The organism is Buttiauxella massiliensis, from assembly GCF_902500225.1.
Lineage (GTDB): Bacteria > Pseudomonadota > Gammaproteobacteria > Enterobacterales > Enterobacteriaceae > Buttiauxella > Buttiauxella massiliensis.
On sequence record NZ_LR722657.1, the window covers coordinates 1 to 57,671 of the forward strand.

Genomic DNA, 57,671 nt, shown 5'->3' on the forward strand with positions numbered 1-57,671 from the left:
GTCAGGGAGTCGGTAGAAATCTACAATACCCGGCGTCCGCATCTGTCGTTAAAATACAAAACGCCCGATGAAGTTCATCAGGCATTTTAAGGCTGAAAAGTGTCAACCTATATCAGGACTAGTCACCGGTTGTTTCAAAAATCGTGAACTATCCTCCAGCGCGTTGGACATACGCCATAAAGTGCTCAATAAATGCACGATAAACTTGTGTCATTGCACGGTGAGGCGTTTTAACTCCCTTCATATACTTTCCATCGGCTAAATAAAAACCGCAGGTTCAGCATCACAAAAATACTGTGGAACGGCCGATACCTCATTCTGATTACCCTACAAATGCAGTTCAGAATGAATGTAGCTTCGCCCTTCATTCTTCAAGCTGCATTGTTGTTGGCTACGTTCGCTCACCCGAATCACTTAGTTTACTAAGCTCATCGGGACTCGTTCTCTTGCCGCCGCGATGCAACTCGAATTATTTAGGGCATGAAAGTGAAAATTCAGGAGTGCAACATGAATACAATTAGCCAGGCGGCGAGCGTTGCCGAAAAAAGGACCAACGCTCGTTATTGGATAGTAGTAATGCTCTTTATCGTCACCTCGTTTAACTATGGTGACCGCGCCACGTTATCGATTGCCGGTTCAGAAATGGCAAAAGATATCGGCCTCGATCCGATTGGCATGGGTTATGTGTTTTCCGCGTTTTCCTGGGCATATGTCATAGGGCAAATTCCCGGCGGCTGGTTGCTGGATAAATTCGGTTCAAAACGGGTTTATTTCTGGTCCATCTTTATCTGGTCGCTGTTTACCTTGCTACAAGGTTTCGTTGATATCTTCAGTGGTTTTGGAATCATCATCGCGCTGTTTACGCTGCGCTTCCTGGTGGGCCTGGCCGAAGCACCTTCCTTCCCCGGCAACAGCCGAATAGTCGCTGCGTGGTTCCCGGCACAGGAACGCGGCACGGCAGTTTCCATTTTTAACTCCGCACAGTATTTCGCGACGGTCATCTTCGCGCCAATCATGGGTTGGCTGACGCATGAGGTGGGCTGGTCACACGTGTTCTTCTTCATGGGCGGGTTGGGCATCATCATCAGCTTTGTCTGGCTAAAAGTGATTCATGAGCCGAATAACCATCCGGGCGTTAACAAGAAAGAACTGGAATACATCGAAGAGGGCGGCGCGCTGATCAACATGGATCAGAAGAAGCCAAAAGAACATATCCCAATGGCGCAGAAGTGGGGCCAGATCAAACAGTTGATCGGATCACGCATGATGATTGGGATCTATATCGGCCAGTATTGCATTAACGCCTTAACCTACTTCTTCATTACCTGGTTCCCGGTTTATCTGGTGCAGGAAAAGGGCATGTCGATTCTGAAAGCCGGTTTTGTTGCCTCAGTTCCGGCAGTGTGCGGGTTTGTCGGCGGTGTGCTTGGTGGTGTTATTTCCGACTGGCTGATGCGCCGCACCGGTTCGTTAAATATTGCGCGTAAAACGCCAATCGTACTGGGGATGTTGCTCTCGGTCAGCATGGTGTTCTGTAACTACGTTGAATCAGAAATGATGGTTGTTGGCTTTATGGCGATGGCGTTCTTCGGCAAGGGCATCGGTGCGCTGGGTTGGGCTGTGATGGCCGATACCGCACCAAAAGAAATCAGTGGCCTGAGCGGTGGCTTGTTCAATATGTTCGGTAATGTCTCCGGCATCGTTACACCAATTGCTATCGGCTACATTGTCGGTACAACCGGTTCATTTAACGGTGCGCTGATTTACGTTGGGATCCACGCGGTTGTCGCGGTACTGAGCTACCTGGTCATTGTTGGCGATATCAAACGTGTTGAACTGAAACACGTCACGGTAGGACAATCATCATGAATACTCAGGCAAGCCCGGTTATTACTGATATGAAAGTTATTCCTGTTGCGGGGAATGACAGCATGCTGCTGAATATCGGCGGCGCACATGGCGCCCTTTTCACCCGCAACATTGTGGTTCTTACCGATAACGCTGGGCACACCGGCGTAGGTGAAGCACCCGGTGGCGAAGTGATTTACCAGACGCTGGACGCTGCGCGCGAGCTAAAAAAACGTTTCCCGGATGCACGCATTACTGTTGACCCAAATGGCGCATGGCTGTTGGATGAAGCAATCGCATTATGCAAAGGGATGGGCTATGTGTTGACCTATGCCGAAGACCCATGCGGTGCGGAACAAGGCTATTCAGGCCGTGAAGTGATGGCTGAGTTCCGCCGCGCCACAGGCTTACCTGTCGCAACCAATATGATTGCCACCAACTGGCGCGAAATGAATCACGCCATCATGCTTAACGCAGTGGACATTCCGTTAGCCGACCCACATTTCTGGACACTCAGCGGAGCCGTTCGCGTCGCGCAGATGTGCGACGAATGGGGGCTAACCTGGGGTTGTCACTCTAATAACCATTTCGATATTTCCCTGGCGATGTTTACCCATGTGGCTGCTGCTGCACCCGGTAAACCAACGGCTATCGACACACACTGGATTTGGCAGGAAGGCGAGCAGCGCCTGACCAATTTCCCATTGCAAATCGTTAACGGCAAAATCGCCGTGCCAGATGCACCAGGCTTAGGTGTTGAGCTTGACTGGGAACAGGTGCAAAAAGCCCACGAGGTGTATAAATCTCTGCCGGGCGGCTCGCGCAACGATGCAACAGCGATGCAATATCTGGTACCGGGTTGGAAGTTTGATCGTAAACGCCCGGCATTTGGCCGCAACTAATTTACACCCGTCATCCTTCAAGCTGCAGGGGTGTTGGCTGCACTCACTTACCCGAATCACTTACTTGAGTAAGCTCATCGGGATAAGCTCCCTTGCCGCCTACCTGCAACTCGAATGCTAACGGGTATATATGGATGAAAAGGAATAAGTAACATGACAACTTCAACACCCGCAGTTACTGCGATGCAGGTTATTCCCGTTGCAGGCCACGACAGCATGCTGATGAACCTGAGCGGCGCACACTCACCGTTTTTCACCCGTAATATTGTGATTATCAAAGATAACTCTGGCCATACGGGGGTGGGTGAAATTCCCGGTGGTGAAAAAATTCGCCAGACTCTGGAAGAGGCCGCCGCCCTGGTAATTGGCAAAACGCTGGGTGAGTATAAAAATATTCTCAACCTGGTGCGTGCCGAGTTTGCCGACCGTGATTCCGGTGGACGTGGTTTACAGACTTTCGATTTGCGCACCACGATTCACGTCGTTACCGGCATTGAGTCCGCCATGCTGGACCTGCTGGGTCAGCATCTGGGCGTGAACGTGGCGTCTTTGTTGGGTGACGGGCAGCAGCGTAGCGAAGTCGAAATGCTGGGTTATCTTTTCTTTGTGGGCAATCGCAAACAAACTCCGCTGCCTTATCAGAGTCAGCCCGACGAGAAATGCGATTGGTACCGCATTCGCCATGATGAGGCCATGACACCTGATTCCGTCGTGCGTCTGGCAGAAGCAGCTTACGAGAAATATGGCTTCAACGATTTCAAACTCAAAGGCGGCGTATTAGCCGGGAGCGAAGAGGCCGAAGCGGTCACTGCGCTGGCAAAACGCTTCCCGCAGGCCCGTGTAACGCTTGACCCAAATGGTGCCTGGTCGCTCGACGAAGCGATTAGCATAGGTAAGCAATTGCGTGGCGTTCTGGCGTATGCGGAAGACCCGTGCGGCGCTGAACAAGGTTATTCAGGCCGTGAAATTATGGCTGAATTCCGCCGTGCCACAGGCCTGCCAACTGCAACCAATATGATTGCCACCGACTGGCGTCAAATGGGCCACACGTTATCGCTGCAATCTGTAGATATTCCTTTGGCCGACCCGCATTTCTGGACCATGCAAGGTTCGGTACGCGTCGCGCAAATGTGCCATGAATTTGGCCTGACCTGGGGCTCGCACTCCAATAACCACTTCGATATTTCACTGGCGATGTTCACTCACGTGGCCGCAGCCGCGCCAGGCAAAGTCACCGCCATCGACACCCACTGGATCTGGCAGGAAGGCAACCAGCGCCTGACTAAGCAACCTTTCGAAATCAAAGGCGGCATGGTGCAGGTGCCAACAACACCAGGTTTGGGTGTAGAGCTGGATATGGATCAAGTGATGAAAGCGCATGAGCTTTACCAGCAGCACGGGCTTGGCGCGCGTGATGACGCCATGGCGATGCAGTACTTGATCCCAGAATGGGCGTTCAATAATAAGCGCCCTTGTATGGTTCGTTAGTTTACCCGTCATACTTGAAGCTGCATCTGTGTTGGCTGTGTTCGCTCACCCTAATCGCTTACTTGAGTAAGCTCATAGGGGTTTGCTCACTTGCCGCCTTGATGCAGCTCCCATTATTTAGGGTAAAATTCGCTCTCATATATCCCATCTTACATAGCGACGGACGGCATATGAAAATTGTCATCGCACCAGATTCTTACAAAGAGAGCCTCAGTGCTCTTGAGGTGGCGACACAGATTGAAGCCGGTTTTCGGGAAGTCTTTCCGAATGCTTGCTATGTAAAGGTGCCCGTCGCTGATGGAGGTGAGGGAACCGTAGAAGCGATGGTCGCCGCTACAAACGGTGAAATCATTGAAGTGGATGTCACCGGGCCGTTGGGTGATCCGGTTCAGGCGTTTTACGGAATTTCTGGCGATAAACAGCAGGCTTTTATTGAAATGGCTGCGGCGAGTGGCCTTGAGCAGGTTCCACCTGAATTACGCAATCCACTCAATACCACGTCGTGGGGAACCGGTGAGCTGATTCGTTTTGCGCTCGATAGTGATGTGCAAAGTATCCTGATTGGCATTGGTGGCAGCGCCACCAATGACGGAGGGATCGGTATGTTACAGGCACTTGGTGCACGCTTACTGGACAGCAATGGCGAATCTCTGGGGCTTGGGGGGCGGGAAGTGGCACGGCTCGCGAGCATTGATATTTCAGGCCTGGATAAACGGCTTAAAGAGTGCCGTATTGAAGTTGCGTGTGACGTTACCAATTTACTAACCGGTGAAGAGGGCGCAACGGCGGTGTTTGGCCCACAAAAAGGTGCCACACCGGAGATGATTAGTGAGCTTGACCAGGCTCTGGATCACTATGCAAAAATTATCGCCCGAGACCTCGATATCGATGTGCTGACGCTTTCTGGCGGCGGTGCTGCGGGTGGCATGGGCGCGGCGCTGTACGCTTTTTGTGGAGCACAATTGCGACAAGGCATTGATATAGTCACCGAAGCATTGAAACTTGATGAACTGGTGCGCGATGCAGATCTGGTGATTACCGGAGAAGGGCGTATCGACAGTCAGTCAATTCACGGCAAAGTACCGATTGGCGTGGCGAAAGTCGCGAAGCGCTACAACAAGCCAGTGATTGGCATTGCCGGTAGTTTAACGGCGGATGTTGGTGTGGTGTATGACCACGGCCTGGATGCCGTATTTAGTGTCTTATACAGCATCTGCACCCTGGAAGAAGCTCTGGATAATGCGGGAGATAATCTGCGTATGGCCGCGCGAAATATCGCCGCAACGCTTGCAATAGGTGGTGGATGTCGCCTGCGCTAATCCACCAACAAAAACAAAACCTTCTGAAACCGCGTAGATCGGATTAGCGCAAACGCTATCCGACATCAACACGATATTTATTAAAGCATCCGCTGTGCTTCTTTGGCGACATTGTTCATTTCATCAAGAAGCTCAAAGAGTTCAGGCTCAAGATCTTCTGGTTTCACGCCGCTACGCAGCTCATGCTCAATTGTTCGACACAAGTTTTTCAGCCGTGGCACGCCGCTGTAGCTACAACTGCCGTGAAGTTTGTGAATGATTTCGACCAGCTGTTCCGGATTTTCTCCCACCAATTGCTCTTCAACTTTGTTGCGCACTTCGGGCAAGAATGCCAACAGCATTTGCAGCATATCGCGTGCTAGATCCGGCTTGTTAGCCGCTTGTTGCAGCGCCAGTGCCCAATCCAGCGTCTGATTTGGATTGCTGATTTGCGGTGTAGTTTCTACATTTGCAACTAGCGCAGGGGCGGTGATTGCCCCCGGCTGATAACGCATCAGCAAACTATAAAGTTTTTTCTCTTCAATTGGTTTGGCAAGGTAGTCATTCATTCCGGCGCTGAGCAGCTTCTCTTTTTGCCCCGCCATGGCGTGTGCTGTCACCGCAATTACCGGCGTTTGCTGGTGGTGTGGCATCTGGCGAATTAACTCACAGGCGCGTATCCCATCCATTTCCGGCATCTGAATGTCCATCAGGATAATGTCTATCTGCATCTGTTTTGCACGCTCGATGGCCTGCACACCGCTGCCACACAGTTCGACGTTCTGCACATGATCTTCAAGCAATGCGCCAATCAGTTTCAGGTTGGCAGGGTTATCGTCAACCGCCATAACCGTAAGTGGGAGTTTCTTGTTTTCAATACTTTCAACCACAGTGGAGTTTGCATCAAAAGTGTGTTCAGCGAGTAGCGGCAACAGTCGGGTCGAGGTAATAGGTTTCAGCAGGCACGCGGTCACCCCTTGTTTTTTAAGCGCCTCCGCATCGACTTGTGCATGACTTGGTAATGCGAAAATCAGGCAGTCAGTCATGGAGGCCGCTTTTGCAAGCTTCGGATTTAGCATGGTTAACGTGTCGTGGAACGTAACCGGAATACCGAGCAGCATAATATCGTAGTGACCTTCGGCAAGAGTCGAAAACGCCGGGCTGTAGACGACTTCGAGCGGAGTATTCGCCAGAATATTGAGCGTGCTTTGTGCCGCAGTGGCATTTTGTTCCACATAGGCAATGCGTTTCCCAGCCAGGTTTTCGGTTGAATAACCATCCAGAACTGCATTGGAATTCAAATCCAGGTTGATATAGAACCAGAAGGTTGAACCCTGATTTGGTTGGCTGTGGAAGGAAATATCCCCTCCCATTTCGGTAACCAGTTTCTGGGTAATAACCAGGCCCAGGCCGGTACCGCCGTGACGACGTGAAATGCTGGCATCAGCCTGACGAAACGCCTGGAATAAACGCGATTGTTCCTGCTCGGGAATACCGATGCCGGTATCGTGAATTCGCATTTCAACTTGTACTTTGTTATTGCCCTGCGAGCGTTTTTCGACCACCAGGTCGATATTGCCGCTTTCGGTAAACTTAATCGCGTTGCCTACCAGATTCGTCACCACCTGCTGCAAGCGCAGTGGGTCTCCAATCACGTTATCCGGCACATCATTTTTGATATTAAGCGTTAGCTCCAGCCCTTTATCATGAGCCGAATGGGCAAGCAGAGTGACGACTTCATCGAGTGCATTACGCAGCGGGAAAGGAATGCTTTCAAGGATCAGTTTGCCCGCTTCCAGTTTTGAAAAATCGAGCACGTCATTAATGATTGTCAGCAGGTTATTAGCTGAACGTTCAATGGTATGCAGGTGATCGCGCTGAGTGGCATTCAAATCCGTTTTCAGCGTCAAACGGGTAAAGCCAATCACGCCATTAAGCGGCGTGCGTAATTCGTGAGACATATTGGCAAGGAATTCAGACTTAATACGCGCCGCTTCCTGAGCGCGTTTCTTCGCCAGATCCAGCTCCACGTTTTGGATCTCCATCTGTTCGAGTGTTTCACGCAGATCGGAAGTGGCCTGGTCAATATTGTGCTGCATCTCTTCGTGATAAGCGGTGAGCGACATTGCCATCGAATTGATGCCATTTTTCAGCATATCTAATTCGCCGAGCATGAAACCTTCGACACGACTATCGAGCTGCCCGCGTCTTATCCTGTCGACGGTATTCACCATATTACGAATTGGCCCGGTGACATCACGCATCAGACGGTAGGCAAACAGCATCGCAATACCGACGCAGAACAACATCATCAACGTCGAGATAAAAATTTCCCGATATTGCTGTAAACGCACGGATTTGAGATCGAGCTCGATGGCGACATAGCCGAGCGTGTTACCTGCAGGTTTGGCATCGGTTACCTCGGATTCGTCCGGGGAGTAGCTCTCAGAAATAATCGGGGTACGCAGAATAATCGAATCGCCGTGCCGCGAGATGCTTAAACTATGCGGCGGTTTTTCATTATTAGGTAGCTTCAGTGAAGCAGCATTTAGCTGATAATTAGAGGTAACAAACAGTTTGTTGTTTTCGTCGAACACTGAAATTGCTCGCACGATATCGGAATGACGGCGGTGCAACACGCTGACCAACTGTCGAATCGACTCTCGGCTGTGAAAGCTCATGCCATATTCACTCGCGACCGCCAGTGGCTCGATAATGTTGGCGCCAGAGTCTTCAAGCTGACGCTGCAAGTCGTTGTATCGATGGACGACAAAAAAGATGCTGAGCAATAAACCGATCATTAATGTCGGCGCCAGAATCAGGATCATCATGCGTGCGCGCAGGCTGTAGTTGGTCATGGGGTTCCGATATGGGACAATTGAAGCAATAGTTAATATTTTAAGAGAGCACTCAGGCTCATGGCGCAATTCTACTCTGCAAAGCGACGGGTTACGACTCGTCAGATCATAACCGTGACGGTTAATGACCTTGACCCATTTGGCCAGGGCGTTGCACGCCACAACGGTAAGGCGCTTTTTATCCAGGGCGCGCTGCCTGGTGAACAAGTCGAAATTACCATTACTGAAGATAAACGTAACTTTGCTCAGGCTAAAGTTAAGCGGCGTTTAAATGATAGCCCGCAACGTGTGACACCGCGTTGCCCGCATTTTAGTGTCTGTGGTGGCTGCCAGCAGCAGCACGCCAACATCGAACTACAACAGCAAGCGAAATCAAAGGCGCTGGCCCGCATGATGGGCGCGCGTGAAAATCCGGCGGTGGTGAACGAAATTATTTCTGGAACACCATGGGGTTATCGCCGCCGTGCGCGGTTAGGGTTGAATTACCAGCCTAAAACACAGACCTTACAAATGGGGTTTCGCAAATCTCAGGACAGTGAGCTGGTGAATATTCACCATTGCCCGGTTCTGGCGCCCCAACTTGAAGCGTTACTGGAACCATTGCGCCAATGTTTGTCAGAATTAAAAGCGGTCAGGCGTTTAGGGCATGTTGAATTGGTCCATGCAGATAATGGCCCGCTCATGGTGCTGCGCCATTTAGATGCACTACATGATGATGACCGACAAAAACTGGAACGCTTTTCGCATTCTCATGGCGTCACGCTGTATTTAGCGCCGGACAGTGAGACACTTACGGCCCTGGGTAATGACGAACCTTGTTATCATTCAGACGGGCTACGCTTAACGTTCAGCCCACGGGATTTCATTCAGGTGAATGATGGCGTGAACCAGCAGATGGTCGCCCGAGCTATCGAGTGGCTGGATATTCAGCCAACTGACCGCGTACTTGATTTGTTCTGCGGAATGGGAAATTTTACGCTCCCACTCGCAATGCGTGCCGGAAGTGTCGTCGGGGTGGAAGGCGTTGCTGCGCTGGTCGCGAAAGGTGAATATAATGCACAATGTAATTCACTGAAAAATGTCACATTCTTCCATGAAAATCTTGAGGATGATGTGACTCGTCAACCCTGGGCTGCCCAAGGGTTTGACAAAATATTGCTCGACCCTGCACGAGCGGGGGCACCTGGTGTCATGCAGCATGTGATTGCACTCGCACCTGAGCGAGTGGTCTATGTTTCATGTAATCCGACGACACTTGCTCGTGATAGCGAGGCATTGCTGGAAGCAGGTTACCAACTGCGCCAACTCGCCATGCTGGATATGTTCCCGCACACGGGGCACCTGGAGTCGATGGCGCTGTTTGAGCGAAATTAAGTGGTTAAATCAAGTCGAGCAATTTGATTTTAGTACCCCACCGAAGAGGACGGACAATGGTTGCGGTAAGAAGTGCACATCTCAATAAAGCTGGCGAATTTGCGCCCGATAGATGGATTGCAAGCCTCGGGATCACCAACCAGCAGTCATGTGAACGCTTAGCCGAAACCTGGCGGTATTGCGAGCAACAGACCAAAGGCCATCCTAACGCAGAATTGCTGTTGTGGCGCGGCGTCGAGATGGTGGAAATCCTGTCGATGCTGAGCATGGACAACGACACGCTGCGAGCCGCGCTGTTGTTCCCTCTTGCCGATGCGGGCGTGGTCACCGAAGAAGTGATGCGCGAAAGCATTGATAACCAGGTTGTGACGCTGATTCACGGCGTGCGCGATATGGCGGCGATTCGCCAGCTGAAAGCCGCTCATACGGATTCAGTTTCTGCTGAGCAGGTCGATAACGTTCGTCGCATGCTATTGGCAATGGTGGATGATTTCCGCTGCGTGGTTATCAAACTGGCAGAGCGAATTGCTCATTTGCGCGAAGTCAAAGACGCTCCGGAAGACGAACGTGTTCTGGCGGCAAAAGAGTGCACCAATATTTATGCACCGCTCGCTAACCGTCTCGGCATTGGCCAACTCAAATGGGAGCTGGAAGACTACTGCTTCCGCTACCTGCATCCTGATGAATACAAACGAATCGCGAAATTGCTGCATGAGCGTCGTATCGACCGTGAGCATTACATCGACGATTTTGTCAGCGCACTGCGCAAAGCGATGAAAGAAGAGGGTGTTAAGGCTGAAGTTTATGGCCGCCCTAAACACATCTACAGCATCTGGCGCAAGATGCAGAAGAAATCCCTCGCCTTTGATGAGCTGTTCGATGTGCGTGCCGTGCGCGTGGTGGCTGAACGTTTGCAGGATTGCTACGCAGCACTCGGTATTGTGCATACCCATTATCGCCATATGCCTGACGAGTTCGATGACTACGTCGCCAACCCGAAACCTAACGGTTATCAGTCGATTCATACGGTGGTGTTGGGGCCAAACGGCAAGACCATTGAAATCCAGATCCGAACCAAGCAGATGCATGAAGATTCGGAGCTGGGTGTTGCTGCACACTGGAAATACAAAGAGGGTAATGCCAAAAGCGGCAGTTCCGGCCACGAAGATCGCATTGCGTGGCTGCGTAAACTGATCGCCTGGCAAGAAGAGATGGCTGATTCCGGTGAACTGCTGGATGAAGTGCGCAGCCAGGTATTTGATGACCGCGTGTATGTGTTTACGCCAAAAGGCGATGTGGTGGATTTACCGGCAGGTTCCACGCCGCTCGACTTTGCTTACCACATACATAGCGATGTTGGGCATCGTTGTATCGGTGCGAAAATTGGTGGACGCATTGTGCCGTTTACCTACCAGTTGCAGATGGGCGACCAAATTGAAGTTATCACCCAGAAACAGCCTAACCCAAGCCGTGATTGGTTGAACCCAAACCTGGGCTACATCACCACCAGCCGCGGGCGGGCGAAAATCCACAACTGGTTCCGTAAACAAGATCGCGACAAAAATATTCTCGCTGGGCGGCAGATCCTTGATGATGAAATTGAACATCTGGGTATCAGCCTGAAAGAGGCCGAGAAATCATTACTGCCACGTTATAACTTCAACGATATCGAAGAGTTACTGGCGGCAATTGGTGGCGGTGATATTCGTCTTAATCAGATGAGTAACTACCTGCAAGCGCAGTTTAACAAGCCGACCGCAGCTGAGCAGGATGAACAAGCGCTTCGTCAACTGAAGCAGAAAACGCACACGCCGCAATCGCGCAGCAAAGATAATGGCCGCGTCGTTGTAGAAGGTGTGGGCAATTTGATGCACCACATTGCGCGTTGTTGCCAGCCGATTCCCGGTGATGAGATTGTCGGTTTTATCACCCAAGGCCGCGGTATTTCGATTCACCGCGCAGACTGCGACCAGCTTGCAGAGCTGCAATCCCACGCGCCAGAACGCATTGTTGATGCAGTGTGGGGCGAAAGCTACTCAAGCGGTTATTCGCTGGTGGTGCGCGTTACCGCCAACGATCGCAGCGGATTGCTACGCGATATCACCACCATTCTGGCGAATGAAAAGGTGAACGTATTGGGCGTTGCGAGCCGCAGCGACACCAAACAGCAATTGGCGACCATCGACATGAATATCGAAATCTACAACCTGCAAGTGCTGGGCCGTGTGCTAGGTAAATTGAACCAGGTGCCGGATATTATCGATGCGAAGCGATTGCACGGTTAGACGTTTGTGACAAAAGGGCGGGAGCAATCCCGCCTTTAAATTTTGTATTGCAAGGAATTGAAATGAACCAAATCGATCGCCTCCTGAGCATTATGAAGCGCTTGCGCGACCCGGGAACTGGCTGCCCGTGGGACAAAGAGCAAACCTTCGCGACTATCGCGCCCTATACGCTTGAAGAAACCTATGAAGTGCTCGATGCCATCAACCGCAAAGATTTTGATGATTTGCGCGGTGAGCTGGGTGACTTGCTGTTCCAGGTCGTCTTTTACGCACAAATGGCGCAGGAAGAAGGGCGCTTTAATTTCGACGATATCTGTAAAGCCATCAGCGATAAACTCGAACGTCGTCATCCGCATATCTTTGCTGACGGCACCGCAGAAAACAGCACCGAAGTGCTGGAGCGTTGGGAGCAAATCAAGAGCGATGAGCGTGCTGAAAAAGCGCAACACTCTGCACTCGACGACATTCCTCATGCTCTGCCTGCGTTAATGCGCGCGCATAAAATCCAGAAACGTTGTTCAACGGTTGGTTTCGACTGGACCACGCTTGGCCCGGTACTAGATAAAGTCTATGAAGAGATCGACGAAGTGATGTTTGAAGCTAAACAGGTCGTCGTTGATGAAGCCAAACTGGAAGAAGAAGTCGGTGATTTATTGTTCGCGACCGTCAATCTTGCACGCCATTTAGGGGCCAAAGCCGAGACAGCTTTACAGAAAGCCAATATCAAATTCGAGCGCCGTTTCCGCCAGGTGGAAGAGATTATTGCCGCCAGAGGCCTGACAATGACCGGAGTTGACCTGGAAATCATGGAAGAAGTCTGGCAAGAAGTTAAACGCCAGGAAACTGATATCTAACACGTTTTTGTGGTCAAGCGCATTTTATGGCCATTTCGATTTAACAAGCTCTTGATTTGAGTCAAAAACATTTCTACCAGACGGGCTATTTTCAGTGCCCTGACAAAGTGCGAGGTCAGGGCTTAGCAGACAGAATGAAAGTTTGTGGCGCCGATACTGTTCGGGTATACTACTTTCCCGTCCTGGTACTCCCATCGTCTTTAAACCTAACTTCTCAGGTTCAGCATGACAACGAACTATATTTTTGTGACCGGCGGGGTCGTTTCCTCTCTGGGTAAAGGCATTGCCGCAGCCTCCCTCGCAGCTATTCTCGAAGCCCGTGGCCTCAACGTATCCATCATGAAACTCGATCCGTACATCAACGTCGATCCGGGTACCATGAGCCCTATTCAACATGGGGAAGTGTTCGTTACAGAAGACGGCGCTGAAACCGACCTGGATTTAGGTCACTACGAGCGTTTCATTCGCAACAAAATGACGCGTCGTAATAACTTCACCACTGGCCGTATCTACTCAGATGTTCTGCGTAAAGAACGCCGTGGCGACTATCTGGGCGCGACAGTCCAGGTTATTCCACACATCACGAACGCAATCAAAGAACGCATCCTTGAAGGTGGCGAAGGCTACGATGTCGTGCTGGTTGAAATCGGCGGTACTGTAGGTGATATCGAATCCCTGCCGTTCCTCGAAGCGATTCGCCAGATGGCCGTAGAAGTGGGTCGTGAGCACACGCTGTATATGCACCTGACTTTGGTGCCATACATGGCTGCTGCCGGTGAAGTGAAAACCAAACCGACTCAACACTCCGTTAAAGAGCTGCTTTCTATCGGTATTCAGCCAGATGTGCTGATTTGCCGCTCAGACCGCGTCGTTCCGGCTAACGAACGTGCAAAAATTGCATTGTTCTGTAACGTGCCGGAGAAAGCGGTTATTTCTCTAAAAGATGTTGATTCCATCTATAAAATTCCAGGCCTGTTGAAATCACAGGGGCTGGACGATTATATTTGTAAACGATTCAGCTTGAACGTTCCTGAAGCTAACTTGTCCGAATGGGAACAAGTTATTTATGAAGAAGCGAATCCGACAAGCGAAGTCACGATTGGTATGGTCGGCAAGTACATTGAACTGCCAGATGCCTACAAATCTGTGATTGAAGCGCTGAAACACGGTGGTTTGAAAAACCGTCTTACCGTTAACATCAAGCTGATTGACTCGCAGGATGTTGAAACTCGCGGTGCTGAAGAAATGCTGAAGGGATTGGATGCTATCCTTATCCCTGGCGGTTTCGGTTACCGTGGTGTGGAAGGCAAAATCGCCACCGCGCGCTATGCTCGTGAGCAGAACATTCCATATCTGGGCATTTGCTTAGGTATGCAGGTTGCGCTGATTGAGTTCGCACGGAACGTTGCAGGCATGGCTAACGCCAACTCAACTGAATTTGTGCCAGACTGTAAATACCCGGTGGTCGCCTTAATCACCGAGTGGCGTGACGAAGAAGGTAACGTTGAAGTTCGTACTGAAAAGAGCGACTTAGGCGGCACCATGCGTCTTGGTGGCCAGCAGTGTCAGTTGACCGATGGTAGTCTGGTGCGCCAGATGTACGGTGAGCCGACAATTACTGAGCGCCATCGCCATCGTTATGAAGTCAACAACATGTTGTTGAAGCAAATTGAAACAGCAGGTCTGCGCGTTGCGGGCCGTTCCGGTGATGACCAACTGGTAGAAATCATCGAAGTGCCAAATCATCCTTGGTTTGTTGCTTGCCAGTTCCACCCGGAATTTACTTCTACTCCGCGTGATGGGCACCCACTGTTCGCAGGCTTTGTGAAAGCTGCCGGTGAGTACCAGAAGCGTCAGGCGAAGTAAGCAGAAAGTTAGAACGACAACGCGCGAATGTTTCGCGCGTTGTTTGTCTGGAGTTTTAGTTTAACTTGTACTGAGGAAAATCTAATGTCCAAAATCGTTAAAGTCATCGGTCGTGAAATCATCGACTCCCGTGGTAACCCGACTGTTGAAGCTGAAGTTCATCTGGAAGGCGGTTTCGTAGGTATGGCTGCTGCACCATCAGGTGCTTCAACTGGTTCCCGCGAAGCGCTGGAACTGCGCGATGGCGACAAATCTCGCTTCCTGGGCAAAGGCGTTCTGAAAGCCGTTGCTGCAGTTAACGGCCCGATCGCTGCGGCTGTAACTGGTAAAGATGCGAAAGACCAGGCAAACATCGATAAGATCATGATCGACCTGGACGGTACCGAAAACAAATCCAACTTCGGCGCTAACGCAATCCTGGCTGTTTCCCTTGCTGCTGCTAAAGCTGCTGCTGCCTCTAAAGGCCTGCCGCTGTACGCACACATCGCTGAACTGAACGGCACCCCAGGCAAATTCTCTATGCCTCTGCCAATGATGAACATCATCAACGGTGGCGAGCACGCTGATAACAACGTTGATATCCAAGAGTTCATGATTCAACCAGTTGGTGCTAAAACTCTGAAAGAAGCCATCCGTATGGGTTCTGAAGTGTTCCACACCCTGGCTAAAGTTCTGAAATCTAAAGGTATGGGTACTGCTGTTGGTGACGAAGGTGGCTATGCGCCAAACCTGGGTTCCAACGCTGAAGCACTGGCTGTAATCGCTGAAGCGGTTAAAGCTGCAGGCTACGAGCTGGGTAAAGACGTTACTCTGGCTATGGACTGTGCTGCTTCTGAATTCTACAAAGACGGTAAATACGTTCTGGCTGGCGAAGGCAACAAAGCTTTCACCTCTGAAGAATTCACCCACTTCCTGGAAGACCTGACCAAACAGTACCCAATCGTTTCTATCGAAGACGGTCTGGACGAGTCTGATTGGGATGGTTTCGCATACCAGACTAAAGTTATGGGCGACAAACTTCAGCTGGTTGGTGACGACCTGTTCGTTACTAACACCAAAATCCTGAAAAGAGGTATCGACAACGGTATCGCTAACTCCATTCTGATCAAATTCAACCAGATCGGTTCTCTGACCGAAACTCTGGCTGCGATCAAAATGGCGAAAGATGCTGGCTACACTGCAGTTATCTCTCACCGTTCAGGCGAAACTGAAGACGCTACCATCGCTGACCTGGCTGTTGGTACTGCTGCAGGCCAGATCAAAACTGGTTCTATGAGCCGTTCTGACCGTGTTGCTAAGTACAACCAGCTGATTCGTATCGAAGAAGCTTTGGCTGCTGCGGGCACACCAGCTCCGTTCAACGGTCTGAAAGAAGTTAAAGGTCAGTAATTCGTTACTGCTTTAAATTCTGATTAAAAAACCCGCTGCGGCGGGTTTTTTTGTGCCCTTTTTTATCAAAAATTGAGAACAGTTCGCATTTAGTGATGCACATCGATTGCACAACGCTGACCTCTCGACCAGGATTAGTGAGTTATTTCACTCACAGGTCAGGAGACCGCCATGAAAGCTGCAGTTGTTAACAAAGACCACTCTGTCGGCATCATAGATAAACCCGTTCGTGCGCTGAAACACGGCGAGGCATTACTGACAATGGAGTGTTGCGGTGTTTGCCACACCGATTTACATGTGAAAAACGGAGACTTCGGGGATGTCACTGGCATCACTCTGGGTCATGAAGGTATCGGGGTGGTGAAGTCCATCGGCCCAGGTGTCACTTCGCTGAAAGTGGGGGATCGTGCAAGTGTCGCCTGGTTCTTCCGTGGATGCGGAAATTGCGAATATTGTAATACCGGTAACGAAACGCTGTGTCGTAGCGTAACGAACGCAGGGTATACCGCAGATGGCGGTATGGCCGAAGAGTGCATCGTTGTTGCTGACTACGCGGTAAAAGTCCCCGACGGCCTCGAGTCTGCCGCAGCCAGCAGCGTGACTTGTGCGGGCGTGACAACTTACAAAGCGGTGAAAGTTTCGCATATCCAACCAGGGCAGTGGATTGCGATTTACGGCTTAGGTGGTCTTGGTAACCTCGCACTGCAATACGCAAAGAATGTGTTTAATGCCAAAGTTATCGCTATCGACGTGAATGATGCACAACTCGATTTTGCCAAAGAATGTGGGGCCGATTTAGTTATCAATTCGCGCAATGAAGATGCGGCAAAAGTTATTCAGGAAAAAGTAGGTGGCGCACATGCGGCTGTGGTCACCGCCGTAGCAAAAGCGGCGTTCAACTCGGCGGTAGATGCGGTTCGTGCTGGTGCTCGTATTGTTGCCGTTGGGCTACCTTCTGAGTCTATGAGCCTGAACATACCGCGTCTGGTGCTTGATGGCATCGAAGTAGTTGGTTCGTTAGTAGGAACTCGCATGGATCTGGCCGAAGCCTTCCAATTTGCTGCCGAAGGCAAAGTTGTGCCGAAAGTGACGATGCGCCCGCTTGAAGATATCAATGCGATCTTCAAGGAAATGGAAGAGGGTAAAATCAAAGGCCGCATGGTGATTGATTTTAAAACGAAGAAGTAAGCGTTGCTGGGCAAATTAAATATGGCCGGGTTTCCCCGGCCATTTGATTTTATAGCGATTGAATCACGCGTTTAAGCAGCCGAATTCTCGGCTCGATGCTGTCTATCTCCAGATATTCTGACGCACTGTGGAAACCAGCGCCGATCGGGCCAAACCCATCAAGCGACGGGACACCTAATGCGGCGGTGTGATTAGCATCGGAACCACCACCCACAGATTTCCAGCGTACGTCGATACCTTCGGCCACACCGGCCTGTTCGACAATTTGCATTAACTTTTCAGTATCTGCTGTTGGTGACATGGCTGGTTTATGTGCTTGCTGTTTAACAGCGGTTTTCACATCGCGCTCGAATTCCCGCTGGCTATAAGCCTGGATTGCAGCATGGACTCGCGCATATTCATCGTTGTCCTGGAAGCGGACATCGACAATCATCTCCGCGTGTTCCGGGACGATATTCGCCGCGACACCGCCAGAAATTACACCGACGTTGATAGTGGTGCCTTTTGACATATCAGTCAGATCACTAATTTCCAGAACGGCGCGCGCCAGCGCTTTTATAGCAGAGCGACCAGATTCCGGATCATTGCCCGCATGTGACGCCACACCCTTAAATGTGAGTTTATAACCTGCAATGCCTTTGCGTGCTTTCACCAGCGAACCATCAGCCCTGGCGGCTTCACACACCAATACATACCGGCTACGTTTTGCCAGTTCACCAATCCAGTGATGGGAGTGAGCGGAGCCAGTTTCTTCATCCGGGTTCATTGCCACGCCAATGGATAACCGCTCCAGAGTCGCCTTATCCATTTCGCGCAACGCCCAGAGAATATTCAGCAGCCCGCTTTTCATATCGGATACGCCAGGGCCGTATGCACGGTTTCCTTCAATGCGGAAAGGGCGCTCAGCCACAGTCCCGACTGGGAACACGGTATCCATATGCCCGACGAACAGCACGTCATACCGATCAGCATTGGGTTTGTTGGTTGCGAATAACCCCGGCCCAACTTTTTCACCGAGTGAGACTCTGTCGCATTGCCAGTTTTCGTCCTGATACCAGTGCTGAATAATTCTGCTGACTTCCTCTACGCCATCAATAGTTGCTGTTCCACAGTCGATGTTGACTACTTTTTTTAGTTCTTGAAGATACTGTTTTAAATCCATGGGGGTACTCCAGAATCATAGTTAACGTGGCGCCAGGCATCCTGCACCTGTGAGCCCATCAGAAAAATGGCTGGAGCGATGCTAAAAGTGTCTGGTGAATGGGAACATGACGATGATCAAGCCGTGTGGCATAGAGGCAAAGCAAGGGGGATTGTTGTGATGATAACCATGTTTTATATGCGTTATGAGGCGTTTTTCAGGGATGATTCTGGAACATATGCCGCCGCAGCCGCGTTACGCATGATCTCAGCCGTCACTTCTGCGATAATTACTCTTTACACCTATTATCTGAGAAGACTATGCAGTATCCGATTAACGAGATGTTCCAGACCCTGCAAGGGGAGGGCTATTTTACTGGTGTGCCCGCCATTTTTATTCGCCTACAAGGCTGCCCAGTGGGCTGCGCGTGGTGCGATACCAAATACACCTGGGATAAACTCGCGGATCGTGAAGTCTCTCTGTTCAGCATTCTGGCTAAAACCAAAGAAAGCGATAAATGGGGCAATGCCAGTGCCGAAGATCTGCTGGCAATTTTCCAGCGCCAGGACTACACAGCCCGCCATGTAGTGATTACCGGTGGCGAACCTTGTATTCACGATCTCACGCCACTGACCTCTCTCTTTGAGCACCACGGTTATAGCTGCCAGATTGAAACCAGCGGCACACACGAAGTGCGTTGTACTGCCGGAACCTGGGTTACCGTTTCACCAAAGGTGAATATGCGCGGGGGATATGATGTGTTGTCTCAGGCGTTAGAGCGTGCGGACGAAATTAAGCACCCGGTTGGTCGCATGCGTGACATTGAAGCGTTAGACGAACTGCTGGCGACGTTGGTGGATGATAAGAAGCGGATTATTGCACTCCAGCCAATCAGCCAGAAAGAAGACGCGACACGTCTGTGCATTGAAACGTGCATCGCCCGAAACTGGCGGCTTTCAATGCAGACGCATAAGTATTTGAATATCGCATAAAACTAAAAAGGCACCTCTACGGTGCCTTTCTTTTAACCTTTATACACACAACCGGCGGTACAGGTTTCTTTTACCATCACTGAGCTTAGCAGTGGCACAAGCGGTTTCATTTCATCCCAGATCCATTTCGCCAGCACTTCGCTGGTCGGGTTTTCAAGCCCCGGAATATCATTCAGATAGTAATGATCGAGCCTGTCATAAGTCGGTTTAAACGCCGCTTTTAGCTCTGAAAAATCCATAATCCAGCCGGTATAAGGATCAACCTCGCCGGTGATTTCCAGACGCACCATAAAAGAATGGCCGTGCAGGCGACCGCATTTGTGGCCATCCGGCACGTGCGGCAGGTGGTGAGCGGCTTCGAAGGTAAAATCTTTAAACAGGGTGGTGGACATAATTAAGTCTCTTTCATACAAAATAACCGCGGCATACTACAGGAAATGACTATTTCACGCATCAACAATACCCCGCGACCTTTCCCAAAGGTCTGTTACTGATAGTTAACGTTCATTTACTCTTTATTTTTCATTGAGTTAATTAACCACTTTTAACGTTATGGATTACCCGTAAAAGCGGTTAGTCATTTTGGTTATTTGATATTTCTATCCCTTCTTTAATTGTTATTATCCTGATGGTTAACCTTACACCATGAATGCTTTTTACCGTTGAATGATGAAAACGGACCTTTTGCTACTGGAACCCAATCAAGCATGACAACTCAGGCCCCACCGACCGCTTTGCTGCCGCTTACCCCGGAGCAACTGGCACGCCTTCAGGCGGCGACAACCGATTTCTCGCAGACGCAACTGGCCTGGTTATCCGGCTATTTCTGGGGGATGATTAATCAACAACCGGGTGCTGTTGCCACTGCTCAGCTACCTGCAGCAGACGTTCCGGTTATTACCCTGATTTCTGCATCGCAAACCGGTAATGCGCGTCGCGTGAGTGAACAACTGCGTGACGATTTACTGGCAGCAAAACTGAACGTTAACCTGGTTAACGCGGGCGACTATAAATTCAAACAAATTGCCCAGGAAAAACTGCTGGTTGTCGTGACTTCAACGCAAGGTGAGGGCGAACCGCCTGAAGAAGCTGTGGCGTTGCACAAATTCCTGTTTTCGAAAAAAGCACCAAAACTGCCTGGCACTGCATTTGCCGTGTTCAGCCTGGGCGACACGTCCTACGAATTCTTTTGCCAGTCAGGTAAAGACTTTGATAACAAACTTGCGGAACTCGGTGGTGAGCGCCTGTTGGACCGCGTGGATTGTGACGTAGAGTTCCAGCCAGCAGCCAGTGAGTGGCGTGCAAAAATTGTCGACGTCCTGAAATCTCGTGTGCCGGCAGAAACGCCAGCCCAAGCAGCGGTCACCGCAACTGGCGTGGTCAACGAAGTATTATCAAGCCCGTACACCAAAGAAGCGCCGCTGACCGCAACGCTTGCGGTTAACCAGAAAATCACCGGTCGTGACTCTGAAAAAGACGTGCGCCATTTTGAAATTGATTTAGGTGATTCAGGTCTGCGTTACCAGCCAGGTGATGCGCTGGGTGTCTGGTATCAAAACGATCCTGCACTGGTAAAAGAACTGGTTGAACTGCTGTGGCTGAAAGGCGATGAAAGCGTCACTGTTGACGGTAAAACGCTGCCGCTTACTGAAGCGCTGGAGTGGCATTTCGAGCTAACGATTAACACGGCAAACATTGTTGAGAAATACGCCCAAATTACCCGCAATGCAGCGCTGCTGGATTTGGCGGGTGATAAAGCTAAGCTGCAACATTTTGCTCATAACACGCCGATTGTCGATATGGTGCGTTACGCGCCAGCAGAATTAACCGCTGAGCAGCTGGTTGAATTGCTGCGCCCATTGACCCCGCGTCTGTACTCCATCGCATCTTCGCAAGCAGAAGCTGAAAACGAAGTGCACATTACCGTTGGCGTAGTGCGTTATGACATCGAAGGCCGTGCTCGTACCGGTGGCGCTTCCGGCTTCCTGGCTGATCGCCTTGAAGAAGATGGCGAAGTACGCGTGTTCATCGAGCACAACGATAACTTCCGACTGCCAGCTAACCCGGAAACCCCGGTGATTATGATTGGCCCAGGCACTGGTATTGCCCCGTTCCGTTCGTTCATGCAACAGCGTGAAAACGACGGCGCAGGTGGTAAAAACTGGTTGTTCTTCGGCAACCCGCACTTTACTGATGATTTCTTGTATCAGGTTGAATGGCAGCGTTACGTCAAAGACGGCCTGCTGACCAACATCGATCTCGCCTGGTCGCGTGACCAGGAACATAAAATATACGTACAAGATAAACTGCGCGAAAAAGGCGCGGAACTGTGGAACTGGATTAATGAAGGTGCCCACATTTACGTCTGCGGCGATGCAAATCACATGGCAAAAGACGTTGAGCAGGCATTACTGGAAGTGGTAGCTGAGTTCGGTGGCATGGATACCGAAACGGCAGATGAATTTTTAAGTGAGCTGCGCGTTGAGCGCCGTTATCAGCGAGATGTCTACTAATGAGCGAAAAACACCCAGGACCATTAGTGGTCGAAGGCAAGTTAACTGATGCTGAGCGCCTGAAACGCGAAAGTAACTTTCTGCGTGGCACTATCCAGGAAGATTTACAGGATGGGCTGACCGGCGGCTTCCGCGGCGATAACTTCTTGCTGATCCGCTTCCACGGTATGTATCAGCAGGATGACCGAGATATTCGTGCTGAGCGTGCGGAGCAAAAGCTCGAGCCGCGTCACGCGATGATGCTGCGTTGCCGTCTGCCGGGGGGGATTGTTACCACCGAGCAATGGCGTGCGATTGATAAGTTTGCCGAAGACAAAACCATCTACGGCAGCATTCGCCTGACCAACCGCCAGACTTTCCAGTTCCACGGCATTCTGAAAAAGAACGTAAAACCGGCACATGAAATGCTGCACGAAGTCGGGCTGGATGCACTGGCAACCGCCAATGACGTGAACCGCAACGTGTTGTGTACCTCGAACCCGGTGGAGTCTGAACTGCACCAGGAAGCCTACGAGTGGGCGAAGAAGCTCTCTGAACATTTGCTGCCACGTACTCGCGCATATGCAGAGATCTGGTGGGATCAAGAGAAAGTCGCGACGACCGACGAAGAGCCGATCCTCGGTGCTACCTATTTGCCACGTAAGTTTAAAACCACCGTCGTGGTGCCGCCGCAAAACGATGTCGATCTTCATGCCAACGACATGAATTTCATCGCGATTGCTAAAGACGGCAAGCTGGTGGGCTTCAACCTGCTGGTGGGTGGTGGCTTGTCTATCGAACACGGTAACAAAGCAACGTACGCCCGTACCGCGAGCGAGTTTGGCTACATTCCGCTGGAGCACACACTGGCGGTGGCGGAAGCGGTTGTCACCACGCAGCGTGACTGGGGCAACCGTACTGACCGTAAAAATGCCAAGACCAAATACACCCTTGAGCGCGTTGGTGTTGACGTGTTTAAAGCCGAAGTTGAACGCCGTGCGGGTATTACATTCGAGCCGACACGTCCGTATGAATTTACCGGGCGTGGCGACCGTATTGGTTGGGTAAAAGGCATCGACGACAAATGGCATCTGACGCTGTTTATCGAAAATGGCCGCATCCTGGATTACCCGGGTCGCCCGCTTAAAACCGGCTTGATGGAGATCGCCAAGATCCACAAAGGTGATTTCCGCCTGACGGCAAACCAGAATTTGATCGTGGCGGGTGTGCCAGCAAGCGAAAAAGCAGCGATCGAGAAGATCGCCAAAGAAAGCGGCCTGATGAACGCGGTGAAACCACAGCGTGAAAACTCGATGGCCTGCGTTTCCTTCCCGACTTGCCCGCTGGCGATGGCAGAAGCTGAACGCTTCCTGCCGCAGTTTGTGACTAAAGTTGAAGAAGTGCTGGAAAAACACAACGTGCCGGACGAACACATCGTCACGCGTGTTACCGGCTGCCCGAACGGCTGTGGCCGCGCGTTGTTGGCTGAAATTGGCCTGGTGGGTAAAGCGCCTGGACGTTACAACCTGCACATTGGCGGCAACCGTATCGGCACGCGTATTCCGCGTATGTACCGTGAGAACATCACTGAGCCAGAAATTCTGGCCTCTATTGATGAACTGGTTGGGCGTTGGTCGAAAGAGCGCGAAGCGGACGAAGGCTTCGGTGATTTCACCATCCGCGCGGGGATTATTCGGCCGGTGCTGGACCCGGCCCGGGATCTGTGGGACTAGCGTTGCAGTTAATGTCGGATGGCGCTAACGCTAGTCCGACCTACGAAAGACCGTTGTAGGGTGGATAGGCCGAAGGGGCCGTCCACCATGATATCAAGCAACTAGCGAGGCACGTATGTCGGTACTCGATCTAAAAGCGTTGAATGAACTGCCGAAAGTCGAGCGCATAATGGCGCTGGGCGAGGTCAACAGCCAGCTCGAAAAGCTTACGGCGCAGCAGCGCGTAACATGGTCGCTGGAAAACCTGCCGGGTGAGTTTGTGCTCTCCTCAAGCTTTGGTATTCAGGCGGCGGTGAGCCTGCATCTGGTCACTCAACAGTTTCCAGATATCCCGGTTATCCTGACCGACACCGGTTATCTGTTCCCGGAAACCTACCAGTTTATTGATGAGCTGACCGAGAAGCTGAAACTGAACCTGCAGGTGTTTAGTGCGAAGGAAAGTGCGGCCTGGCAGGAAGCGCGTTACGGCAAGCTGTGGGAGCAGGGCGTTGAAGGCATTGAGAAATACAATGACATCAACAAAGTCGAGCCGATGAACCGTGCGCTGCGTGAACTGAACGGGCAAACCTGGTTTGCTGGCCTGCGCCGTGAGCAATCTGGCAGCCGTGCGAATTTACCGGTGCTGGCGATTCAGCGCGAAGTCTTTAAAATCCTGCCAATCATCGATTGGGACAACCGCCAGGTTTACCAATACCTCACCGCCAACGGCTTGAAATACCATCCGCTGTGGGATCAGGGCTACCTTTCTGTCGGCGACACTCACACCACGCGTAAGTGGGAAGAGGGTATGGCAGAAGAAGAGACTCGTTTCTTTGGTCTGAAGCGTGAGTGCGGTTTGCACGAGTAATACACCTAAAGCACAATAATCCCGAAGCCTGTCGCGCAATACCGACGGGCTTTTTTATGATTAGAACCCGTCTTTATTTTTATTAGTCATACTAATAGATTCGTAATATTTCACAATCCCCGTCGCAACTGTAAATTCATCATTGTTATTAGTTTTAACATTACTCAACAAAATCAATGTATTATAAATGTTTATTTCAGGGATTTTCATAAATACCGCTAATATTTACTATCTGGCAACAAATAACCCCTCATCTGATAACTTAAAAATTACGACATTGTTCACACAACAGTCAGTTTATAAATACTATAGTACGACAAATAGAACAATTTACTCCCCCTGTCTTTTCTCAACCCTACGAGAGTTGCTATGAAGATCGAACGTATAAAAGTGCTGGTGAGCCGGCCTGGACGAAATTTTGTTACGGTAAAAATTGAAACGGACGAAGGGATTTATGGTGTGGGTGACGCCACACTGAATGGTAGGGAAATGGCCGTTGCAGCGTATCTGGAAGAGCACATTGCTCCGTGTCTTATTGGTAAAGATCCGCGCAATATCGAAGATATCTGGCAGTACCTTTATCGCGGTGCGTACTGGCGTAAAGGTCCGGTGACGATGACGGCGATCGGCGCAATCGACATGGCGTTGTGGGACATTCTGGGCAAACACGCGGGGCTGCCGGTCTGGCAACTGCTGGGTGGAAAAAGCCGTCAGGGCGTGACGGTGTATGTTCATGCCAACGGCGAAAGTATCGATGAAGTGCTGGATAACACGGCGAATTTTATTGAACAAGGCTACAAAGCCATTCGTCTGCAATGTGCGATTCCATCCACCAAAGGCACTTATGGCACGCTGGAAGGGAAGAAAAATTACTATGAGTTGCAGGGCAATCGCCCGTTGCCGCCGGAACAAGCGTGGTCTACGCGCAAATACATGAATTTCATACCTGAGTTGTTCAAAGCGGCTCGCGAACGTTTCGGTTACGGCATTGATTTATTGCATGATGTTCATAGTCGTCTGACACCAATAGAAGCGGCACGGCTAGGGAAAATGCTGGAGCCGTATGATTTGCTGTTTTTAGAAGACACCGTCACGGCAGAAAACCCGGCTGGTTATCAAATTATTCGCCAGCACACCACGACGCCGCTGGCCGTGGGTGAAATATTTAATACCATCTGGGATGCAAAAGAGTTAATCGAAACGCAATCGATAGATTATATCCGCACCGCAGTTTCACATGGCGGGGGAATAACACCGATGCGTAAGCTCAGTGCATTTGCCGACCTTTATCATGTGCGTATGGCACCGCATGGTGCACCGGATTTATCACCCATATCCACAATGGCCCATTTGCATCTTAATAGTTGGGCACCTAATTTTGGTATCCAGGAATTTGTTGGTTTTGGCACCCCTGAATTAAACAGCATCTTTAAATACGAACTGCCCCTCAAGGATGGAATGCTATTGGTTTCTGATAAACCAGGTTTGGGAATAGATATAGATGAAGCCGCCATGGGGAATTACCCCTATGTCAGATCTTATCTTCCTGTTAGCCGCCTCGAAGACGGAACGCTCTGGAACTGGTAATCCTCTGACCTAAGGGTACGATTATGATCTATGATACCGCTGTAATCTGTGGTTATTTCATCTTAATGGTGTTGATCAGTTTTATATTTAAAAAAATGGCCAGTAAATCCTCCAGTGATTATTTCCGTGGCGGTGGGCGCATGTTGTGGTGGATGGTGGGGGCGACGGCGTTTATGACGCAGTTTAGCGCCTGGACATTTACCGGAGCCGCCGGGAAAGCATTTAGCGATGGCTTTATGGTGGCTGCAATATTCCTCGGAAATACCATCGCATACGGAATTTCGTGGCTATGGTTTGCAAAACGTTTCCGCCAGGTGCGCGTAGACACGGCCACTGAAGTGATTCGTCATCGCTTTGGTTCGCAGAATGAGCACTTCTTCACATGGGTGATTATCCCACTGAGTATTCTGAGCGGCGCGGTAATGATGAATGCGCTGGCGATATTTGTTAGCACCGTTTTTGACTGGGATCTTTCGGTCACGATTTGGGTTACCGGTATTGTGGTGTTAATGATCTCGTTATTAAGCGGGGCCTGGGGCGTGGTTGCTTCTGACTTTGTACAAACCTTAATTGTTGCGGTCATTTCTATTGCCTGCGCCATTGTTGCATTAATCAACGTTGGCGGTCCGGTAAATATGGTCACTCACTTCCCATCCGGCTTTATTATGGGGCCGAATATGAATTACGGAGTGGTGATATTAGGTTCAGTTATCTTCTTTATTGTAAAACAGCTGCAAAATATAAATAACATGCAGGATTCTTACCGTTTCCTGAATGCGAAAGACTCGAAGAATGCCCAAAAGGCCGCTTTCTTTGCCATGATATTAATGGCTGTGGGTACGCTGATTTGGTTTATTCCACCGTGGGTTTCTGCCAGCCTTTATCCGGATGCCACTGCGCAATATGCCGCTCTCGGAAATAAAGCCTCGGACACTATTTATTTGAGCTTTGTTGAACGGGCAATGCCTGCGGGAACCGTTGGTTTGCTAGTCGCCGGTTTATTTGCCGCAACTATGTCGACAATGGACCCGGCTTTGAACCGCAACAGCGGCATTTTCGTGCGCAGTTTCTGGGTGCCGGTGGTTTGCCGTAATAAAAAGATCAGTGACCGTGCGGAGCTGTTTGCCGGGAAAATGTTCTGCATTGTGAACGGCTTGCTGGTGATTATTGTTTCGCTGTTCTTCAGTCATCTTGAAGGCATGAGTTTGTTTGACCTGATGATGTCGGTTTCAACCCTTGCTCAGGCTCCACTGCTGGTGCCGCTGTTCTTCGGCATGTTTATCAAGCGCACTCCGCGCTGGGCGGCGTGGGGAACTGTGGTATTCGGCATCTTTGTGTCGTGGATGTGTATGGATGTGTTGACCTCGAAAGCGCTCGGCCAGTTGCTGGGAATTGAGTTTACCAAACGCGAACTGAGCGAAATCAACGTCATCATTAACATCGTTGCGCATCTGGTTCTCACGGGTGGTTTCTTTATCTGCACCAAACTGTTCTATCGCGAAACGTCATATTCCGTGAAAGAGCAACAGCAGATTGAAACCTTCTTCAAGAATATTGAAACCGAAGTGGTGGAAGACGATCAGCAGAGCGTGTTTGACCGTCTGCAACGCGAAAAAATCGGCTTTATTACCATGCTGATGAGCGGCGGAATGGTGCTGATGGTGCTGATTCCAAACCCGCTGTGGGGGCGATTATTGTTCCTGGGGTGTGCCGCATCGATATTCCTCGTAGGGTATTTGCTGCGCCTGAGTTGCCGGGTGGAGCAGAATTCCCCACAGCAAGCGAAACATATGCTTTGACTCGCAAAAGCGCCTTTTACCGGGCGCTTTTCTTTTGCATAGCACGGATGGGTTGATAGTATTTGTAATACTAAATGACAAATAGAGGTGATCCGATGTTTTCTGATTTACGGAATAAACATGTATTAGTGACTGGCGCTTCGGCAGGCGTAGGTTTGGCAGCAGCAGAGGCATTTTTACGCTGCGGCGCAAAAGTGGGTATTAATGGCCGCCGCTCCGCGCAGGAGATGGAACCGCAGCTTGCCAGACTTCGCAGTTTAGGTGGCGAAGTTTGCTATTTCCCGGCTGATTTATCCCAGTCAGGTGCCTGTCAGCAATTGGTCAGCGCTTTTGTCGAACAATTTGGTGGCCTTGATGTGCTTATCAATAACGCCGGAGGTTTAGGTGGGCGTGCAGGTCTTGAGAGCATCGACGATGACTTCTATGACCGCGTCATGGACTTGAACGCACGCTCGGCATTAATGATGACCAAATATGCGATTCCTCATCTGCGTGAATCGGCAAAAATCAGCGGTGAAACTGCCTCGGTAATCAGCACCGGTTCGATTGCAGGGCGTGAAGGCGGCGGCATTGGCGCAGGTATTTACGCGGCGTCAAAAGCCTGGTTGCACGACATTCATCGCAATTGGGTGAAAGAGTTCACCAAAGATCATATTCGCTTCAACATTGTTTCGCCGGGCACCATTGATACCGCTTTCCACGAAGATAAACCGCAGGAACTGCGTGACAAGATTGCCGGGTCGATTGCGATGGGGCGTTTTGGGCGCAGTGAAGAGGTGGCTCCAAGCTTCCTGTTCTTTGCATCTCATAAAATGAGCGGCTACATTACCGGCCAGATTTTAGATGTAAATGGCGGCCAGATGGCCCCTTAAAGGTATCCGTCATACTTCGGGTTGCAGCGGTGCTGACTGCAACTCGAATTATTTTGGCTACATGGTTTAGTGATACACTAATTTCCTTCCCTTTTTCAGGTATGACAAAAGCATGCAATTCACAACCATTGCTACTACGCAACGCGGTCTGGATGGACTTATTGCCAGCGACATCGCCCGCAAGATTCTTTCCGGGCAACTTTTGCCGGGGGATATTTTGCCCAGCGAAGTGGAGCTTTGCGAACAGCTCGGAGTGAGCCGTACGGCATTGCGTGAGGCGCTCAAACTTGTGTCATCGAAAGGGATGCTTGAATCTCGCCCGAAAGTGGGAACCCGTGTTCGCCCGCGTAATAACTGGAATATCCTGGATGTTCAGTTGCTCGAGTGGATGAATGGCATGGAAGGGACGCTGGAAATGTATCACCAGTTTCTCGAGTTCCGCCGCGTTATTGAGCCGCATGCAACACGCCTTGCCGCGTTGAATGCCACCAGCGAGCAGCGTATTGAGCTTTCTCGAGTGCATGAAGAAATGTGCGCCGTAGCGAAAGAGTTCGATCCCGATCGTTGGGTCGATGTGGATACGCGCTTCCACCGTGCGATTTTCCTGGCTTCGGGAAATTGCTTCTATGCCCCGTTTGGCAATGTGCTGACCACCGTGTTTAAGTGGTTTATCAGCCATTCGTCGAAAGAAGGCGGCATGTGTCTGGAAGACCATCACCGCATTTATCGCGCGATTATGATTGGCGACGGTGAAGCCGCTTATGATGCATCTTTAGCGTTGATGACGGCAAGCAAACACCGTCTATAAAGGCTGTATCGAGAACTGCCCAAAACCAGGGCGGTTATCGACGATGATTTCCAACGCTTCATCTTGCACAAAATAGACCCCGACTTTGGTTTGAGCATTCAGTTCATGCTCGAGCACTTCGACACGTGTTACTTGCCCGCGCGCATTGCGTGAGGATTCGCTGGCTTCATCAAAATAGCCGTGGCTTTCAATAGTGGTGGCAAATACCACGTTGTCGCCATGAGTACGCCATAACCACGCAGGTTCAACACGTAAATTGAACTGCGGATCGCCAGCACCTGTCTGAGCAATAATCAGCTCGCCGCCCTGGGGCAACGCGCCCGTTGCGGTGTAAAAAGTATCACCATCAAGCCAGGTCAGTTGCCCATTTTCACCTTCAGGAACCGGGCTGCGGGCGCAATCCCATAAATGCTGATAGCCGTGCCGATCGCCTAATGGCTGCCATGACATCGAATAATTCAGTGGTAGCGAGGTGTTGATCAGTTGTCCACGCCCGTGCAGGCAATAATCATATTGATGTTTATCGCTGCTGCTTAGACTGAAAAGATCGAGCACCAACGGCTTTTCGCACTGCGGCACATTGAGTAATAACACCGTGCGCTGCTGGCTAACGCCGGGCCAGTCATCGTGGCTGCGAGCGCTCATCCCTTGGCCGTGTGGGTTATCGGTGATAAAGAAGTGCGTTTCACCGTGGTGCAGCGCGGCCTGGTTTTTATCGAAATTATGCTGACAGCCTTCATCTACCACCACCGTGTTGTGGGCGACGGTTTGTTTACAGTAGCTATTGTTTTCGGGAATGTAGCGCCCGCCAAATTTTGGTTCGATATTAACCCAGCGACCGAAACCGTAATCGCGTAAAAACTCGCGACCACGATTAAACAGGCTCAGGTGCAAGCCGTCGAAATGACCGTGGTTTAACGCCGAATGCATTCCGGCAATATTGCCGTGACCGCCCCAGTACAGCAGCGCCATATTGTCATCTTGCTGATTATCCCGCACCCGCAACACGCCGATAGCCCCACGCTCACCGTCCTGGCCATCACGAACTAACTGGCTTGGCCAGGGTAAAGATTGAGCTGGCGAATTTTCCAGATCCTCGCAAAGCGATAAAGCCCCGCGCCCCGGCCAGACGCATGACTGCCAGCGGGCCAACTCAGCCAGACGGGCATCCGCTCCGTAATGCTGCCAGCACAGACTGACGGCGATAACGGCACCTTCATCGCGTAAGTCCATCGTTTTTGACGCGTCATTTAAAGCCGGAAGCGTACCGTCGGGGAAGGCCAGCGCAAACAAGGTGTAACAAGCGCATTGAATAATACGATGGTTATATTCCCAGATATTCAGTTCAGGCTGGCGGCGGGAGATGGCTTCGGCGAGCAGCAGAAGAGGGCGCAGAGCAAAGCGCTGGTAATAAAGCCCTTCTATATAGTAACCGTCGCGTGAAAAGAGTTGGTTAAGCTGCGCGAAGAAGCCGCCAGTTTTGCTATCTCGCGCCAGGCCATACAGCGAATCCAGCACCCATTCGTCATCACCTAACACGTACCCGCAAATCGCGACCGCCGCGACCGACCACATCCCATGGTTATGCACAATATCGAAGGTTGAAGCGTGAGTATGTGTGGCGTCTTGCGCCATCAAACGCAGCAAATTGCTTTCAATATGTTGGATTTGTTCAGCGGTCGATTCAGTCTTTACACAGTGCCAGGCTTCAGCGGCATAGAGCAAAAACATATGTTCGTTAAGCGTCTGGTGGAATAAACGCCCTGGCGGATTGGTGTCGTGGCTGATGGCATCACCCAACTGCGGGTAGCGGTCGGCATAGACGCAGAGAATCTGAATCACCCGTTCTTTGTAACGCGCATCCTGATTAATGAGCCACAAACGGCCCGCAAGATTCATCATCTGGTAATTCAGTTTGTGCTGTGTGTGTTCCGGCCCGCCGCCTTCCCCATGCCCGGGAACCCACAGCGGTGCATTTAGCCATTGTTCAACTTGCTGCTGCTGGAGGCGCAGGGTTTCGCCCAGCAGAGTATTGCGCATCAAATGGATACGTAGCGCTGCGGCATCGTCGTTATCAATAAATAGCGGGGACCAGGTGGACATAGCCTTCTCTCTGACACTTATTAGTATGACTATTTAAGTTTCGGATACCGGGTTTTGTCCAGAATGAAAGGCGAAATGAGTCGGGCAGGTCACAAAACTGTGTTTTTATTAGTCATACTAAATGGCCGATTTTGTCGCTCCGGCCAGTTTAGATTTGCAGGGTTATTGCTTCGCTTTTGCCAGCTCTTTCACCAGTGGCAGCATCACTCGCACCGCATCATGGCTGCGTTTCTCGATGCGCGTTGGTAGCCATTTATCCAGATACTGTTGGTTATCGATTAAGCCATTATGCCAACTGGTCCCATCCGGGAAGGCTTTGCTTTTCGCTCGTTGCTGATAACCATCTTTCTTGCCCAATGACCAGTTAGTTGCTTCAACAGAAAGCACGGGAATGCCGGCTTCATCAAACACATCGGCATCGTTACAACAACCGGTTCCTTTCGGATATTTGGCATTTAGGCCTGGATTAGTCGCGGCTTTAACATTTAACTGGCGCGCCAGTTTTAATGCACGATCGCGCGTCAGCTTACTGACCGCTGTTGGTGTTGATTTACCGCTATTGAAATAGAGTTTGTCGCCGACAATCAGGTTATCGAGATTAATCACCAGCAATGTATTTTTCTTCTCGCGGCCCGACATGCGCTTAAGAACATCTTCCGCACCTTGTTTGCCAATTTCTTCACCACTGGTGGCGATAAAACGGATGCCATAGCGAGTTGGAATATCTTTCAGGCGCGTTGCAAGCTCAAGCATAACGCCCAGCCCTGAAGCATTGTCATCAACACCTTGCAGCGTTAAACCACCAAGATTGTTATTTACATCGTTATCACTGAGCGGTGAATAGGTATCGAGGTGCGCCATGATAATGATTTGCTGCGGCTCAATTCCTTCACGTGCGGCAATGACAGAGCTTGCACTGACGTTATGCCAGCTCTGATGGCCATCTTTGGTGGTGTACAAATAACGAGTGTTAAAGCGGCGAATATCGCTTTGGTAACCAAGCTGGCTAAATTGCTGCTTGATGTAGTCTGCGGCCAGCATTTCCGAGGGGCTACCGGTCATGCGTCCTGGGAATACCGTGGCAATGTGGCGTGTTTGTTGACTGGCAATTTTGCCTATTGGCGTTGTGTTGGCAACAGCGGGCAAGGTACAGCAAATGCTTAACGCCAGGCTGGTTAGCGAGTGGCGCATTGCGGAAAACATAGTGGAGGTCCTTCAACCAGGAAAATTTTTTGCACGCGTAGTATGAAACTGTGACGGACGTTACACAATTTCAATTGCTCTGAAAGCCACGTTAAATCGCTGGTTCAGCACATTTTGTTATTAGCATTCCCATGGCGTTATTCCTTTGTGGAACTACTCATTCCAATTCGTAATTTCATTACAAATAATCCTCAGTCGTATAGTCCCCTAATGAATTTTTAAACGGAGGTCATGGCCCTCCGCAATAAACCTCGGCTAAGGGAAGTTTATGGACCAGAAACGACTTACACACTTGCGGCAGTTGGAGGCGGAAAGCATCCATATCATCCGTGAGGTTGCCGCCGAATTTGCCAATCCGGTGATGATGTATTCCATCGGTAAAGACTCATCGGTGATGTTGCATTTGGCCCGTAAAGCCTTCTATCCAGGCACGCTTCCGTTCCCACTACTGCATGTCGATACCGGCTGGAAATTCCGTGAGATGTACGACTTCCGTGACCGCACCGCGAAAAACTACGGTTTTGAGTTGTTAGTGCATAAAAACCCGGAAGGAGTGGCGATGGGTATCAACCCATTCGTGCATGGCAGCGCCAAACATACTGACATCATGAAAACTGAGGGTTTGAAGCAGGCTCTGAGTAAATACGGTTTTGATGCCGCTTTCGGTGGCGCACGCCGCGATGAAGAAAAATCCCGTGCCAAAGAACGTATTTATTCGTTCCGTGACCGTTTCCATCGTTGGGACCCAAAAAACCAGCGCCCGGAGCTGTGGCACAACTACAACGGCCAGATTAATAAAGGTGAGAGCATTCGCGTGTTCCCACTTTCAAACTGGACCGAACTGGATATCTGGCAGTACATCTTCCTGGAAAATATTGAAATCGTTCCGTTGTATCTGGCAGCACCGCGTCCGGTGCTGGAGCGCGATGGCATGTTGCTGATGGTTGACGATGACCGCATCGATTTACAGCCAGGTGAAGTGATTGAGCAGAAAATGGTGCGCTTCCGTACCCTCGGCTGCTGGCCACTGACCGGCGCCGTTGAATCTGAAGCGCAGACATTGCCGGAAATCATCGAAGAGATGCTGGTTTCGACCACCAGTGAACGTCAAGGGCGGGCAATTGACCGCGACCAGGCAGGCTCGATGGAGCTTAAAAAACGCCAGGGTTATTTCTAAGGAGCCGCCAGATGAACACCACTATTGCACAACAAATTGCTGATGAAGGCGGCGTTGAAGCCTATCTGCACGCGCAACAAAACAAGAGCCTGCTGCGCTTTCTAACCTGCGGCAGCGTTGATGATGGTAAAAGTACGTTAATTGGCCGTCTTCTGCATGACACGCGCCAGATTTATGAAGACCAACTTTCTTCGCTGCATACCGATAGCAAACGTCACGGTACGCAGGGCGAGAAACTGGATCTAGCATTGCTGGTGGATGGTCTGCAGGCCGAGCGTGAACAGGGCATTACTATCGATGTGGCTTATCGTTATTTCTCGACGGAAAAACGTAAATTCATTATTGCCGATACCCCGGGGCATGAGCAGTACACTCGCAATATGGCGACTGGTGCTTCAACTTGCGACCTGGCGATCTTATTGATCGATGCGCGTAAAAGCGTGCTGGATCAAACGCGCCGACACAGTTTTATCTCCACGCTGCTGGGGATCAAACACTTGGTGGTAGCGGTCAACAAAATGGATCTGGTGAGCTTTAGCGAAGAGACATTTGAGCAGATCAAACAAGATTACCTGACTTTTGCTGAGCAACTGCCGTCCGATCTGGATATTCGCTTTGTGCCGCTTTCGGCACTTGAAGGGGATAACGTTGCCACGCAAAGCTCTAACATGCCGTGGTACACCGGCCCAACGCTTCTGGAACTTCTGGAAACGGTAGAAGTGAAGCGTATCGTTGAGCAACAGCCGATGCGTTTCCCGGTGCAGTACGTGAACCGCCCAAATCTGGATTTCCGTGGTTATGCCGGAACCCTGGCATCGGGCATCGTGAAAGTTGGGCAACGCGTTAAAGTCCTGCCGTCGGGCGTTGAGTCTGCCATTGCACGAATCGTCACTTTTGATGGAGATTTGCAACAAGCCGCTGCGGGCGAAGCTATTACGCTGGTGCTCAAAGATGAAATCGACATCAGCCGTGGCGACCTGCTGGTTGATGCCAGTGATACGCAGCCTGCGGTACAAACGGCGAAAGTCGATGTGGTGTGGATGGCTGAACAACCGTTGGTGCCAGGGCAAAGCTACGACATCAAAGTCGCCGGGAAGAAAACCCGTGCCCGTGTTGATAACATTCACTACCAGGTCGAAATTAACAGCCTGACACAGCGTCTGGTGGAAAGCCTGCCGTTGAACGGCATCGGTCTGGTAGATTTAACCTTCGACGAACCGCTGGTGCTGGATAAGTACCAGGAAAACCCGGTGACTGGCGGGTTGATTTTCATCGACCGTCTGACCAACGTGACGGTTGGTGCTGGCATGGTGCGTGAGCCACAAGAAGAGGTGTATCAGGAGCCGTCAGCGTTTAGCGCGTTTGAGCTGGAACTCAATGCACTGGTGCGTCGTCACTTCCCACATTGGGGTGCACGTGATTTGCTGGGAGGCAAATAATGGCTGAGCACGACGAAAACGTCGTCTGGCATGCCCATCCGGTCACGGCTGAGCAGCGTGAGCGTCTTCATCAGCACCGGGGCGCGGTGCTGTGGTTTACCGGGCTTTCGGGCTCGGGTAAATCGACTGTTGCCGGCGCGCTTGAAGAAGCGCTCCATCAGCTTGGTGTGAGCACGTACTTGCTTGATGGCGACAATGTGCGTCACGGTTTGTGTAGCGATTTGGGTTTTAGCGATGCCGATCGTAAAGAAAACATTCGTCGTGTTGGCGAAGTCGCCAATTTAATGGTCGATGCCGGGCTGGTGGTGCTAACCGCATTTATCTCGCCGCACCGTGCAGAACGGCAAATGGTGCGCGACCGTGTTGGCGAAGGGCGGTTTATCGAAGTGTTTGTTGATACTCCACTTTCCATCTGCGAAGCGCGCGACCCGAAAGGTTTATACAAAAAAGCCCGTGCGGGCGAGCTGCGTAACTTCACCGGAATTGACTCAGTCTATGAAGCACCAGTGAATCCGGAAATACACTTAGACGGCGAACAATTAGTAACAAATTTGATAGCCCAATTATTAGACCTGTTGCGTCGTGACGTTATTATCAAAACCTAAGACATTGCCAGGCGCGTAACGTGCCTGGCTTGCAGGGTTTACGGAATCGTTATGCGCAATGGCACTAACATGGCAATTACATCGGCTGAAGCAAGCCCTGGTACCGAAGAGACAACCTGGTCATTGGCCGGCGCGTTCATCGGTTTTTTGTCATGGCTATTGGCGCTGGGTATTCCTTTCCTGATTTATGGCCCTAACACGCTGTTTTTCTTCCTCTATACTTGGCCATTTTTCCTCGCTTTACTTCCTGTAGCGGTCGTCGTGGGAATTGCGCTGCACTCCCTTCTACTAGGTCGTTTAATCTTTAGCTGCATTGCTACGGTGCTTGCCGTAACGCTGATGTTCGGCATCCTGTTCTTATGGCTGATGGGTTAATCTTAAAATATTCGCCAAACCGTAACAGACTATTTATGGCTGCATGCCCGCTAACTCACCTGCAAACGCGCATGTTGGCGCTTTCTGTGATAAATTCTGCCGCAAATACGAAGGGCCACCTTGTGTCCAGAGCGAAGCTCGATAAAATTTTGTGCGATGATTGTGCCGTTTTTCAGGGGGCAGGATGGGTAAACTAACGCTGCTATTGCTGGCCTTGTTGGTCTGGCTGCAGTATTCGCTGTGGTTTGGAAAAAACGGCGTACATGACTACACGCGAGTAAATGACGACGTTACTGCACAGCAGGCGACGAACGCTAAACTCAAAGCGCGTAACGATCAGCTGTTTGCGGAAATTGACGATCTTAATGGCGGGCAGGAAGCCATTGAAGAACGTGCACGCAATGAATTAAGCATGACCAAGCCGGGTGAAACTTTCTACCGCCTGGTACCCGATAGCTCTAAGCGCTTAACTAACAGTGCCGGGCAGAACAATCGATAATCAAGCGTAAGTGAATCTACATGGCAGACTCCTCCCCGGACGTAATTGCCGTGGTGCCGGCAGCAGGTATCGGCAGCCGCATGCAAACGGAATGTCCTAAGCAATATCTAAAAATCGGCGATAAAACTATTCTTGAACACGCAGTGGCGAGCCTGATGGCTCATCCACGCGTGGCTCATGTCGTTATTGCCATTAGCCCAACCGATAGCTGGTTTGCCTCTTTGCCCCTTGCCTCCAATCCAAATATCACCGTGATAAACGGCGGCGCACAGCGTGCTGACTCGGTGCTTGCTGGGCTAAACGTGGTGCAAAATGCGCAATGGGTTTTGGTGCACGATGCTGCGCGGCCTTGCTTGCACTCGGATGATTTAGCACGGTTGTTGGCAATTACCGAAACCAGCAAAATTGGCGGCATTCTGGCGGCTCCGGTACGCGACACTATGAAGCGTGGAGAGCCAGGCAAAAGCCTGATTGCTCACACCGTCGATCGCGAAGACCTTTGGCACGCTTTAACGCCACAGCTGTTCCCTCTGGAACTACTGCGCAGTTGTTTGCAGCGCGCACTTGATGAGCACGCCTCAATCACTGACGAAGCCTCGGCGCTTGAGTATTGTGGCTTCCATCCCGAATTAATTAGCGCCCGCGCCGATAATATAAAAGTGACTCGTCCTGAAGACCTAGCGTTGGCGGAGTTTTACCTCACGCGGTTAACCCAAACGGAGAATAAATAATGCGTATTGGACATGGTTTTGATGTACATGCCTTTGGTGGCCCAGGGCCAATTATCATTGGCGGCGTACGTGTGCCTTTCGAACAGGGGCTGCTTGCACACTCGGATGGCGATGTCGCTCTGCACGCATTAACCGATGCTTTGTTAGGTGCGGCCGCAATGGGGGATATCGGCAAATTATTCCCGGATACAGACCCGTCATTTAAAGGTGCAGACAGCCGTGAGCTGTTGCGCGAAGCCTGGCGTCGTATTCAGGCGAAGGGCTACACATTGGGTAACGTCGATGTGACGATTATTGCCCAAGCTCCAAAAATGGCTCCGCACATCCCACAGATGCGCGTGTTTATTGCCGAAGATCTCGGCTGCCATATGGACGATGTGAACGTAAAAGCGACCACCACTGAGAAACTCGGTTTTACAGGCCGTGGTGAAGGCATCGCTTGCGAAGCGGTCGCTTTGCTGCATAAGGCGCGCAAATAATGGATATGCAGAATCTGACCTGGCTGCACGGCAAGCCACAAGGCACCGGATTAATCAAAGCCAGTCCAGAGGACTTCGTAGTTATTGAAGACCTGGGTTTTGGGCCGGATGGTGACGGTGAGCAACTCCTGTTACGCATCCTGAAAAATGGCTGCAACACCCGTTTTGTTGCTGACGCGCTGGCGAAATATCTGAAGGTTCCAGCCCGCGAAGTGAGCTTTGCCGGGCAGAAAGACAAGCATGCAGTAACCGAACAGTGGTTCTGTGTACGCCTTCCGGGCAAAGAAATGCCGGATATGAGCGGGTTTGAGCTTGAAGGCTGTCAGGTGCTGGAATATGCCCGTCATCGCCGTAAATTGCGCCTCGGTGCTTTGAAGGGTAATCGTTTTACGTTGGTGCTGCGTGAAGTGAGTGACCGTGCCGATATTGAGCAGCGTTTGAATACAATTTTGCATCGTGGAGTGCCGAATTATTTCGGTAGCCAGCGTTTTGGTATTGCAGGTAATAACCTGCACCAGGCAGTGCGCTGGGCGCAAACCAATGCACCTATCCGCGATCGTAATAAGCGCAGTTTTTATCTGTCCGCTGCTCGTAGCGCCATGTTTAACCAGATCGTCAGCGAAAGGCTGAAAAAGTCTGATTTCAACCAGGTTATCGATGGTGATGCGCTGCAACTTGCCGGGCGCGGAAGCTGGTTTGTTGCCACGCAGGAAGAGCTTCCTGAGCTGCAAAATCGCGTTGATAGCGGTGAATTATTGATTACTGCACCGCTACCGGGTGACGGTTCCTGGGGCACGCAGAACGCCGCGCTGGAGTTTGAACAGAGCTGTGTTGCTGGGGAAACGGATTTGCAGGGGTTGCTGGTGCGTGAGCGTGTCGAAGCGGCTCGCCGCGCCATGTTGGTTATGCCCAAAGAGTTGAGCTGGAGCTGGTGGGATGACATCACCGTTGAGCTGAATTTCTGGCTGCCAGCCGGCAGTTTTGCAACCAGCGTGGTGCGTGAATTAATGAACGCACCGGGTAATTACGCGGATATTGCAGAGTAAGGTAGTTTCTTAGCCAGGCAGATACGGGCAAATTTTCAGGGGGAATAGTGATATTCCCCCCTTTTAATTATTATTTTCTTTGTTCCCCTCCAAAATATCATTTTCTGTTATATACATTACCGCTATGATTTCATTCTGAATTTAATCTAGTTGTTGGCAGTTATATTTTCTTCACAAGCTCAGCAAGGTTCAACCATCCTGTATGCCTGGTAGGTAAATACAACAGGGAGATTTCCACAACGTGAGCCATTTTATGAAGAGACTTCATTAAAAATTGATTTGAAGTGATTTTATAACAGCTGGTAATTACTATCTCAGGCTTTATCTTTGCGTTAAATTCATTGTAATTGTCAATGCTAATGATGTTGGTTCAAGAGCACTCTTTATCCTAATAAATAAAGAGTTATTAAATACCTCGTTCATTTTATTAATAGCATGACTAACTGATGAGCTGGACGTTTCTAATAATTCAGCTGCATTAGTGACACTATTAGTGTCCATGACTATCAAAAATATAGAGATGATGTGTGTTAAATAAAATCATAAAATAATTAACTACTTGATCAGACTAAGCATATTAATAAAAAGCAAAAGAAACTAAAGTATATCTGCCTTGCCGTTTAACTAAAAGTTGATGATTCAATAGGTAAATTCTGAATATTAATGATTTAAGCTATTTTAGCTATTATTAACTAATTGATGTTTAGTATTATTAATTTTGTGTTTTTTTTATTCGAAAAAATAACAAAATGATTGAAACAATAAAATGGATCCTCGTTTAGCGACAATCGATTTCTTTGGATGGGTGGGATGTGTAATTTTGGCTGCGAAGGCGGTTCTTTAACCGTACAACATGCTGTTATGCCAGTCTTTGTTATCAATCCAATCCACACACCACAGAAGGTGATTTAGTCAACTCGGGATTGTATAGTAGCCCCTGGAGTGGCGTTTGTTGTGAATGTTGCAAAAATAGCAACAATTTCATGACAGGTGCACTAAAATCAGCAGAATGGGATAAAACAACAAGTTGGACCGTTTTGAGCGGGTAAAAAATCCCAGAAAGTTATGATGTCGGGAGCCAACATGTGGTTTTATCCTTTTCATATAAAAGAAGCTTTGTAAATTTAATATGAGAATACTTTTGAGTAACGATGACGGGGTCAACGCGCCGGGCATTCAAGTTTTGGCGGCCCGACTAAGGGAATTTGCTGACGTGCAGGTGGTAGCCCCCGACCGTAATCGCAGTGGGGCATCAAACTCACTGACGCTCGAATCTTCATTGCGTACTTTCACGCTCGCAAACGGCGATATTTCTGTGCAGATGGGCACGCCGACTGACTGCGTTTACCTTGGCGTTAATGCCTTGATGCATCCGGCTCCTGAAGTGGTGGTTTCCGGGATCAACGCTGGCCCAAATCTGGGTGATGACGTTATCTATTCCGGCACAGTTGCGGCTGCGATGGAAGGGCGGCACTTAGGTATTCCGGCGCTGGCTGTTTCTCTTAATGGCCATGAGCATTATGAAACTGCCGCAGCGGTAACCTGTACGATTTTGCGTGCGCTGATGCGCGAGCCGCTGCGAACCGGGCGCATTTTAAATATTAATGTGCCTGATTTGCCACTTGATCAAATCAAAGGTATTCGTGTCACACGCTGCGGTAGCCGTCATCCTTCCGATAAAGTGATTCCGCAAGAAGATCCTCGCGGTAATACCCTGTATTGGATTGGTCCTCCGGGCGACAAATTTGATGCAGGCCCAGATACCGATTTTGCCGCTGTTGATGAAGGCTATGTGTCGGTTACGCCATTGCATGTCGACTTAACCGCCCACAGTGCTCGTGAGGTGGTTAGCCACTGGTTGAGCAAGTCAGGAGTGGATGAGCAATGGTAAGTAAACGTGTACAAACCCTTCTCGAACAGCTACGCAATCAAGGTATCAAGGACGAAAAAGTTCTTGATGCAATTGCGCAGGTACCTCGGGAAAAATTTGTCGATGAAGCGTTTGAGCACAAAGCCTGGGAAAACACTGCATTACCCATTGGCTCAGGCCAAACCATTTCGCAGCCTTATATGGTTGCAAGAATGACCGAGTTACTTGAACTGACTCCTGAGAGCCGTGTGCTGGAAATCGGTACGGGTTCCGGGTATCAAACTGCCATTCTGGCGCACCTGGTGCATCATGTTTGTTCAGTTGAACGCATTAAAGGCCTGCAATGGCACGCAAGGCGACGTTTAAAACAACTCGATCTGCACAATATCTCAACCCGTCACGGTGATGGTTGGCAGGGCTGGCATGCGCGCAGTCCATTTGACGCTATTATTGTTACGGCAGCACCGCCGGAGATTCCCAGCGAACTGTTAGCACAGCTGGATGAAGGTGGAATTTTAGTTCTCCCTGTCGGCGAAGATCGGCAATTTCTTAAACGGATTCGTCGCCAGAATGGGGAATTTGTCATTGATACGGTAGAAGCCGTTCGTTTTGTGCCCTTAGTGAAGGGGGAACTGGCATAACCTGGAAATATCTTGTTTTTTTCTAAGGGTTTTGGCGTAACGTAACGCGCAGCGAAATTTTGATAGCTGGCCTTAAGCGCCAGTTTTGCCGTATTTTCATACATAAGCATATGATTGTTTTTGGGGGATAAATGAGCGCGGGAAGCCCAACTTTTACTTTACGCCGTATTGCAGCGTTGTCGCTGGTTAGCCTTTGGTTAGCTGGCTGTACCAGCAATAACAGCCAGGCGCCTATTAGTTCTGTAGGTGGTAGCAGCAATGCCGGTGGCAGTTCATCTGGTGGAATGCTGATTACCCAGCCACCGAAAATGTCCACTCAAAGCCAGACTCCGCAAATTCAGCCTGTACAGCAGCAGCCAGTAATTCAACCGATGCAAACGCAACCGGTAGTTTCAACGCAAGTACAGACTGAAAATGGCCACATCGTTTATAACCGCCAGTATGGGAATATTCCTAAAGGTAGCTATACCGGCGGCAGCACGTACACAGTTAAACGTGGCGATACTCTTTTCTACATCGCGTGGATCACCGGGAACGATTTCCGTGACTTAGCCCAGCGCAACAATGTCCCCGCCCCGTACGGCTTAGAAGTAGGTCAGACCCTGCAAGTGGGCAGCTCTTCTGGGACGCCAATCACTGGCGGAAATGCGGTTACAACGGCTGATGCCAGCGCGCAAGGCGTCGCTCCGCCACCTGTGCAAAATACCACCGCAGTGGTTGCTTCTAAACCTGTAATTACGTATTCTGAGGATTCAGGTGAACAGAGTGCTAACAAAATGTTGCCGAATAATAAAGGTACTGCGACTGTCGTCACAGCACCGGTTACGGCACCTGTGGTTAGCTCTACGACTACTGTACCAACTGCCAGCAGCACGTCCGATAGCGCGCCAATTTCAACCTGGCGCTGGCCGACTGAAGGCAAGATTATTGAGAACTTCTCTGCTACTGAAGGTGGCAATAAAGGGATCGATATCGCAGGCAGCAAAGGCCAGGCTGTTGTTGCTACCGCCTCCGGGCGAGTGGTGTATGCCGGTAACGCGCTGCGTGGTTACGGTAATCTAATCATCATTAAACACAACGATGATTACCTGAGTGCCTACGCCCATAACGATACAATGCTGGTCCGGGAACAACAAGAAATCACGGCGGGGCAGAAGATAGCTACCATGGGTAGCACCGGAACCAGTTCAACACGTTTACATTTTGAAATTCGTTACAAGGGGAAATCCGTCAACCCGCTGCGTTATTTACCGCAGCGATAAGCCGGCAAAATCCTAAGCTGCACATAGTTATTTAAGTGGTATCAAGGCGGCAACTGAGTGAATCCCCGGGAGCTTATTCAAGTAAGTGACTGGGGTGAATGAAGGTAGCCAACGCGGAGAACGCTTAAAGGACGAAGTGCAAGGTAGGTATTTTGCCCAGGGATCACGGGTAGGAGCCACCTTATGAGTCAGAATACGCTGAAAGTTAACGAGTTAAATGAAGACGCGGAATATGATGAGAATGGAGTTGAGGTCTTTGACGAAAAAGCCCTCGTAGAAGAGGAACCCAGTGATAACGACATAGCCGAAGAGGAGTTGTTGTCACAAGGTGCCACTCAGCGTGTGCTTGACGCAACTCAGCTTTATCTTGGGGAGATTGGTTATTCCCCATTATTAACAGCCGAAGAAGAGGTGTATTTTGCCCGCCGCGCACTGCGTGGTGATATCGCTTCTCGCCGACGCATGATTGAAAGTAACTTGCGTCTGGTGGTTAAGATTGCCCGCCGTTATAGCAATCGTGGTCTGGCTTTGCTGGACTTGATTGAAGAGGGGAATCTGGGGCTGATCCGTGCTGTTGAGAAGTTTGACCCAGAACGTGGGTTCCGTTTCTCAACATACGCAACATGGTGGATTCGTCAGACCATAGAACGGGCGATCATGAACCAAACCCGTACGATTCGTTTGCCGATTCATATCGTGAAAGAGCTGAACGTTTATCTGCGTACTGCTCGTGAGCTTTCCCACAAACTCGACCATGAGCCGAGTGCGGAAGAAATCGCCGAGCAACTGGATAAACCTGTTGATGATGTCAGCCGTATGCTGCGTCTCAACGAGCGCATTACTTCAGTAGACACCCCGTTGGGTGGTGACTCTGAAAAAGCGCTGCTAGACATTCTGGCTGACGAGAAAGACAACGGCCCGGAAGACACCACGCAAGACGATGATATGAAGCAGAGCATCGTGAAGTGGTTGTTTGAACTGAACGCTAAACAGCGTGAAGTGCTGGCTCGTCGTTTTGGCCTGTTAGGCTATGAAGCTGCAACACTGGAAGATGTTGGCCGTGAAATTGGTCTGACTCGTGAACGTGTTCGCCAGATTCAGGTAGAAGGTCTACGTCGTCTGCGCGAAATTTTGCAGGCTCAAGGACTGAATATCGAAGCGTTGTTCCGCGAATAATCGACTCTTCAAATAAAAAGCGGTGACTAAGGTCACCGCTTTTTTTATGGTTTTAGTCAGGTGTTACACCAGGTTTTTAAGCCGATAAATCCACTCCAGCGCCTGTCTTGGCGACAGCGAATCCGGGTCTAACGCTTCCAGAGCTTCTACCGCAGGCGAGGTTGCCTCAGCAACTGACAGCAACGACATCTGCGTACCATCGACTTGCGTGGCAGCCGTGTTATTAGAAAGCGTTTCCAGTTCACGTAGTTTTTGACGTGCTCGTTTAATCACATCTTTTGGTACACCAGCCAGCGCCGCAACGGCCAGGCCGTAGCTTTTGCTCGCCGCACCGTCTTGCACACTGTGCATAAAGGCGATGGTGTCACCGTGTTCGATAGCATCAAGATGCACGTTTGCCACACCTTCCATTTTTTCTGGCAGCGTCGTCAGCTCAAAATAGTGCGTGGCAAACAGGGTCAGTGCTTTGATGCGATTAGCCAGACTTTCGGCACAGGCCCAGGCTAATGACAGACCATCGTATGTGGAAGTCCCACGACCAATTTCATCCATCAGTACCAGGCTATTCTCGGTGGCGTTATGCAAAATATTTGCCGTCTCGGTCATCTCAACCATAAAGGTTGAACGCCCGGAAGCCAGATCGTCAGCCGCGCCTACGCGTGTGAAAATACGGTCGATTGGCCCGATCTCTGCCTGCTGTGCTGGAACAAAACTACCGATGTAGGCAAGCAGTACGATCAACGCCGATTGGCGCATGTAGGTGCTTTTACCCCCCATGTTAGGACCGGTAATAATCAACATGCGGCGTTGAGGTGCGAGACTTAGCGGGTTGGCAATAAACGGCTCACTAAGAACTTGTTCGACGACTGGATGACGACCATCAACCACTTTAATCCCCGGTTTATCGGTCAGTTGCGGACAAGTGTAATTCAGGCTGTAAGCGCGCTCAGCAAGGTTAACCAGCACATCCAGTTCCGCCAAAACAGTAGCACTTTGCTGCAACGCTTCAAGATGTGGCAACAGCGCATCGAACAACTGATCGTAGAGCTGTTTTTCCAGTGCAAGAGCTTTGCCTTTCGACGTGAGAACTTTGTCTTCGTACTCTTTAAGTTCAGGAATAATATAGCGCTCGGCGTTTTTTAGCGTCTGACGGCGCACGTAATGAATCGGCGCGTGGTGACTCTGGCTGCGGCTAATCTGGATGTAATAACCATGCACGCCGTTAAAACCGACTTTCAGCGTATCCAAACCAAGCTTTTCACGCTCGCGGATTTCCAGTTTATCGAGATAATCTGTCGCGCCATCAGCCAGCGCACGCCACTCGTCTAACTCTTCGTGATAACCTGGCGCAATCACGCCACCGTCGCGTACCAGCACTGGCGGGGATTCCACTACTGCGCGCTCGAGTAATTCACGCAGCTCGGTGAACTCACCCATATTTTCGCGCAGGGTCTGTACATATTCTGTTGGCACATCGGCCAGCATTTCACGCAATTCAGGCAGTTGTTGGAAAGCGTGGCGCATGCGCGCTAAATCGCGTGGACGCGCAGTGCGTAGTGCCAGACGCGCCAGAATGCGTTCCAGATCGCCAACCTGACGCAGCACCGGCTGTATTTCAGCGTTACGCTCTTGTAAGGCTGCGATGGTCTGCTGGCGTTTTTGCAGCACGTCGATGTTGCGAATTGGCATGTGCAGCCAGCGTTTCAGCATGCGGCTACCCATCGGCGTGACGGTGCAGTCCAACACGGAGGCGAGCGTATTTTCAAAGCCACCAGACAGGTTCTGGGTTATCTCCAGATTACGGCGTGTTGCCGCATCCATAATGATGCTGTCTTGCTGGCGGTCCATGGTGACGGAGCGAATATGCGGCAGGGAAGTGCGCTGCGTATCTTTAACGTACTGCAGCAAGCAGCCCGCGGCACACAAAGCATGATGAGCATTTTCAACACCAAAGCCAATCAAGTCGCGGGTACCAAATTGCATATTCAATTGTTGGCGTGCGGTGGATATTTCAAACTCCCACAGTGGACGACGACGCAAGCCACGGCGGCCTTCAATCAAACGCGTCTGGGCAAAATCTTCCGCATACAGCAGTTCAGCTGGATTGGTACGCTGAAGTTCGGCGGCCATGGTTTCGATATCTTCAGGCTCTGACAGACGAAAACGCCCGGAGCTGATATCAAGCGTCGCATAACCAAAGCCTTTACCGTCTTGCCAGATTGCAGCCAGCAGGTTGTCCTGGCGCTCTTGCAGCAGGGCTTCATCGCTGATGGTGCCTGGTGTAACGATACGCACGACTTTGCGCTCGACAGGCCCTTTGCTGGTGGCCGGGTCGCCAATCTGTTCGCAAATGGCGGCAGATTCACCCAGATTCACAAGCTTGGCTAAATAGTTTTCGATGGCGTGATGTGGAACACCCGCCATTGGAATCGGTTCGCCCGCGGATGCACCACGTTTAGTCAGAGAGATATCGAGCAGTTGCGACGCACGTTTTGCATCGTCATAAAACAACTCGTAAAAGTCGCCCATGCGATAGAACAACAGGATCTCAGGATGCTGAGCTTTCAGGCGCAGATACTGCTGCATCATGGGGGTGTGGGCGTCTAAATTTTCCGTTGTACTCATAGTTTTTCTTTTTTAATCCATTGAATTAAAAGTTAATTGTGATTTTTTATTATTGTTAGTGTTCACATTATCTCATGAAGCTGATTTGTCGTGAAAAGCTTCGCTATTACACCACATAACTCTGCGATCACACATTGCCAAAAGGCAGGAAAACTTCGCATCGTCTCGCAGAGTCTGTTACTACCACTGTGATTTTGATTTACCATAAGTAATACACATTCGTCGTTAGCTATATGGATATCCCAACACATGCGTTACTCCGTCGCGTTACTTCCGCTTATTGTTTTGCTCGCTGCTTGTAGCAGTAAACCGAAAACAGAAACACAGCCTCAACAAACCGGCACGCCTACTGGGGGGTTCTTGTTGCAACCGCAGCATGATGTGTTTATACAGACGGGGGATTTTGCTAACAATCCAGAAGCTGAGAAATTCATCGATAAAATGGTGAATAAGCATGGTTTTGACCGCCAGCAATTGCACGAAGTGCTTTCTCAGGCCAAACGACTGGATTACGTTTTGCGTTTAATGGACCAGCAGGCACCGACTACTGCACCACCAGCAGGTCCAAACGGTGCATGGCTACGCTATCGCGGCAAATTTATTACCCCTGATAATGTGCAAAATGGTGTCGCGTTCTGGAATCAATATGAAGACACCCTTAAACGCGCATACCAGGTTTACGGTGTGCCACCAGAAATTATTGTTGGAATTATTGGAGTTGAAACACGTTGGGGCCGTGTGATGGGGAAAACGCGGATTGTCGATGCACTTGCTACGCTCTCGTTTGCCTATCCTCGCCGTGCGCAATACTTCTCTGGCGAACTGGAAACCTTCCTGTTGATGGCGCGTAACGAAGGCGATGACCCGCTGGCATTGAAAGGTTCATTCGCTGGGGCGATGGGCTACGGCCAGTTTATGCCTTCGGCCTTTAAAGAATATGCGGTGGATTTCAATGGTGACGGCCATGTAAACCTGTGGGACCCGGAAGATGCTATCGGCAGTGTAGCGAACTACTTCAAAGGCCATGGCTGGGTGAAAGGTGATTTGGTTGCGGTTCCTGCCAACGGCCAGGTGCCGGGGCTTGCGAACGGTTTTAAAACTAAATATTCCGTTTCCGCGCTGGCTGAGTCTGGTTTAAGCCCAACCGCTTCTCTGGGCAACCACCAGGAGGCAAGCTTGTTGCGCCTGGATATGGGCGATAGCTACCAGTACTGGTATGGTTTGCCGAACTTCTACACCATCACTCGTTATAATCACAGCACGCATTATGCGATGGCGGTCTGGCAGCTAGGTCAGGCGGTTGCGCTGGCTCGCGTTCAGTAACAGAATGCTCGCCCCTCATGGGGCGGGCATCGTAAACTTAAAGAATCCCCGCTTGATGGAAGTCGTGCAGGTTTATTGCACCCACTAATTTTCCGCCTCCATCCACTACGGGCGCGGCACTGATGCGTTTTTTCATCAGTATCTCTTTAGCATCAATAGCGCGAGCTTCAGCATTGAGTACGATGCCGGAACGGGTCATTGCAGCATTAATGGATGCTTCAAGTTTTCCACCTCCAACCAGCCAACGGCGAAGGTCTCCATCGGTAAATACACCTGTTACCAAGTTGTCTTGACTACACACCGCTACCAGGCCAAGACCGGTGCGGCTTAACTCCAGCATGGCATCCATCACTGTGGCATTATCTGTAACGACCGGAAGTTGATCTTCTGTGCGCATCAGATGGTGAACGCGATTCAACAAGCGAGCACCCAGAGCCCCAGCAGGATGGGAACGCGCAAAATCTTCTTCATTAAAGCCGCGTTCTTGCATCACGGCCATCGCCAAAGCGTCACCCATCATCAATGTATTTACTGCGCTTGATGTTGGAGCAAGGCGCATTGGGCAAGCTTCACGCTCCACGGAAATATCCAGCGTGGCGAGCGCGGCTTTCGCCAAAGGTGACTCAGATTTCCCGGTAATCGCAATCAGTGAAATGGCTTTCTCCTGTAAGCGTGGGATGATCAGATCAAGCTCTTTGGCGGTGCCAGAATAGGATATAAACAGCAGAATATCGCGGCTTTCAATCATGCCCAGATCGCCATGCAATGCTTCCGCAGGGTGGACAAAGAAAGCGGGGGTTCCTGTGCTGGCAAGTGATGCAGCAATTTTCTTACCGATATGCCCGGATTTCCCCATGCCGGAGACGACCACTTTTCCCTGGCAGGTCAGTACCGCGTTTGCGGCGGCAACAAAATCTTTGCCCAAACGATCCGGCAGACGGCTGGCTTCTTGTAATTCAAGGAGTAATGTTTCCCGCGCGGCATTGATCATACGTTCACTCATGGTCACCTCCAGTCACGATAACGTTCACACCTTTTTCCCGTAGCGCAGTTAAAAATTCTGCGCTGATACCGCTGTCAGTAATGATGGTATCGACACTCTCCAGACCGCAGACGATATTCGGACTTTTACGACCAAATTTTGAAGAGTCGGCCATCAGGATCACCTGGCGCGCAGCACTGCACATTGCCTTGCTGACGGTGTAGACCTCGTTAAAAGTCGTCACTCCCGCATTCAGATCTATGCCATCGGTACCCATAAACAGTTTGTCGAAGCTGAAATGTTCGAAGGCAGTTTCGGCCAGTTGACCATGGAACGATGCCGATTTTTTACGGAAAGTTCCGCCAGGCATCAGAATGGTTTGTTCGTTATCCAGTTCTGAAAGTGCATTCACGATATGCAGGCTATTGGTCATCACTGTGATGTTGTTGAAACGCTGGAGTAGGGGAACCATCTGTAACACGGTGCTGCCCGCGTCCAGAATGATGGAGTCGCCATCATGGATGTACTGGACTGCTACATCGGCAATTTTCTGTTTTTGCTCAGTATTAATGAGCGTTTTATGGTCAATTGGCGGGTCTGGCTCATCTTTACTGAGCACGACGCCGCCATAGGTACGTATTACCGAACCGGCAGTTTCCAGTAAGACCAAATCTTTACGAATCGTCGTGCCCGTTGTTTGAAAATGATGAGCGAGATCTTCTACAGAACACTTTCCCTGTTTTTGCAGGTGTTCCAGAATCGCCGCCTGCCGTTGACGTGGTTTCATAGGTTCTTATTACCTTGCAATAATTTCCGATTTGCTAATTCCGCAAGCAATAAGCATTCGAAACGAAATTAACCTTGTTTCAATTTGAGCGCTAATGATAGTGCATTCTGACAGTTCTGATCATGGGGGAAGATCACATCAGGCTTTAATTGCTGACGGTTATGTCCATGTAACTGTGACACGGGCTGTGGGCGGGCGAAAATAGTCAGACCTTTCATCATTAAACTGTCGCGAACGTTTTGCTGTTCGTCAAAAGCCAGAGCAATCACAACACGAGGTTTGAAACGGCCGGACGAGCGGCCAATCCCAACGTGGCCCTGTTTACACAATTGGTCGAAAGCACGATTGAAGTTGCGAATTTGCCAGCCACCCAAAATGAGTTGGCTTAGCCAGGCGATGACCGCGAGAGCGATAAGTGCATTAACCATGGATTCTCCTGAAAGTATTGGTGGATGTCGCTTACGCTAATCCACCCTATAACTGCTGTTCTCCGGGGGAATTGGGAGAGTTAGAACATCACCTGCCCGCCGGTCACATTGATAGATTGCCCGGTGCAGTACGACGCTTTTTCGCTGGCATAAAACAGCAGCGTATTAAGCACATCCTGGTAGTCGCAACCGCGTTTGAGGGGCACTTTGTCGACGTAATACTGTTCGACCTCGTCGGCTGCAATGCCAAGCTTTTGCGCATATTGCGGCAATAACGATTGAAACATTGGGGATTTCAAAAGGTTGCCGAGCATCAATGAGTGAACGGTAATCCCGTACTCCGCCAGATCCAGCGCCAGAGATTGTGTCAGCCCCACACCGCCAAACTTGGCCGCGCTGTAACCGGAGTTATGTTTGCTGCCCACTTTGCCCGATTTAGAATTGATCTGGATGATGCGGCCTTTGATGTTGTCGCGGATCATTAAGCGTGAGAACTCTCTGGCGCACAGGAAGTAGCCCACCAAATTCACCTGTAGCGAGCGGTCGAAATCGCCTAGCGCAAAATCACCAATAAATGCTGCTTTGGCAATGCCTGCGCTATACACCAGCAAATCGACCTGGCCAAAAATCTCATCGACTCCCTGCGCAAGGACCGTCACACTTTGTTCGCTCGTCGCATCTGAACCGAATCCCCAGGCCATTCCTGCACCGTATTGTTCGTTAATCTCCTGTGCCACGCGGGCCGCTTTTTCACTCTGAATGTCTACTACGGCTACTTTGTAACCTTCCTGAGCAAGCCCATGGCAGAGAAACGCCCCGAGCGTTTGCCCTCCACCGATGACAACGGCAACTTGATTCATATTTAACTCCTTCAATGACTTATGCGAAAAATGTTAACCGGCAACCGGGTTCAATTCCCTCTGGTAGCGGGCCTTTTACGTGAACGGTGCCGGGGTATTCCGGCAAAACTCCGCCATCAAAACGCAGGGTGATATGCCCTAATTCCTGTAAATTTTGCTGGGCAACATCACCCACTGCGGTGACGTCGTAATGCTGACCGTTGAGTTCAAAGCTAATGCCGGGGCGCAAGGTGCCAGTTAGTGGCCCGGGATTATGGATAAAGCAGAAATCCTGAATATCCGCAGGCGCACCTTCCCGGAAGGTAATCAGCATGTTGTCTTCCAGCGCTTCACGGGCGTGTTGGCCAATATGAGTGATGGTGGTCATATAAATAGTCTGCATTGTGGCTCCTATTGATAGATAAAACCGGATACCAGCCAGGCAATCAATACCGTTGGAGCACCCGTTAAAAAACGGCCAACCAGCACAGACGGCACGCCGACACGAACGGTATCCTGGCGGGCTTCAGCCAAAGAAAGGCCAACGGGAATAAAATCGCAGGCGGCCTGGGCGTTAATGGCAAACAGCGCTGGTAGGGCCAAATGTGGCGGAATATGTCCCTGACCAATTTGTACGCCGATAAGCACACCAATGACTTGAGCGATAACTGCGCCAGGTCCCAGGAAAGGGGATAGCAGCGGGAATGAACATATAAGAGCCAGAGTGATTAGCCCTATTGGGTTATTCGCTAATGGAGCCAGGCCGTGAGCGATCCAGTCGCCAAGCCCTGAAGCTATGATGATGCCAATCAGTGCGGAAACGAATGCCATAAAAGGCAGAATAGTTTTCAGTACTGTGTCGATGGTGTCGCGCCCGGCCTGGAATAAAACGGCCACTGCGGAACCCATTCCCATGCCTACTTTTGCCAACAAGCCATCACTCTGTTCGGTGATTTTTTTGCTGGTGTCGTAATCACGCATGGGGGCCTTTTCTGCAACCTGTGACTCACTGTTTTCCCAACGGATGTTTTCTTCCCGGACCGCCGAGACATAAATATCTTCAACGATGTACTGCGCCATCGGGCCTGATTTACCGGTGGCATGAATATTAATGGTGGGAATACGGCGTTTTGGGTACAGCCCGCAGCGTAAAGTGCCGCCGCAGTCGATCACTGCCACGGCAATTTCCGCTTCCGGTGGCTCACCTTCTTTAAAGGCATCCACGGCTTCCCAACCCGTCATTTCACTGAGTTTGTCGATTATTGCCGGACGTGTGCCAGCGGTGATATAGACGATCTTTTTCCCCGATTCGACCGGCAGAATCAACGGGCCACCCCAACCACCTTGGCCTTTTTCAATACGAATGCTTTGAGTCATGATTTTTCCTTAGAGTCGTACCTGACGTTCAAGCTCAATACCCATTTTCTTCTCGAAAATCGATGTAGTGAGATCCGTTATCCAGCCGCGGAAAAAGTTAGTAACCAAGCCTACCAATAGGTAGCTCACCGCGAGTGGGCCAAGCGGTAGACCCAACGTGGTTAACCCGCTGGCAATACCCAGATAAACAAAGAGTTCGCCTGGATTAATGTGTGGAAAGAGGCCGTTCATGGAATGGCAACTGTAGGAAGCTGCGGCGTAATAGCTGGGTTTATACTTCTCAGGCATAAAACGCCCAAGGCTGAGTGTCATCGGGTTGCAGAACACGAAAGTGCCGATGAAGGGTAATAGCAGGTAACGGGATACGGGGTTGCCAGCGCAACGTTGCGCCATCCGTTCAATACGATGCTGGCCGATAAAATTAATCAGCGCGTTCATTACAACCAGCAGGCTTATTAGTAGTGGAAGAATACCGGTCACCATACTGGTAAACACTTCTCCCCCTTTCTGAAACAGGCCAATAAACCATTCTGCCCCGTGGGTAATCATGTCGATCATTGTTATCTCCTGTAGGGTAAATGCTCACTGTTGTACTCAGTGGCGATTAATAATAATCACTTTGAAACATTAAAAGATGTTATTTGGATCTCATTGTGAAATATAAATCGATCGATTTGAAAGATTTTGTGATGGCGGGGTTTGTGATTTACAAAATGATAAGCGTGGTTTATGTTATGTTATAACAAATCAAGTTAAATGGTTTATCCCGCAATGCTTCCTATACGGACACTATTCACAGTGGCTGCGCCTGTACGATTTTGCGCGGTCTTAATTCTGCTGGCTGGGTTATGGCTGGCTATTCGCTGGGCGATAGCACTGCCATGATCTCGCTAAATCAGCTAGTACTGGGTTATCAGGGAAGGGCAGTGACATCGCCATTAACCGGCCATATTGTGAAAGGCAGTATGACGGCCATCATCGGTGCCAATGGCACAGGGAAATCGACCCTTCTCAAGACGATCCTGAAGTTACAGTCGCCCGTTTCTGGGCAATTGTCTTTTACTGAGGGGCGTCCACGTATTGCATGGCTGCCACAACTTGCCGAAATGGAAAGGCAGTTTCCTACCACGGTTTACGATGTGGTTTGCATGGGAGCATGGCCCGCTCGAGGTCTGTTTTCCTCGTTGAATCGCCAAATCCGTCTGCGGGTAGCCGATGCCATTGAGCGTGTTGGTCTTACTACATTGAGCAAGCAACCCATCGAAACGCTTTCCGGCGGCCAGTTTCAAAGAATGCTATTTGCACGCCTGTTGGTCCAAAACGCGCCATTAGTATTGCTTGATGAGCCTTTTACCGGCGTTGATTCACAAACCAGTGATTTTTTGATGACGCTTATCTGCCAGATGCATCAGGCGGGCCAGACAGTTATGGCGGTGCTGCACGATAACGAGCTCGTTAGCAGACACTTCCCGCAGGTTTTGTTGCTCACGCAAGACCATTTCCATTGGGGCGATACCGCTGAAGTACTGCCCCATTACTGCAAATCAAGTATCAATCTGGCGTTATCCGCATGATTTATCACTTCTTCTTTGAACCGTTTATTGCTTATGGCTTTATGCGACGCGCACTCGTCGCCTGCCTTGCACTATCGATAAGCACAGCCCCACTGGGGATCTTTTTACTTTTACGACGTATGAGTCTGGTGGGGGATGCACTGTCTCACGCCATTTTGCCTGGCGTTGCTGTGGGGTATTTACTGGCTGGTATGTCGTTGGTTGCGATGGGGATTGGCGGCTTTGTTGCGGGTGTGCTGGTGGCGCTAATTTCAGGACTTGTCAGTTCGCGCACCAATCTTAAAGAGGATGCCAGTTTTGCCGGTTTTTATCTTGGCTCGCTGGCGTTGGGGGTCACGCTGATTTCATTACGTGGTTCCAGTGTTGATCTACTTCATCTTCTATTTGGTTCTATTCTGGCGGTGGATAGCCAGTCAACAATCTTTGTTGGCGTGATAGCCAGCGTGACGTTGCTTATTCTGGCCGGTTTATATCGTGGACTGGTGATGGAAACTTTCGACCGCAGCTTTTTACAGGTCAATAATCGCCTGGCTCCTCATCTTATTCACGGTGTATTTCTCGCGTTGTTGGTACTTAATTTAGTCGCCGGGTTTCAAATCCTCGGGACCCTAATGTCTGTCGGTCTAATGATGCTTCCCGCTGTTTCGGCACGCTGCTGGGCGAAAACCCTGCCAGGGGCGATGTTCATCGCTATTGTCTGCGGTTTGTTGTCGGCCTGGATTGGGCTTGCATGGTCTTTTGCCGCCGCATTGCCAGCGGGCCCTGCCATTGTTCTTACGGCAAGCGTCGGCTTCTTTATCTCGATTCTTTTTGGTTCGCGCAGCGGGCTGGTTCGTAGCCTTTGTCGAGGCTTGATAACAACAAGCAAGGGGAATAAATGAAACGTTTTGGGATGATGGTGTCATTGGTGTTGGCGTGTTCAAGCCAGGCTGCATTGGCGAAAAACCTCAATGTGGTTGCCAGTTTTACCGTATTGGCAGATATGGCAAAACAAGTAGGTGGTGAGCATGTCACGGTGAAAAGTCTGGTGGGGCCAGATGGCGACCCACATAGCTTTGAACCGTCACCGCAAGACAGCGTGGCGTTAAGCAAAGCAGATGTGGTTATCGTAAGCGGGCTGGGAATGGAAGGGTGGATGGACCGGCTGGTCAGCGCATCAGGCTATAAAGGTAAGGTGATTGTTGCTTCCGACGGTATTTCTACGCGCAAGATGATCGATGACGGTAAACAAATTACCGATCCTCACGCCTGGAATAGCGCTGAAAATGGCGCAATCTACGCACAAAATATTACCAGGGCGCTGGTGGCTGCGGACCCGGAAGATGCAGAGGCAATCAACGACACTGGTTCCGAGTATGTTATCCGCCTGAAACTGCTCGATAGTTGGGCGAAGACGCGCTTTGAAGCTATTCCGAAATCAAAGCGTAAAGTGCTTACCAGTCATGATGCATTTGGCTACTTTGGCCAGGAGTATGGCGTGACTTTCATGGCGCCAGTGGGCTTCTCGACCGAAGCGGAAGCTAATGCCAGTGACGTTGCTGGGCTAATTAAGCAGCTCAAAGAACAACACATCAAAACTTACTTTATAGAAAATCAGACTGACCCTCGGTTGGTAAAACAAATTGCCGCTGCGAGTGATGCCCAACCGGGTGGCGAACTATATCCAGAAGCGTTATCAGCCGCAAACGGGCCAGCCAGCACTTACGAGATAGCGTTTAAGCACAATGTGGATGCTATCGCTAACAGCATGAAGTGATTTAACCGGCCAGCATTCGCTGGCCGTTCTTTTTTCTGGAAGTGCCTCGAGTTATCTAATGTAATCCTCTGCAAGAGCGGTTAAGTGCTATCGTGTAGCCCTGCGCTATGTCTACAATCGGAGCCAACATGACAGATAAAACATTGCGTCAATTAAGTCACCAGGTCGGCGAAGCACTCGGGCATCTCGGTGCGACCGTTACTACAGCAGAATCTTGCACCGGTGGTTGGATTGCCAAAGTGATTACTGATGTTTCAGGCAGTTCCGCCTGGTTTGAACGCGGTTTTGTTACCTACAGTAATGAGGCTAAGCACCAAATGATTGGTGTTGATAGCGGAACGCTGGAAACTCATGGTGCAGTTAGCGAAGCCGTGGTGCGTGAAATGGCACAAGGTGCACTTTATGCGGCCGCTGCGGATTACGCGGTAGCTGTCAGTGGTATTGCCGGGCCCAATGGCGGTAGTGAAGAAAAACCTGTCGGAACGGTGTGGTTTGGTTTCGCTTCAAAACTTGATGGTACCATCGCCAACTGCCAGATTTTTGCAGGTGGCCGTGATGCCGTTCGACGCCAGGCCACTGAATATGCGCTGCAAACCCTGTGGGAAGAATTTCTCAAAAATAAACTTGATACTGTATGACCATACAGTATAATTGGCACAACAAAACAGCATAGTAAGCAGCGTGGCACATCCGTGTATCACCCTGCATGACAGGAGTAAAAATGGCTATCGACGAAAACAAACAGAAGGCGTTAGCGGCAGCACTTGGCCAAATTGAAAAACAGTTTGGTAAAGGCTCCATCATGCGTCTGGGTGAAGACCGTACCATGGATGTGGAAACGATCTCTACCGGTTCACTTTCACTGGATATTGCGCTTGGTGCCGGTGGCTTACCAATGGGCCGTATCGTTGAAATTTACGGGCCAGAATCCTCTGGTAAAACGACGCTGACTTTGCAAGTTATCGCCGCCGCTCAACGTGAAGGTAAAACGTGTGCGTTTATCGATGCCGAGCACGCTCTGGACCCGATTTACGCTAAGAAACTGGGCGTAGATATCGACAACCTGCTTTGTTCACAGCCAGACACTGGCGAACAAGCGTTGGAAATCTGTGATGCGCTGGCACGTTCCGGTGCAGTAGACGTACTGGTTGTTGACTCCGTTGCCGCTCTGACGCCGAAAGCTGAAATTGAAGGCGAAATCGGTGACTCTCATATGGGCCTCGCGGCACGTATGATGAGCCAGGCAATGCGTAAACTGGCAGGTAACCTTAAGCAATCCAACACCCTGCTTATCTTCATCAACCAGATTCGTATGAAAATTGGTGTGATGTTCGGTAACCCAGAAACCACTACTGGTGGTAACGCGCTGAAGTTCTACGCTTCTGTACGTCTGGATATTCGTCGCATTGGTGCGGTGAAAGATGGCGATAACGTGGTGGGTAGTGAAACTCGCGTTAAAGTGGTGAAAAACAAAATTGCTGCACCATTTAAACAAGCTGAATTCCAGATCATGTACGGTGAAGGTATCAACTTCTACGGTGAGCTGGTTGACTTAGGCGTGAAGCACAAGCTGATCGAAAAAGCAGGAGCCTGGTACAGCTACAACGGTGAGAAGATTGGCCAGGGCAAATCAAACTCCAGTAACTTCCTGAAAGAAAACAAGCCAATGGCTGCTGAAATCGAGAAGAAACTGCGTGATATGCTGCTGAATAATCCAGATGGCACACCAGACTTTGTTGCTGATGACCACGAC

At 50.3% G+C, this 57,671-nt stretch carries 51 protein-coding genes (1 of these 51 running past the window's edge); 37 read left to right on the forward strand and 14 right to left on the reverse strand.

Features of this window, described 5'->3' with window-relative positions:
• From GC128_RS15240 to GC128_RS15260, 5 genes are all read left to right on the forward strand, one after another.
• Positions 1-90 (forward strand): integrase core domain-containing protein (locus tag GC128_RS15240; RefSeq protein ID WP_151993624.1); only part of this gene is annotated, 90 nt, incomplete at its 5' end.
• 417 nt (positions 91-507) lie between these two features.
• A complete protein-coding gene (locus tag GC128_RS15245; protein ID WP_151995024.1) occupies positions 508-1,869 on the forward strand; it encodes an MFS transporter in 1,362 nt (453 codons plus the stop codon).
• Entirely contained in the window at positions 1,866-2,750 is an 885-nt protein-coding gene (locus GC128_RS15250; protein ID WP_151995025.1) for an enolase C-terminal domain-like protein, read from the forward strand. Before GC128_RS15245 ends, GC128_RS15250 begins: the two co-directional genes overlap by 4 nt.
• A 153-nt stretch (positions 2,751-2,903) precedes the next feature.
• Positions 2,904-4,238 carry a glucarate dehydratase gene (gene gudD / locus GC128_RS15255; RefSeq protein ID WP_151995026.1) on the forward strand — a complete coding sequence of 445 codons (1,335 nt, stop codon included), beginning with the start codon at positions 2,904-2,906 and terminating at the stop codon, positions 4,236-4,238.
• 170 nt (positions 4,239-4,408) lie between these two features.
• Positions 4,409-5,557: a glycerate kinase gene (locus GC128_RS15260; RefSeq protein ID WP_151995027.1), complete on the forward strand. Its 1,149-nt coding sequence runs from the start codon at positions 4,409-4,411 to the stop codon at positions 5,555-5,557.
• Positions 5,558-5,637: 80 nt separating this feature from the next.
• Here the strand turns inward: GC128_RS15260 and barA are convergent, their stop codons facing one another.
• Positions 5,638-8,394: a two-component sensor histidine kinase BarA gene (barA, locus tag GC128_RS15265; protein ID WP_151995028.1), complete on the reverse strand. Its 2,757-nt coding sequence runs from the start codon at positions 8,392-8,394 to the stop codon at positions 5,638-5,640.
• 60 nt (positions 8,395-8,454) lie between these two features.
• On the opposite strand from barA, the gene rlmD reads away from it, so the two are divergent.
• From rlmD to adhP, 6 genes are all read left to right on the forward strand, one after another.
• A complete protein-coding gene (gene rlmD, locus GC128_RS15270; RefSeq protein ID WP_151995029.1) occupies positions 8,455-9,768 on the forward strand; it encodes a 23S rRNA (uracil(1939)-C(5))-methyltransferase RlmD in 1,314 nt (437 codons plus the stop codon).
• A gap of 56 nt (positions 9,769-9,824) precedes the next feature.
• Positions 9,825-12,053 (forward strand): GTP diphosphokinase, encoded by a 2,229-nt coding sequence (gene relA, locus GC128_RS15275; RefSeq protein WP_151995030.1) that lies wholly within the window; start codon positions 9,825-9,827, stop codon positions 12,051-12,053.
• A gap of 62 nt (positions 12,054-12,115) precedes the next feature.
• The gene (gene mazG / locus GC128_RS15280) at positions 12,116-12,907 is read left to right on the forward strand and encodes a nucleoside triphosphate pyrophosphohydrolase (RefSeq protein WP_151995031.1); all 792 of its coding nucleotides are present in this window, start codon (positions 12,116-12,118) and stop codon (positions 12,905-12,907) included.
• Between the two features lie 225 nt (positions 12,908-13,132).
• Positions 13,133-14,773 (forward strand): glutamine hydrolyzing CTP synthase, encoded by a 1,641-nt coding sequence (gene pyrG, locus GC128_RS15285; protein ID WP_151995032.1) that lies wholly within the window; start codon positions 13,133-13,135, stop codon positions 14,771-14,773.
• A gap of 84 nt (positions 14,774-14,857) precedes the next feature.
• Positions 14,858-16,162, forward strand: a complete 1,305-nt coding sequence (eno, locus tag GC128_RS15290; protein ID WP_064560559.1) for a phosphopyruvate hydratase — start codon at positions 14,858-14,860, stop codon at positions 16,160-16,162.
• Positions 16,163-16,333: 171 nt separating this feature from the next.
• Complete coding sequence (adhP, locus tag GC128_RS15295) at positions 16,334-17,350, forward strand: alcohol dehydrogenase AdhP (RefSeq protein WP_151995033.1); 1,017 nt, start codon at positions 16,334-16,336, stop codon at positions 17,348-17,350.
• A 49-nt stretch (positions 17,351-17,399) separates the two neighbouring features.
• Here adhP and GC128_RS15300 read toward each other — a convergent pair whose 3' ends face one another.
• Positions 17,400-18,512: a M20 family metallopeptidase gene (locus GC128_RS15300; RefSeq protein WP_151995034.1), complete on the reverse strand. Its 1,113-nt coding sequence runs from the start codon at positions 18,510-18,512 to the stop codon at positions 17,400-17,402.
• A gap of 299 nt (positions 18,513-18,811) precedes the next feature.
• Between GC128_RS15300 and queE the strand changes: the two genes are divergently transcribed.
• Positions 18,812-19,483 (forward strand): 7-carboxy-7-deazaguanine synthase QueE, encoded by a 672-nt coding sequence (gene queE, locus GC128_RS15305; RefSeq protein WP_151995035.1) that lies wholly within the window; start codon positions 18,812-18,814, stop codon positions 19,481-19,483.
• 32 nt (positions 19,484-19,515) lie between these two features.
• Here the strand turns inward: queE and queD are convergent, their stop codons facing one another.
• Complete coding sequence (gene queD, locus GC128_RS15310; protein ID WP_193216269.1) at positions 19,516-19,878, reverse strand: 6-carboxytetrahydropterin synthase QueD; 363 nt, start codon at positions 19,876-19,878, stop codon at positions 19,516-19,518.
• A 312-nt stretch (positions 19,879-20,190) separates the two neighbouring features.
• Here queD and cysJ point away from each other — a divergent pair, with 312 nt between their 5' ends.
• The 7 genes from cysJ (at position 20,191) to GC128_RS15345 (ending at position 29,621) form a co-directional block, all read left to right on the forward strand.
• Positions 20,191-21,996 carry an NADPH-dependent assimilatory sulfite reductase flavoprotein subunit gene (cysJ, locus tag GC128_RS15315; protein ID WP_151995037.1) on the forward strand — a complete coding sequence of 602 codons (1,806 nt, stop codon included), beginning with the start codon at positions 20,191-20,193 and terminating at the stop codon, positions 21,994-21,996.
• Positions 21,996-23,708 carry an assimilatory sulfite reductase (NADPH) hemoprotein subunit gene (gene cysI, locus GC128_RS15320; RefSeq protein ID WP_151995038.1) on the forward strand — a complete coding sequence of 571 codons (1,713 nt, stop codon included), beginning with the start codon at positions 21,996-21,998 and terminating at the stop codon, positions 23,706-23,708. The genes cysJ and cysI overlap by 1 nt, the downstream gene beginning before the upstream one ends.
• A 115-nt stretch (positions 23,709-23,823) precedes the next feature.
• Positions 23,824-24,555, forward strand: a complete 732-nt coding sequence (cysH, locus tag GC128_RS15325) for a phosphoadenosine phosphosulfate reductase (protein ID WP_151995039.1) — start codon at positions 23,824-23,826, stop codon at positions 24,553-24,555.
• A 369-nt stretch (positions 24,556-24,924) separates the two neighbouring features.
• Positions 24,925-26,142 (forward strand): D-mannonate dehydratase ManD, encoded by a 1,218-nt coding sequence (gene manD / locus GC128_RS15330; RefSeq protein ID WP_151995040.1) that lies wholly within the window; start codon positions 24,925-24,927, stop codon positions 26,140-26,142.
• Positions 26,143-26,165: 23 nt separating this feature from the next.
• Positions 26,166-27,941 carry a sodium:solute symporter family transporter gene (locus GC128_RS15335; RefSeq protein ID WP_151995041.1) on the forward strand — a complete coding sequence of 592 codons (1,776 nt, stop codon included), beginning with the start codon at positions 26,166-26,168 and terminating at the stop codon, positions 27,939-27,941.
• A 95-nt stretch (positions 27,942-28,036) separates the two neighbouring features.
• The gene (locus GC128_RS15340; protein ID WP_151995042.1) at positions 28,037-28,813 is read left to right on the forward strand and encodes an SDR family NAD(P)-dependent oxidoreductase; all 777 of its coding nucleotides are present in this window, start codon (positions 28,037-28,039) and stop codon (positions 28,811-28,813) included.
• Between the two features lie 112 nt (positions 28,814-28,925).
• Complete coding sequence (locus GC128_RS15345) at positions 28,926-29,621, forward strand: FadR/GntR family transcriptional regulator (RefSeq protein ID WP_134184422.1); 696 nt, start codon at positions 28,926-28,928, stop codon at positions 29,619-29,621.
• Here the strand turns inward: GC128_RS15345 and GC128_RS15350 are convergent.
• Both GC128_RS15350 and GC128_RS15355 read right to left on the reverse strand, forming a co-directional pair.
• Complete coding sequence (locus GC128_RS15350; protein ID WP_151995043.1) at positions 29,616-31,724, reverse strand: heparinase II/III domain-containing protein; 2,109 nt, start codon at positions 31,722-31,724, stop codon at positions 29,616-29,618. The two genes, GC128_RS15345 and GC128_RS15350, sit on opposite strands and share 6 nt — an antisense overlap.
• 162 nt (positions 31,725-31,886) lie before the next feature.
• On the reverse strand, positions 31,887-32,927 hold the full coding sequence (locus GC128_RS15355) for an aminopeptidase (protein WP_151995044.1): 1,041 nt from the start codon (positions 32,925-32,927) through the stop codon (positions 31,887-31,889).
• Positions 32,928-33,195: 268 nt separating this feature from the next.
• Here GC128_RS15355 and cysD point away from each other — a divergent pair, with 268 nt between their 5' ends.
• From cysD to truD, 8 genes are all read left to right on the forward strand, one after another.
• On the forward strand, positions 33,196-34,104 hold the full coding sequence (gene cysD, locus GC128_RS15360; RefSeq protein ID WP_034497961.1) for a sulfate adenylyltransferase subunit CysD: 909 nt from the start codon (positions 33,196-33,198) through the stop codon (positions 34,102-34,104).
• An 11-nt stretch (positions 34,105-34,115) separates the two neighbouring features.
• Positions 34,116-35,543 carry a sulfate adenylyltransferase subunit CysN gene (cysN, locus tag GC128_RS15365; protein ID WP_151995045.1) on the forward strand — a complete coding sequence of 476 codons (1,428 nt, stop codon included), beginning with the start codon at positions 34,116-34,118 and terminating at the stop codon, positions 35,541-35,543.
• Positions 35,543-36,148 carry an adenylyl-sulfate kinase gene (gene cysC, locus GC128_RS15370; protein WP_151995046.1) on the forward strand — a complete coding sequence of 202 codons (606 nt, stop codon included), beginning with the start codon at positions 35,543-35,545 and terminating at the stop codon, positions 36,146-36,148. The genes cysN and cysC overlap by 1 nt, the downstream gene beginning before the upstream one ends.
• A gap of 51 nt (positions 36,149-36,199) precedes the next feature.
• Positions 36,200-36,523, forward strand: a complete 324-nt coding sequence (locus GC128_RS15375; protein ID WP_151995047.1) for a DUF3561 family protein — start codon at positions 36,200-36,202, stop codon at positions 36,521-36,523.
• A 184-nt stretch (positions 36,524-36,707) separates the two neighbouring features.
• Positions 36,708-37,022, forward strand: a complete 315-nt coding sequence (gene ftsB / locus GC128_RS15380; RefSeq protein ID WP_151995048.1) for a cell division protein FtsB — start codon at positions 36,708-36,710, stop codon at positions 37,020-37,022.
• A 20-nt stretch (positions 37,023-37,042) separates the two neighbouring features.
• Positions 37,043-37,753, forward strand: coding sequence for a 2-C-methyl-D-erythritol 4-phosphate cytidylyltransferase (gene ispD, locus GC128_RS15385; RefSeq protein WP_151995049.1), 711 nt, complete (start codon positions 37,043-37,045; stop codon positions 37,751-37,753).
• A complete protein-coding gene (gene ispF / locus GC128_RS15390) occupies positions 37,753-38,232 on the forward strand; it encodes a 2-C-methyl-D-erythritol 2,4-cyclodiphosphate synthase (protein WP_064513312.1) in 480 nt (159 codons plus the stop codon). The genes ispD and ispF overlap by 1 nt, the downstream gene beginning before the upstream one ends.
• Positions 38,232-39,278, forward strand: a complete 1,047-nt coding sequence (gene truD / locus GC128_RS15395) for a tRNA pseudouridine(13) synthase TruD (RefSeq protein WP_407643509.1) — start codon at positions 38,232-38,234, stop codon at positions 39,276-39,278. Before ispF ends, truD begins: the two co-directional genes overlap by 1 nt.
• 321 nt (positions 39,279-39,599) lie before the next feature.
• Here the strand turns inward: truD and GC128_RS15400 are convergent, their stop codons facing one another.
• Positions 39,600-39,788, reverse strand: a complete 189-nt coding sequence (locus tag GC128_RS15400; RefSeq protein ID WP_226812138.1) for a helix-turn-helix domain-containing protein — start codon at positions 39,786-39,788, stop codon at positions 39,600-39,602.
• A gap of 619 nt (positions 39,789-40,407) precedes the next feature.
• Between GC128_RS15400 and surE the strand changes: the two genes are divergently transcribed.
• The 4 genes from surE to rpoS all read left to right on the forward strand — a co-directional run bounded on the left by surE (position 40,408) and on the right by rpoS (position 44,227).
• Positions 40,408-41,169: a 5'/3'-nucleotidase SurE gene (surE, locus tag GC128_RS15405; protein ID WP_151995052.1), complete on the forward strand. Its 762-nt coding sequence runs from the start codon at positions 40,408-40,410 to the stop codon at positions 41,167-41,169.
• On the forward strand, positions 41,163-41,789 hold the full coding sequence (locus GC128_RS15410) for a protein-L-isoaspartate(D-aspartate) O-methyltransferase (RefSeq protein WP_151995053.1): 627 nt from the start codon (positions 41,163-41,165) through the stop codon (positions 41,787-41,789). Before surE ends, GC128_RS15410 begins: the two co-directional genes overlap by 7 nt.
• A gap of 131 nt (positions 41,790-41,920) precedes the next feature.
• On the forward strand, positions 41,921-43,051 hold the full coding sequence (nlpD, locus tag GC128_RS15415; RefSeq protein WP_151995054.1) for a murein hydrolase activator NlpD: 1,131 nt from the start codon (positions 41,921-41,923) through the stop codon (positions 43,049-43,051).
• A gap of 183 nt (positions 43,052-43,234) precedes the next feature.
• Entirely contained in the window at positions 43,235-44,227 is a 993-nt protein-coding gene (gene rpoS / locus GC128_RS15420; protein ID WP_151995055.1) for an RNA polymerase sigma factor RpoS, read from the forward strand.
• Between the two features lie 63 nt (positions 44,228-44,290).
• Here the strand turns inward: rpoS and mutS are convergent, their stop codons facing one another.
• Complete coding sequence (mutS, locus tag GC128_RS15425) at positions 44,291-46,852, reverse strand: DNA mismatch repair protein MutS (protein ID WP_151995056.1); 2,562 nt, start codon at positions 46,850-46,852, stop codon at positions 44,291-44,293.
• Positions 46,853-47,101: 249 nt separating this feature from the next.
• Between mutS and mltB the strand changes: the two genes are divergently transcribed.
• Positions 47,102-48,175, forward strand: coding sequence for a lytic murein transglycosylase B (gene mltB, locus GC128_RS15430; protein WP_151995057.1), 1,074 nt, complete (start codon positions 47,102-47,104; stop codon positions 48,173-48,175).
• Between the two features lie 37 nt (positions 48,176-48,212).
• Here the strand turns inward: mltB and gutQ are convergent, their stop codons facing one another.
• The 7 genes from gutQ to srlA form a co-directional block, all read right to left on the reverse strand.
• Positions 48,213-49,178, reverse strand: a complete 966-nt coding sequence (gutQ, locus tag GC128_RS15435) for an arabinose-5-phosphate isomerase GutQ (RefSeq protein WP_151995058.1) — start codon at positions 49,176-49,178, stop codon at positions 48,213-48,215.
• A complete protein-coding gene (srlR, locus tag GC128_RS15440) occupies positions 49,171-49,944 on the reverse strand; it encodes a glucitol operon DNA-binding transcriptional repressor SrlR (protein WP_151995059.1) in 774 nt (257 codons plus the stop codon). Before srlR ends, gutQ begins: the two co-directional genes overlap by 8 nt.
• 68 nt (positions 49,945-50,012) lie before the next feature.
• Complete coding sequence (gene gutM, locus GC128_RS15445) at positions 50,013-50,372, reverse strand: transcriptional regulator GutM (protein ID WP_151995060.1); 360 nt, start codon at positions 50,370-50,372, stop codon at positions 50,013-50,015.
• Between the two features lie 80 nt (positions 50,373-50,452).
• The gene (gene srlD, locus GC128_RS15450; RefSeq protein WP_151995061.1) at positions 50,453-51,232 is read right to left on the reverse strand and encodes a sorbitol-6-phosphate dehydrogenase; all 780 of its coding nucleotides are present in this window, start codon (positions 51,230-51,232) and stop codon (positions 50,453-50,455) included.
• A 19-nt stretch (positions 51,233-51,251) separates the two neighbouring features.
• Positions 51,252-51,614: a PTS glucitol/sorbitol transporter subunit IIA gene (gene srlB / locus GC128_RS15455; RefSeq protein WP_151995062.1), complete on the reverse strand. Its 363-nt coding sequence runs from the start codon at positions 51,612-51,614 to the stop codon at positions 51,252-51,254.
• A gap of 8 nt (positions 51,615-51,622) precedes the next feature.
• Positions 51,623-52,588: a PTS glucitol/sorbitol transporter subunit IIB gene (gene srlE / locus GC128_RS15460; RefSeq protein ID WP_151995063.1), complete on the reverse strand. Its 966-nt coding sequence runs from the start codon at positions 52,586-52,588 to the stop codon at positions 51,623-51,625.
• Positions 52,589-52,597: 9 nt separating this feature from the next.
• Positions 52,598-53,146 carry a PTS glucitol/sorbitol transporter subunit IIC gene (gene srlA, locus GC128_RS15465; protein ID WP_151995064.1) on the reverse strand — a complete coding sequence of 183 codons (549 nt, stop codon included), beginning with the start codon at positions 53,144-53,146 and terminating at the stop codon, positions 52,598-52,600.
• A gap of 290 nt (positions 53,147-53,436) precedes the next feature.
• On the opposite strand from srlA, the gene GC128_RS15470 reads away from it, so the two are divergent.
• From GC128_RS15470 to recA, 5 genes are all read left to right on the forward strand, one after another.
• Positions 53,437-54,162, forward strand: coding sequence for a metal ABC transporter ATP-binding protein (locus GC128_RS15470; RefSeq protein WP_407643510.1), 726 nt, complete (start codon positions 53,437-53,439; stop codon positions 54,160-54,162).
• Positions 54,159-55,043 (forward strand): metal ABC transporter permease, encoded by an 885-nt coding sequence (locus tag GC128_RS15475; protein ID WP_151995065.1) that lies wholly within the window; start codon positions 54,159-54,161, stop codon positions 55,041-55,043. Before GC128_RS15470 ends, GC128_RS15475 begins: the two co-directional genes overlap by 4 nt.
• The gene (locus tag GC128_RS15480; RefSeq protein ID WP_151995066.1) at positions 55,040-55,918 is read left to right on the forward strand and encodes a metal ABC transporter substrate-binding protein; all 879 of its coding nucleotides are present in this window, start codon (positions 55,040-55,042) and stop codon (positions 55,916-55,918) included. The genes GC128_RS15475 and GC128_RS15480 overlap by 4 nt, the downstream gene beginning before the upstream one ends.
• A gap of 128 nt (positions 55,919-56,046) precedes the next feature.
• Positions 56,047-56,556: a nicotinamide-nucleotide amidase gene (pncC, locus tag GC128_RS15485; protein ID WP_151995067.1), complete on the forward strand. Its 510-nt coding sequence runs from the start codon at positions 56,047-56,049 to the stop codon at positions 56,554-56,556.
• A gap of 83 nt (positions 56,557-56,639) precedes the next feature.
• Positions 56,640-57,671: the 5' portion of a recombinase RecA gene (recA, locus tag GC128_RS15490; RefSeq protein ID WP_064513292.1), read on the forward strand. 33 nt of this gene lie beyond the right edge of the window; the window shows 1,032 of its 1,065 coding nt (coding positions 1-1,032); it begins with the start codon at positions 56,640-56,642; the stop codon falls past the right edge of the window.

Coding starts and splice junctions, on each gene's coding strand:
- pncC (WP_151995067.1), top strand. CDS start 56,047: ATGACAGATAAAACATTGCGTCAATTAAGTCACCAGGTCGGCGAAGCA.
- queE (WP_151995035.1), top strand. CDS start 18,812: ATGCAGTATCCGATTAACGAGATGTTCCAGACCCTGCAAGGGGAGGGC.
- GC128_RS15355 (WP_151995044.1), bottom strand. CDS start 32,927: ATGTTTTCCGCAATGCGCCACTCGCTAACCAGCCTGGCGTTAAGCATT.
- srlD (WP_151995061.1), bottom strand. CDS start 51,232: ATGAATCAAGTTGCCGTTGTCATCGGTGGAGGGCAAACGCTCGGGGCG.
- GC128_RS15480 (WP_151995066.1), top strand. CDS start 55,040: ATGAAACGTTTTGGGATGATGGTGTCATTGGTGTTGGCGTGTTCAAGC.
- ispF (WP_064513312.1), top strand. CDS start 37,753: ATGCGTATTGGACATGGTTTTGATGTACATGCCTTTGGTGGCCCAGGG.
- rpoS (WP_151995055.1), top strand. CDS start 43,235: ATGAGTCAGAATACGCTGAAAGTTAACGAGTTAAATGAAGACGCGGAA.
- srlE (WP_151995063.1), bottom strand. CDS start 52,588: ATGACTCAAAGCATTCGTATTGAAAAAGGCCAAGGTGGTTGGGGTGGC.
- truD (WP_407643509.1), top strand. CDS start 38,232: ATGGATATGCAGAATCTGACCTGGCTGCACGGCAAGCCACAAGGCACC.
- GC128_RS15475 (WP_151995065.1), top strand. CDS start 54,159: ATGATTTATCACTTCTTCTTTGAACCGTTTATTGCTTATGGCTTTATG.
- mltB (WP_151995057.1), top strand. CDS start 47,102: ATGCGTTACTCCGTCGCGTTACTTCCGCTTATTGTTTTGCTCGCTGCT.
- GC128_RS15300 (WP_151995034.1), bottom strand. CDS start 18,512: ATGGATTTAAAACAGTATCTTCAAGAACTAAAAAAAGTAGTCAACATC.
- GC128_RS15410 (WP_151995053.1), top strand. CDS start 41,163: ATGGTAAGTAAACGTGTACAAACCCTTCTCGAACAGCTACGCAATCAA.
- mutS (WP_151995056.1), bottom strand. CDS start 46,852: ATGAGTACAACGGAAAATTTAGACGCCCACACCCCCATGATGCAGCAG.
- GC128_RS15345 (WP_134184422.1), top strand. CDS start 28,926: ATGCAATTCACAACCATTGCTACTACGCAACGCGGTCTGGATGGACTT.
- GC128_RS15335 (WP_151995041.1), top strand. CDS start 26,166: ATGATCTATGATACCGCTGTAATCTGTGGTTATTTCATCTTAATGGTG.
- GC128_RS15375 (WP_151995047.1), top strand. CDS start 36,200: ATGCGCAATGGCACTAACATGGCAATTACATCGGCTGAAGCAAGCCCT.
- ftsB (WP_151995048.1), top strand. CDS start 36,708: ATGGGTAAACTAACGCTGCTATTGCTGGCCTTGTTGGTCTGGCTGCAG.
- nlpD (WP_151995054.1), top strand. CDS start 41,921: ATGAGCGCGGGAAGCCCAACTTTTACTTTACGCCGTATTGCAGCGTTG.
- barA (WP_151995028.1), bottom strand. CDS start 8,394: ATGACCAACTACAGCCTGCGCGCACGCATGATGATCCTGATTCTGGCG.
- cysD (WP_034497961.1), top strand. CDS start 33,196: ATGGACCAGAAACGACTTACACACTTGCGGCAGTTGGAGGCGGAAAGC.
- srlA (WP_151995064.1), bottom strand. CDS start 53,146: ATGATCGACATGATTACCCACGGGGCAGAATGGTTTATTGGCCTGTTT.
- mazG (WP_151995031.1), top strand. CDS start 12,116: ATGAACCAAATCGATCGCCTCCTGAGCATTATGAAGCGCTTGCGCGAC.
- cysI (WP_151995038.1), top strand. CDS start 21,996: ATGAGCGAAAAACACCCAGGACCATTAGTGGTCGAAGGCAAGTTAACT.
- GC128_RS15470 (WP_407643510.1), top strand. CDS start 53,437: ATGGCTGGCTATTCGCTGGGCGATAGCACTGCCATGATCTCGCTAAAT.
- relA (WP_151995030.1), top strand. CDS start 9,825: ATGGTTGCGGTAAGAAGTGCACATCTCAATAAAGCTGGCGAATTTGCG.
- manD (WP_151995040.1), top strand. CDS start 24,925: ATGAAGATCGAACGTATAAAAGTGCTGGTGAGCCGGCCTGGACGAAAT.
- rlmD (WP_151995029.1), top strand. CDS start 8,455: ATGGCGCAATTCTACTCTGCAAAGCGACGGGTTACGACTCGTCAGATC.
- cysN (WP_151995045.1), top strand. CDS start 34,116: ATGAACACCACTATTGCACAACAAATTGCTGATGAAGGCGGCGTTGAA.
- ispD (WP_151995049.1), top strand. CDS start 37,043: ATGGCAGACTCCTCCCCGGACGTAATTGCCGTGGTGCCGGCAGCAGGT.
- srlR (WP_151995059.1), bottom strand. CDS start 49,944: ATGAAACCACGTCAACGGCAGGCGGCGATTCTGGAACACCTGCAAAAA.
- gudD (WP_151995026.1), top strand. CDS start 2,904: ATGACAACTTCAACACCCGCAGTTACTGCGATGCAGGTTATTCCCGTT.
- GC128_RS15340 (WP_151995042.1), top strand. CDS start 28,037: ATGTTTTCTGATTTACGGAATAAACATGTATTAGTGACTGGCGCTTCG.
- cysH (WP_151995039.1), top strand. CDS start 23,824: ATGTCGGTACTCGATCTAAAAGCGTTGAATGAACTGCCGAAAGTCGAG.
- gutQ (WP_151995058.1), bottom strand. CDS start 49,178: ATGAGTGAACGTATGATCAATGCCGCGCGGGAAACATTACTCCTTGAA.
- cysJ (WP_151995037.1), top strand. CDS start 20,191: ATGACAACTCAGGCCCCACCGACCGCTTTGCTGCCGCTTACCCCGGAG.
- gutM (WP_151995060.1), bottom strand. CDS start 50,372: ATGGTTAATGCACTTATCGCTCTCGCGGTCATCGCCTGGCTAAGCCAA.
- GC128_RS15260 (WP_151995027.1), top strand. CDS start 4,409: ATGAAAATTGTCATCGCACCAGATTCTTACAAAGAGAGCCTCAGTGCT.
- eno (WP_064560559.1), top strand. CDS start 14,858: ATGTCCAAAATCGTTAAAGTCATCGGTCGTGAAATCATCGACTCCCGT.
- cysC (WP_151995046.1), top strand. CDS start 35,543: ATGGCTGAGCACGACGAAAACGTCGTCTGGCATGCCCATCCGGTCACG.
- surE (WP_151995052.1), top strand. CDS start 40,408: ATGAGAATACTTTTGAGTAACGATGACGGGGTCAACGCGCCGGGCATT.
- pyrG (WP_151995032.1), top strand. CDS start 13,133: ATGACAACGAACTATATTTTTGTGACCGGCGGGGTCGTTTCCTCTCTG.
- GC128_RS15350 (WP_151995043.1), bottom strand. CDS start 31,724: ATGTCCACCTGGTCCCCGCTATTTATTGATAACGACGATGCCGCAGCG.
- srlB (WP_151995062.1), bottom strand. CDS start 51,614: ATGCAGACTATTTATATGACCACCATCACTCATATTGGCCAACACGCC.
- GC128_RS15245 (WP_151995024.1), top strand. CDS start 508: ATGAATACAATTAGCCAGGCGGCGAGCGTTGCCGAAAAAAGGACCAAC.
- GC128_RS15250 (WP_151995025.1), top strand. CDS start 1,866: ATGAATACTCAGGCAAGCCCGGTTATTACTGATATGAAAGTTATTCCT.
- adhP (WP_151995033.1), top strand. CDS start 16,334: ATGAAAGCTGCAGTTGTTAACAAAGACCACTCTGTCGGCATCATAGAT.